40 protein-coding genes and 2 pseudogenes (2 of these 42 running past the window's edge) are annotated in these 57,671 nt (G+C 67.3%); 18 read left to right on the plus strand and 24 right to left on the minus strand.

The annotated features are described in order from the left end of the window. The 9 genes from PL79_RS01655 to PL79_RS01695 all read right to left on the minus strand — a co-directional run. Positions 1–197: the 5' end (the start) of a MarR family winged helix-turn-helix transcriptional regulator gene (locus PL79_RS01655; protein ID WP_044847376.1), read on the minus strand. 307 nt of this gene lie to the left of the window's left edge; 197 of the gene's 504 nt are visible here — the first part of the coding sequence; it begins with the start codon at positions 195–197; the stop codon falls past the left edge of the window. A 181-nt stretch (positions 198–378) separates the two neighbouring features. Beyond that, a complete protein-coding gene (locus PL79_RS01660; RefSeq protein WP_044847377.1) occupies positions 379–1,278 on the minus strand; it encodes an SMP-30/gluconolactonase/LRE family protein in 900 nt (299 codons plus the stop codon). A 51-nt stretch (positions 1,279–1,329) separates the two neighbouring features. Next, the gene (araH, locus tag PL79_RS01665) at positions 1,330–2,349 is read right to left on the minus strand and encodes an L-arabinose ABC transporter permease AraH (RefSeq protein ID WP_044847378.1); all 1,020 of its coding nucleotides are present in this window, start codon (positions 2,347–2,349) and stop codon (positions 1,330–1,332) included. 30 nt (positions 2,350–2,379) lie between these two features. Then, entirely contained in the window at positions 2,380–3,942 is a 1,563-nt protein-coding gene (gene araG, locus PL79_RS01670) for an L-arabinose ABC transporter ATP-binding protein AraG (protein WP_044847396.1), read from the minus strand. Positions 3,943–3,962: 20 nt separating this feature from the next. Next, positions 3,963–4,976 carry an arabinose ABC transporter substrate-binding protein gene (locus tag PL79_RS01675; protein ID WP_044847379.1) on the minus strand — a complete coding sequence of 338 codons (1,014 nt, stop codon included), beginning with the start codon at positions 4,974–4,976 and terminating at the stop codon, positions 3,963–3,965. 87 nt (positions 4,977–5,063) lie between these two features. Continuing rightward, positions 5,064–5,993 (minus strand): Gfo/Idh/MocA family protein, encoded by a 930-nt coding sequence (locus PL79_RS01680; RefSeq protein WP_044847380.1) that lies wholly within the window; start codon positions 5,991–5,993, stop codon positions 5,064–5,066. Positions 5,994–6,017: 24 nt separating this feature from the next. Beyond that, entirely contained in the window at positions 6,018–6,947 is a 930-nt protein-coding gene (locus PL79_RS01685; RefSeq protein ID WP_044847381.1) for a dihydrodipicolinate synthase family protein, read from the minus strand. 50 nt (positions 6,948–6,997) lie between these two features. After that, positions 6,998–8,356: an MFS transporter gene (locus PL79_RS01690; RefSeq protein WP_044847382.1), complete on the minus strand. Its 1,359-nt coding sequence runs from the start codon at positions 8,354–8,356 to the stop codon at positions 6,998–7,000. A gap of 332 nt (positions 8,357–8,688) precedes the next feature. Continuing rightward, the gene (locus tag PL79_RS01695) at positions 8,689–10,440 is read right to left on the minus strand and encodes an IlvD/Edd family dehydratase (protein ID WP_044847383.1); all 1,752 of its coding nucleotides are present in this window, start codon (positions 10,438–10,440) and stop codon (positions 8,689–8,691) included. 114 nt (positions 10,441–10,554) lie between these two features. Here PL79_RS01695 and PL79_RS01700 point away from each other — a divergent pair, with 114 nt between their 5' ends. Continuing rightward, a complete protein-coding gene (locus tag PL79_RS01700) occupies positions 10,555–11,505 on the plus strand; it encodes a LysR substrate-binding domain-containing protein (protein WP_044847384.1) in 951 nt (316 codons plus the stop codon). 165 nt (positions 11,506–11,670) lie between these two features. On the opposite strand, the gene PL79_RS01705 is transcribed toward PL79_RS01700, so the two are convergent. The 5 genes from PL79_RS01705 to PL79_RS01725 form a co-directional block, all read right to left on the minus strand. Then, positions 11,671–13,410 carry a ShlB/FhaC/HecB family hemolysin secretion/activation protein gene (locus tag PL79_RS01705; protein ID WP_044847385.1) on the minus strand — a complete coding sequence of 580 codons (1,740 nt, stop codon included), beginning with the start codon at positions 13,408–13,410 and terminating at the stop codon, positions 11,671–11,673. Between the two features lie 58 nt (positions 13,411–13,468). After that, a complete protein-coding gene (locus PL79_RS01710) occupies positions 13,469–13,735 on the minus strand; it encodes a hypothetical protein (protein WP_044847386.1) in 267 nt (88 codons plus the stop codon). A 207-nt stretch (positions 13,736–13,942) separates the two neighbouring features. Further along, positions 13,943–14,209 (minus strand): hypothetical protein, encoded by a 267-nt coding sequence (locus tag PL79_RS01715; RefSeq protein ID WP_082088688.1) that lies wholly within the window; start codon positions 14,207–14,209, stop codon positions 13,943–13,945. Further along, the gene (bcpA, locus tag PL79_RS01720; RefSeq protein ID WP_082088689.1) at positions 14,206–23,310 is read right to left on the minus strand and encodes a contact-dependent inhibition toxin BcpA; all 9,105 of its coding nucleotides are present in this window, start codon (positions 23,308–23,310) and stop codon (positions 14,206–14,208) included. Before bcpA ends, PL79_RS01715 begins: the two co-directional genes overlap by 4 nt. Positions 23,311–23,722: 412 nt before the next feature. Continuing rightward, positions 23,723–24,199, minus strand: a complete 477-nt coding sequence (locus PL79_RS01725; protein ID WP_044847387.1) for an OsmC family protein — start codon at positions 24,197–24,199, stop codon at positions 23,723–23,725. A 94-nt stretch (positions 24,200–24,293) separates the two neighbouring features. On the opposite strand from PL79_RS01725, the gene PL79_RS01730 reads away from it, so the two are divergent. Then, on the plus strand, positions 24,294–24,950 hold the full coding sequence (locus tag PL79_RS01730) for a GntR family transcriptional regulator (RefSeq protein ID WP_044847388.1): 657 nt from the start codon (positions 24,294–24,296) through the stop codon (positions 24,948–24,950). Between the two features lie 143 nt (positions 24,951–25,093). Here PL79_RS01730 and PL79_RS01735 read toward each other — a convergent pair whose 3' ends face one another. After that, a complete protein-coding gene (locus PL79_RS01735; RefSeq protein WP_044847389.1) occupies positions 25,094–26,152 on the minus strand; it encodes a LacI family DNA-binding transcriptional regulator in 1,059 nt (352 codons plus the stop codon). Positions 26,153–26,342: 190 nt separating this feature from the next. On the opposite strand from PL79_RS01735, the gene PL79_RS01740 reads away from it, so the two are divergent. The 5 genes from PL79_RS01740 (at position 26,343) to PL79_RS01760 (ending at position 32,732) form a co-directional block, all read left to right on the plus strand. Beyond that, positions 26,343–27,491 carry an ABC transporter ATP-binding protein gene (locus PL79_RS01740; RefSeq protein WP_044847390.1) on the plus strand — a complete coding sequence of 383 codons (1,149 nt, stop codon included), beginning with the start codon at positions 26,343–26,345 and terminating at the stop codon, positions 27,489–27,491. A gap of 9 nt (positions 27,492–27,500) precedes the next feature. Continuing rightward, complete coding sequence (locus tag PL79_RS01745) at positions 27,501–29,495, plus strand: beta-galactosidase (protein WP_044847391.1); 1,995 nt, start codon at positions 27,501–27,503, stop codon at positions 29,493–29,495. 76 nt (positions 29,496–29,571) lie between these two features. After that, the gene (locus PL79_RS01750) at positions 29,572–30,831 is read left to right on the plus strand and encodes an ABC transporter substrate-binding protein (protein ID WP_044847392.1); all 1,260 of its coding nucleotides are present in this window, start codon (positions 29,572–29,574) and stop codon (positions 30,829–30,831) included. Between the two features lie 54 nt (positions 30,832–30,885). Next, the gene (locus PL79_RS01755) at positions 30,886–31,854 is read left to right on the plus strand and encodes a carbohydrate ABC transporter permease (protein WP_235879176.1); all 969 of its coding nucleotides are present in this window, start codon (positions 30,886–30,888) and stop codon (positions 31,852–31,854) included. Positions 31,855–31,880: 26 nt separating this feature from the next. Next, positions 31,881–32,732, plus strand: a complete 852-nt coding sequence (locus PL79_RS01760) for a carbohydrate ABC transporter permease (RefSeq protein WP_039318652.1) — start codon at positions 31,881–31,883, stop codon at positions 32,730–32,732. A gap of 263 nt (positions 32,733–32,995) precedes the next feature. Here PL79_RS01760 and glcC read toward each other — a convergent pair whose 3' ends face one another. Further along, entirely contained in the window at positions 32,996–33,766 is a 771-nt protein-coding gene (gene glcC, locus PL79_RS01765; protein ID WP_044848878.1) for a transcriptional regulator GlcC, read from the minus strand. A 231-nt stretch (positions 33,767–33,997) separates the two neighbouring features. Here glcC and glcD point away from each other — a divergent pair, with 231 nt between their 5' ends. The 8 genes and pseudogenes from glcD (at position 33,998) to PL79_RS01805 (ending at position 44,762) form a co-directional block, all read left to right on the plus strand. Next, positions 33,998–35,497 carry a glycolate oxidase subunit GlcD gene (gene glcD / locus PL79_RS01770; protein ID WP_044848877.1) on the plus strand — a complete coding sequence of 500 codons (1,500 nt, stop codon included), beginning with the start codon at positions 33,998–34,000 and terminating at the stop codon, positions 35,495–35,497. After that, the gene (glcE, locus tag PL79_RS01775; protein ID WP_044848876.1) at positions 35,497–36,579 is read left to right on the plus strand and encodes a glycolate oxidase subunit GlcE; all 1,083 of its coding nucleotides are present in this window, start codon (positions 35,497–35,499) and stop codon (positions 36,577–36,579) included. Before glcD ends, glcE begins: the two co-directional genes overlap by 1 nt. A gap of 26 nt (positions 36,580–36,605) precedes the next feature. Next, entirely contained in the window at positions 36,606–37,826 is a 1,221-nt protein-coding gene (gene glcF, locus PL79_RS01780) for a glycolate oxidase subunit GlcF (RefSeq protein WP_044848875.1), read from the plus strand. Between the two features lie 31 nt (positions 37,827–37,857). Beyond that, positions 37,858–38,262, plus strand: a complete 405-nt coding sequence (locus tag PL79_RS01785; RefSeq protein ID WP_044848880.1) for a GlcG/HbpS family heme-binding protein — start codon at positions 37,858–37,860, stop codon at positions 38,260–38,262. Between the two features lie 44 nt (positions 38,263–38,306). Next, positions 38,307–40,481: a malate synthase G gene (locus PL79_RS01790; protein WP_044848874.1), complete on the plus strand. Its 2,175-nt coding sequence runs from the start codon at positions 38,307–38,309 to the stop codon at positions 40,479–40,481. A 547-nt stretch (positions 40,482–41,028) separates the two neighbouring features. Then, positions 41,029–42,558, plus strand: a pseudogene (locus PL79_RS01795) (sensor domain-containing diguanylate cyclase); the annotation flags it as partial. Between the two features lie 148 nt (positions 42,559–42,706). Next, positions 42,707–44,086, plus strand: a complete 1,380-nt coding sequence (locus PL79_RS01800) for a cache domain-containing protein (RefSeq protein ID WP_044848872.1) — start codon at positions 42,707–42,709, stop codon at positions 44,084–44,086. Between the two features lie 31 nt (positions 44,087–44,117). Next, the gene (locus PL79_RS01805) at positions 44,118–44,762 is read left to right on the plus strand and encodes a response regulator (protein WP_044848871.1); all 645 of its coding nucleotides are present in this window, start codon (positions 44,118–44,120) and stop codon (positions 44,760–44,762) included. Between the two features lie 209 nt (positions 44,763–44,971). Here the strand turns inward: PL79_RS01805 and PL79_RS01810 are convergent, their stop codons facing one another. Beyond that, the gene (locus PL79_RS01810; protein ID WP_044848870.1) at positions 44,972–45,568 is read right to left on the minus strand and encodes an MlaC/ttg2D family ABC transporter substrate-binding protein; all 597 of its coding nucleotides are present in this window, start codon (positions 45,566–45,568) and stop codon (positions 44,972–44,974) included. Positions 45,569–45,898: 330 nt separating this feature from the next. Between PL79_RS01810 and PL79_RS01815 the strand changes: the two genes are divergently transcribed. After that, positions 45,899–48,532, plus strand: a complete 2,634-nt coding sequence (locus tag PL79_RS01815) for an MMPL family transporter (protein ID WP_044848869.1) — start codon at positions 45,899–45,901, stop codon at positions 48,530–48,532. Then, positions 48,525–49,527, plus strand: a pseudogene (locus PL79_RS01820) (MlaA family lipoprotein). Before PL79_RS01815 ends, PL79_RS01820 begins: the two are co-directional and overlap by 8 nt. Before the next feature lie 112 nt (positions 49,528–49,639). On the opposite strand, the gene PL79_RS01825 reads toward PL79_RS01820, so the two are convergent. From PL79_RS01825 to PL79_RS01845, 5 genes are all read right to left on the minus strand, one after another. After that, complete coding sequence (locus PL79_RS01825; RefSeq protein ID WP_082088758.1) at positions 49,640–50,347, minus strand: phosphorylase; 708 nt, start codon at positions 50,345–50,347, stop codon at positions 49,640–49,642. Positions 50,348–50,350: 3 nt separating this feature from the next. Further along, a complete protein-coding gene (gene shc, locus PL79_RS01830) occupies positions 50,351–52,324 on the minus strand; it encodes a squalene--hopene cyclase (RefSeq protein WP_044848866.1) in 1,974 nt (657 codons plus the stop codon). A 15-nt stretch (positions 52,325–52,339) separates the two neighbouring features. Continuing rightward, positions 52,340–53,593, minus strand: coding sequence for a hydroxysqualene dehydroxylase HpnE (gene hpnE, locus PL79_RS01835; RefSeq protein WP_044848865.1), 1,254 nt, complete (start codon positions 53,591–53,593; stop codon positions 52,340–52,342). 4 nt (positions 53,594–53,597) lie between these two features. Beyond that, positions 53,598–54,446, minus strand: a complete 849-nt coding sequence (gene hpnD, locus PL79_RS01840; RefSeq protein ID WP_044848864.1) for a presqualene diphosphate synthase HpnD — start codon at positions 54,444–54,446, stop codon at positions 53,598–53,600. A gap of 249 nt (positions 54,447–54,695) precedes the next feature. After that, positions 54,696–55,028 (minus strand): hypothetical protein, encoded by a 333-nt coding sequence (locus tag PL79_RS01845; protein ID WP_044848863.1) that lies wholly within the window; start codon positions 55,026–55,028, stop codon positions 54,696–54,698. 219 nt (positions 55,029–55,247) lie between these two features. Here PL79_RS01845 and PL79_RS01850 point away from each other — a divergent pair, with 219 nt between their 5' ends. Continuing rightward, the gene (locus PL79_RS01850; protein WP_135800932.1) at positions 55,248–56,132 is read left to right on the plus strand and encodes an alpha/beta fold hydrolase; all 885 of its coding nucleotides are present in this window, start codon (positions 55,248–55,250) and stop codon (positions 56,130–56,132) included. Between the two features lie 70 nt (positions 56,133–56,202). Here the strand turns inward: PL79_RS01850 and PL79_RS01855 are convergent, their stop codons facing one another. Beyond that, positions 56,203–57,159: a GGDEF domain-containing protein gene (locus PL79_RS01855; protein WP_044848768.1), complete on the minus strand. Its 957-nt coding sequence runs from the start codon at positions 57,157–57,159 to the stop codon at positions 56,203–56,205. Then, a protein-coding gene (locus PL79_RS01860) for a chemotaxis protein CheC (protein WP_044848767.1) crosses the window boundary here: on the minus strand, positions 57,156–57,671 show its 3' portion. Its footprint extends 111 nt past the window's final position; only the last 516 of its 627 coding nucleotides appear in the window; the start codon falls outside the window, past its right edge; it ends in the stop codon at positions 57,156–57,158. Before PL79_RS01860 ends, PL79_RS01855 begins: the two co-directional genes overlap by 4 nt.

A 57,671-nucleotide genomic window follows, 5' to 3' on the forward strand; every position in this document is an offset into this window, starting at 1 on the left:
AGCGCCGTGTATTGCGCGAGCGTGATGCCGAGCGGCGCGAGCGCGTCGGTCATGTGACGGCGCAGCAGCCGGTCGAGGCCGCCGATCACGTAGGTCAGGCGCTGTTGCACGCGCGCCTTCGGCTTGTCGCCCGTCGCGCGGGCAGCGTTCTTCGCGGCGTTTTTCGGGTTCGCGGGCTTGGTCGGGGTGGAGCTCATGGTGCGGGCGGGATGGGATTGCGGGCCATCTTACCAGCAGGTCGGCGGCGGAACGGGCGTTCCGCGAAGCCGGAACGGCACGGCGCGCGCACGCAAGCGCGGCAAACCGCGGGCCTGAACGCGACGCCGCCGCGTCAGCGGCATCCCATGAACGGGATCCTTACAGTGCGCGAATGCGCGATCAGTTGCGCGGCGCGCCTGCGAATCGCGCGGTCGGCAGCCCCGCATGGCGCGTCCGGGCGACGAACACGCCGCCGGCATCGGCATCGCTCGCCAGCGCGTCGTCGCCCAACCCGACACGCGCGCTCGTCACGTACAAGCGGCCTTCACCGTCGATTGCGACGCAGCTGGGCTGCGCGGTCGGCACGGCCACTCGATCCGTCTCGATGCCGTCCGGCCCGTAACGTACCACGCGCCGGCCGCCCCATTGCGCGTTCCACAGCCCGCCGTCGCGATCCATCGTCGAGCCGTCCGGGTCGCCATCAGCATCGGTCAGTCGCGCGAACGGCCGCACGTTGGCCACGTCGCCGCCCGCCCGGTAATCGCAGACGAGAATCTCGCGCACCATCGAATCGCAGAAATGCATCTTCGCGCCGTCCGGCGAGAACGCGATGCTGTTCGCGATCGCGGCCGCCGGCAATCCAAGCCGTTCGAGCGTGAGGTCCGGATTGAGCCGGTAGAAGCCGCCGACCGCGCGCGGCGGATCGCCGCCTTCGTCCTTCATCCCGAACACGAACGCGCCGAACGGATCGCAGCGGCCGTCGTTCAGCCGCGTCGGCAGGTCGGGTTCGACGTCGACGATCCGCGTGAATTCGCCGCTGCGCAGATCGAAGAACGCGAGATGCGTCGCAAGCCCGACCAGCAGCACGTCGGGATCATGCGTGAGCGCGAAGCACGCGAGCCGTTCGGGCATCGGCCACTGCGCGAGGTCCGAGCCGTCCGCGCGGCAGCGCCACAGCCGCGCGCCTTCGATGTCCGTCCAGTACAGCGCGTGCGTCGCGTCGCACCACGTCGCGCCTTCGCCGAGCGTGTTGCGGCTGTCGACCAGCAGCGCCGCCGCGCCCGGATGCGTCTGTTGCATGCCGTCTCCCGATATCTTTCGCATTCGTAGGCGGCCGCGCGTGCGTCAGGGTCAGATCTTCATCGCGCGCCGCTGGTTGCGACGATACTGGTCGAACAGCACCGCGAGCAACAGAATTCCGCCGCGTATCAGATATTGGTAAAAGGTCGGCACGTTCAAGAGGCTCATCGCATCCTGCACGGAGCCCATGATCAGCACGCCGACCAGCACGCCGGAGATCGTCGCGACGCCGCCCGTCAGCGACACGCCGCCGAGCACGCACGCGGAGATCACGCCGAGTTCGAGACCGACCGACGTCTTCGGGTCGCCGAGGCTCATCCGCGACGCGAGCATCACGCCGGCGAAGCCGGTCACGAGACCCTGCAGCACGAACACCGCGATCTTGATGCGCATCACCGGCAGCCCCGCGAGCAGCGCGGCCTCGCCGTTGCCGCCGACCGCCAGCACGTTCTTGCCGAACACGGTCTTGCGCAACAGGAAGCCGAACACGACGAAGCCGACGATGTTGCTCCAGATCGGATACGAGATGCCGAGGAACGACCCGCCGCCGAGATCGAAGAAGCGCTCTTCGGAGATCATCACCGCGTCGCCGTTCGACGTGATGAACGCGAGCCCACGCACGACTTCCATCATCGCGAGCGTGACGATCAGCGAGTTGATCCGCCAGCGCGCGATCAGCACGCCGTTCACGAGCCCGACCGCGCCGCCCGCCAGCACGCCGGCTGCGATGCCGAGCACGACGCTGTGCGTCGCGGTGATCAGCGTCGACGCGACGACGCCCGAGAACGCGACGATCGACGCGACCGACAGGTCGACTTCGCCGAGCGCGAGCACGAACATCATCGTCACCGCGATCGAGCCGATCAGCGTGACCGACAGCAGCAGGCCCTGGATGTTGCGCGGCGTGAGGAAGTCCGGCACGGTCAGCGACAGCGTCGCGAACAGCACGAGAAACACCATCACGATGCCGGAGCGGTTGATCAGTTGCCACACGCCGCCGCGCGCTCGCGCGGGCGCGGCTGCGGCATCGGGGGACGGGGAAGTGCGTTGGGGTTGCATTGCCTGGCTCATAACGTTTGCTTTCCGGTTGACTGCAGGCCGCTAGCGCGGCAGCGCGAGCTTGATCAGCGCGTCGGGTGTCGCCTGCGCCTTCGCGACCTCGCCCGCGATCCGTCCTTCCTTCATCACGATGACGCGGTCCGCCACGCCGATCACCTCGGCCAGATCGCTCGACACGATGATCACCGTGCGGCCCGCTTCCGCGAGTTCGTAGAACAGGTTGTAGATTTCCGCGCGCGCGCCGACGTCGATGCCGCGCGTCGGCTCGTCCATCAGGAACACGTCGATGCGCTCGGCCAGCCAGCGCGCGAGCACGACCTTCTGCTGGTTGCCGCCCGACAGCGCGCCGATCGGCGTCTCGCCGTCGCGGGTCTTGATCGCGAGCCGCTCGATGTATTGCTGCGCCAGCTCGCGTTCGCGCCGCGCGTCGAGCAGCACGCGCGCCGGGCTGAAATGACGGCGCGCGCTGATGTTCAGGTTGTCGGCCACCGACGCGATCGCGACGATGCCTTCCTGCTTGCGGTCCTCGGGGCACAGCGCGATGCCGGCGCGCACCGCGTGCCGCGGGCTCGCGAACGCCACGCGCTTGCCGCCCAGCTCGACATGCCCGCCCGTCGGCCGCGCCGCGCCGTACAGCAGCTTCATCAGCTCCGAGCGGCCCGCGCCGACGAGCCCGAAGAAGCCGACGATCTCGCCGCGCCGCGCGGCGAACGACACCGGCTCGGACAGGCCGGGCCCGACGAGCCCCTTCGCCTCGATCAGCACGTCGCCGGCCGTGCGCGGCCGGTAGCCGTACACGTCCTCGATCGAGCGGCCGACCATGCAGCCGATCAGGCGGTCGCGGTCGAGCTCGGCGACCGATTCGAACGTCTCGATCCGGCGGCCGTCACGGAACACCGTCACGCGATCGCACAGCGCGTCGACTTCCTCCATCCGGTGCGTGACGTAGATGATCGCGCGGCCCTCGGCACGCAGCGAACGGATGATGCGGAACAGCTGCGTGGTCTCGCGCGCGGACAGCGAACTCGTCGGCTCGTCGAACGCGATCACGCGCGCGTCGCGCATCAGCGCCTTGCCGATCTCGATCATCTGGCGCTGGCCGATCGACAAATACTTCACCGGGATGTCCGGGTCGATGTGCTCGCCGAGCCGCTCCAGCGCATCGAGTGCGCGCACGGCAAGCGCGCGCTCGTCGACCACGCCGAGCCGGCTCGGCAGCTGGCCGAGCATCAGGTTCTCGGCGACCGTCAGCTCGGGTACCAGATGCAGCTCCTGGTAGATGATCGCGATGCCGGCCTCGAGCGCGGCGCGCGTCGACGCGAAGCGCTGCACCGTGCCGTTCAGCGTCAGCGTGCCGGCCTGCGGCTGATTCACGCCGGACAGCACCTTCAGCAGCGTCGACTTGCCCGCGCCGTTCTCGCCCATCAGCCCGTGCACCTCGCCCGCGCGCACCGACAGCGACACGCCGTCGAGCGCACGCACGCCCGGGAACGTCACCGTGATGCCGTCGAGCGCGAGCAGCGCGCCGCCGGGCGGCGGCGGCGCGGTGCCGGGCGTGGCCACGTCGTCGTGGCGCGAACTGGCCGTCATCATCTGCATCGTCATCGCGTCGTCGCCCCGCACGTTCAGATGCCGAGCTCGGCGCGCACGGCCTGCCAGTTCGCGCGCGTCATCAGCTTGCCGCTCGTCTGCGTGTCGGCCGGCGGCGTCTTGGCGTTGCGGATCCAGTCGACGAGGTTCTGCGTGCTGTCCTTGCCGTGATTCGTCGAGCTGACCGCGATCGTCCCGTAGAAGCCGGTCGGCTCCTTCTTCTGGAACTCGGCAAACGCCTCGCCTGCGCCGTTGATGCCGACGCCGATCACGTCCGCGGCCGGGATGTGCAGCTGTTCGGTCGCGCGTACCGCGCCGAGCACGGTTTCCTCGTTCAGCGCGTAGACCACCCACTTCTTGATGTTCGGATGGCGCGCGAGCACAGGCGCTGCCGCGCTGAAGCCGCCTTCGTCGTCGGTCGTCTTCTGCGGCGCGTCGAAGATGTTTTCCTTGCGGAAGCCGTTCGCGAGCAGCGCCTGCGTCGCGCCGTCGGTGCGCAGCTTCGCGGTCGGCAGCTCGTAGTTGGTGACGCGCAGCGCGCCGACTTCCTCCGGCTTCCAGCCGCGCCGCTTCATCTCGTCGGCGATCGCCTGGCCGACCTGGTTGCCGATCTTGGTCGCCGACATCCCGAGGTGCGGCACGTTCGGCAGCGGCTTGCCGGTCGAGTCGACGAGCTGGTCGTCGACCGTCACGAACTTCATGTTGTAGCGCTTCGCGCGCGACGCGATCGCCGGCCCGAGGCGCACGTCGGGTGCGCAGATCACGAAGCCCTGCGCGCCTTGCGAGCCGAGGTTGTCGATTGCGGCAAGCACCTTCTCGCCGTCCGGCGTGCCGATCTTCACGACCGAGAAGTTCTCCTTCTGGCCGAGCGCGGACGCCGCGTTCTGCTCGTTGATGAACCATGCCTGCTCGGGCATCTTCACCAGGAAGCCGATCTTCAGCGGCGCGTCGGCGTGCGCGGCGCCCTGCATCCCGAGCGGCGCGAGGCAAAGCGCGGCCAGCAGCGCGCGCAACGTGTGGCGGCGGATCGTGTGAGTCGTGCGGTTCATGCGGTGTCTCCTTGTCTGTTGGCTTGGGTCTTCAACTCTCGTCGTGCGCGTTTCGTCGTGCGCGGTCGCGCTCGCGGCGGCACGGTGTCAGCGGCCGAACGCGTCGGTCCCGACGCGCCGCCCGAACAGGAATGCGTCGGCGACGAGCCGCAACGGCCGCACGTCGACGTCGCTTGCGCCGCGCGCGATCAGCGCGCGGAACTGCGCATACAGCGCCGGGTACTCGCGCTGCGGCCCGAGCTCGACCGGCTCGCCCGCAATCGACAATTGCGCGCCGCCGCGGCTGATCGCGAGCACGCCGTCCGACGTGTCGACCGCGATCTCCCATTGCTCGACGGGGCCGTGCCGCCAGTCGAATTCCGCGCGCACGGGCACGCCGTGCGTATCGGCGCACTCGAGGTCGGCCGCGATCGGCATCTGCGCGTCGCTCGGCACGTAGAGCGTCGCCTCGCGCAGCACGAGCTCGCGCGGCAGGATCCGCGTAACGATCGACAGCGCGTTGATGCCGGGATCGAACACGCCGAGGCCGCCGGGCTCCCAGATCCACTGCTGGCCCGGATGCCAGCGCCGCACGTCCTCCTTCCAGCGCACCTGGACCGCACGGATCGTGCGCGTCGCGAGCCACGCGCGCGCCGGTTCCACCGCGCTCGCGCAGCGCGAATGCCAGGTCGCGAACAGCGTGAGGCCGCGTTCGCGCGCGAGCGCGTCCAGCGCGGCCACTTCGCCGAGCGTCGCGCCCGGCGGCTTCTCGAGCATCACGTGCTTGCCGGCCTCGAGCGCGGCACGTGCCTGCGCGTAGCGCACCTGCGGCGGCGCGCACAGCGACACGGCGTCGAGCTCGGGCTCGGCGGCCAGCAGCGCGCCCAGGTCCTGGTAGTTGCGCACGCCATCGACTTCCGCATGACGGCTCGCGCACGCGGTCAGCACGAAACCCGGTTCGGCGGCGATCGCCGGCAAATGCTGGTCGCGCGCGATCTTGCCGATCCCGATCACGCCCAGTGAAATCACGTCGCTCATCTGCGTTTCTCCTTCGCCACTTGCTCAGTGCGCCCAGCGCAGCACGAGCGGATCGAGCCGGCGCGCGATCGCGAGCAGCTCCGCGCGCGTGTCCGGGTGCAGTTCCGGCATCGGGTGCCGCGGCCGCTCGCACGCGATCACGCCGCCGGCGCGCATCAGCGCCTTCGCGGTGAGGATCCCGGACTGGCGGTTCTCGTGATTGATCAGCGGCAGCCACGTCTGATAGCGCGCGAACGCCTCGTCGTGCCGCCCTTCGCGGAATGCTTCGAGGATCGGCCGGATGCCGTCCGGAAAGCCGCCGCCCGTCATCGCACCGGTCGCGCCGGCATGCAGGTCGGCGAGCAACGTGATCGCCTCCTCGCCGTCCCACGGCCCTTCGATCGCGTCGCCGCCGAGCCGGATCAGCTCGCGCAGCTTGTTCGCCGCACCCGGCGTCTCGATCTTGAAGTACGCGACCTGCTCGATCTCGCGCGCCATGCGCGCGAGGAACGGCGCGGACAACGCGGTGCCGCTCGCGGGCGCATCCTGGATCATGATCGGGATGTCGATCGCGTCCGACACGCGTGCGAAGAACTCGAAGATCTGCGCTTCGGGCACGCGGAACGTCGCGCCGTGATACGGCGGCATCGCCATCACCATCGCCGCGCCGAGCTGCTGCGCACGCAGGCTGCGCGCCGCGCACACCTGCGTGCCGTAGTGCGACGTCGTGACGATCACCGGCACGCGGCCGGCGACGTGTTCGAGGATCGTGCGCGTGAGCACGTCGCGTTCGTCGTCGGTGATCGCGAACTGCTCGGAGAAGTTCGCGAGGATGCACAGCCCGTCCGAGCCCGCGTCGATCATGAAGTCGACCGCGCGCTTCTGGCTTGCGAGGTCGAGCTCGCCGGTCTCGGAAAACGTCGTCGGGACGACGGGGAAGATGCCGCGATAGCGCGGCGTGCTGCTCGATGTCATGGTTCGGTCCTGCGTCGGTCGAAGCGGCGTTCAGCCGGAAAACACGGGGTTCAGGATTCGCCGGCGAATGTGCCCGCGGCCGGCTCGGGCGCGCGCAGCGCGGCGCGCACCACGAACGTCATCAGCACCGCGAACAGCAACGTCGCCGCGAGGAAGTACAGGCCGGCCGCGAGGCTGCCGGTCGACGCCTTGATCAGGCCGATGCCGTACGGCCCCAGGTAGCCGCCGAGATTCGCGAGCGAATTGATCGCGGCGATGCCGACCGCCGCGCTCGTGCCGGTGAGGAATTCGCCGGGCAGCGCCCATACGACGGCCTGGATCGAATACAGCGAGAACGCGGTCAGGCAGATGAACAGGAACTGCAGCGCCGGTTCGCGCACCCACGCGCTCGCGGCCATCGTCACGGCGGCGGCCGCCGACACGACGACGATGTGCCAGTAACGCTCGCGCTTGCGATCCGAATGACGCGGCACGACGAGCAGGCCGACCACCGCGAACAGGTACGGCACCGCGGACAGCATCCCCGTCGCCGCATCGCCGGTGCCGAACGCGTGGATGATCGTCGGCAGCCACAGCGACAGCCCGTAGATGCACAGCGGAAACGGCAGGAACAGCGCGGCGAGCAGCAGTACGCGGCGGTCGCGCAATGCGGCGAGCGGATTGCCGTGCGAATCGGGGCGATACGTGTCGCGATCGGCGGCGAGCTGCCGCGCGATCCAGCGGCGCTCGTCGTCGTTCAGCCAGCGCGCATGCGCGGGCGATTCGGGCAGCAGCCGCAGCGTGGGCCACGCGAGCAGCACGGCCGGCAAGCCGCTGACGACGAACAGCGTCTGCCAGTCCGACAGGCCGAACAGCCCGTGCGTCGACAGCAGCCAACCGGCGAGCGGGCCCGTCACGATGCCGGCGAGCGGCTGCGCAAGGACGAGCAGGCCGATCACGCGGGCACGGTCGCGCATCGGGAACCATTGTGTGAGGAAGTACAGGATGCCGGGATAGAGGCCGGCTTCCGCCGCGCCGAGCAGGAAGCGCAGCACGTAGAAGCTGGTCGGTCCCTGTACCAGCGCCATCGCCATCGTGATCACGCCCCACGTCGCGAGGATGCGTGCGAACCAGACGCGCGCGCCGAAGCGTCCGAGCGCGAGGTTGCTCGGCACCTCGCACAGGAAGTAGCCGATGAAGAACAGTCCGGCGCCGAGTCCGTATGCGGCATCGCCGAGGCCGATCGCCGCGTTCATGTGCAGCTTCGCGAAGCCGACGACGGTACGGTCGACGTAGGCGACCACGTAGATCAGCGCGAGGAACGGCACGAGCTTGCGCGTGAGCACGCGGGTCAGTTGCCGTTCGTCGACGGCTGTCGGCGAATCGGACTGGTCCGCCACGGCGTGCGCGGGGGGGTACTGCGTCGTCATCTTGTCTCCTGTCGGCCACCGTTAGCGCTTTAGCGCTTACGGGGGCCCCATGCTTTGCGGTCGGCCACCGTTGGCGCTTTAGCGCTTACGGGGGCCCCATGCTTCGCGGTCGGCGTACGTTGGCGCTTTAGCGCTTGCGTACGCCCCGAGCTTTACGGTCGGCCTACGTTGGCGCTTTAGCGCTTGCGTACGCCCCATGCTTTGCGGTCGGCCCGCATTAGCGCTTTAGTGCTTGGGTGCCCCCCATGCTTCCCGCTCGACCACGGCCGGCGCGTCAACTTGTTTCCCTCAGGCCCCGCCACAATCCGCGTCCCTGCACGGCTATGCGCCGCTCAATGCGAATGGCTCGGCACGTCCGCGCCGCGCGTGCCGACCAGGAAGTCGAGGTCGCACCCTTCGTCGGCCTGCAGCACGTGATCGATATACAGCCGCGCATAGCCGCCCTTGCCGAGCTGCCCGGCCACGCCCGGCGCCGCGGTCGGATCGACGTCCGACAGGCGCCGCTGCAGTTCGTCATCCGAAATGTCCAGATGCAGCGTGCCGGCCTCGCAGTCGAGCTCGATCCAGTCGCCGTTGCGCACGGCGGCCAGCGGCCCGCCCGCGGCCGCTTCCGGCGCGACGTGCAGCACGACCGTGCCGTATGCGGTGCCGCTCATCCGCGCATCCGAGATCCGCACCATGTCGTTCACGCCCTGGCGCAGCAGCTTCGGCGGCAACCCCATGTTGCCGACCTCGGCCATCCCCGGATAACCGCGCGGCCCGCAGTTCTTCAGCACCAGCACCGAGCTCGCGTCGACGTCGAGCGCTTCGTCGTTGATCGTCGCCTTGTAGTGATCGAGGTTCTCGAACACCACCGCGCGGCCGCGATGCTTCAGCAGCTCGGGGCTCGCCGCCGACGGCTTCAGCACCGCGCCGCGCGGCGCGAGATTGCCGCGCAGGATGCAGATCCCGCCGTCGGCGATCAGCGGCCGGTCGAGCGGGCGGATCACCTCGTCGTCGTAGTTCGGCGCTTCGCGCACGTTGTCCCACAGCGACTTGCCGTTGACCGTCAGCGCGTCCGGATGCGGCAGCAGCCCGCCTTCGCCGAGCCGGCGCAGCACGGCCGGCAACCCGCCCGCGTAATAGAACTCCTCCATCAGGAAGCGCCCCGACGGCATCAGGTCGACGATCGTCGGCGTGTCGCGGCCGATGCGCATCCAGTCCTCGAGTTCGAGCGGCACGCCGATGCGGCCCGCGATCGCCTTCAGGTGGATCACCGCGTTGGTCGAGCCGCCGATCGCCGCGTTCGCGCGGATCGCGTTCTCGAATGCGGCGCGCGTCAGGACCTTCGACAGCACGAGCCCTTCGAGCGCCATCTCGACGATGCGGATGCCCGACATGTGCGCGAGCACGTAGCGGCGCGAATCGACCGCCGGAATCGCCGCGTTGTGCGGCAGCGCGACGCCGAGCGCCTCGGCCATGCATGCCATCGTCGACGCGGTGCCCATCGTGTTGCAGGTGCCGGCAGAGCGCGACATGCCGGCCTCGGCCGACAGGAAGTGGTGCAGGTCGATCTCGCCCGCCTTCAGCGCTTCATGCAGCTGCCACACGGCCGTGCCCGAGCCGATGTTCTTGCCTTCGAGCTTGCCGTTCAGCATCGGGCCGCCCGACACGACGATCGCCGGCACGTCGCAGCTCGCCGCGCCCATCAGCAGCGCGGGGGTCGTCTTGTCGCAGCCGGCGAGCAGCACGACCGCGTCGATCGGGTTGCCGCGAATCGCTTCCTCGACGTCCATCGACGCCAGGTTGCGCGTGAGCATCGCCGACGGCCGCAGGTTCGATTCGCCGTTCGAGAACACCGGGAACTCGACCGGGAACCCGCCCGCTTCGGAGATCCCTCGCTTCACGTGCTCCGCGAGCTTGCGGAAGTGCGCGTTGCATGGCGTCAGTTCGGACCACGTGTTGCAGATGCCGATGATCGGCCGGCCGTCGAACTCGTGATCGGGGATGCCCTGGTTCTTCATCCAGCTCCGGTACATGAAGCCGTTCTTGTCGTTGGTGCCGAACCATTGGGTGGAGCGCAGCCTGGGTTTCGTTGCCGACATCGTCAGTCCTGTGGTGACGGGATACCGGCGCAGTCTAGGCAGAATTTTGATAACTGGCTAATGACGTTTTAGGCGATTACGATATCGATTCCGATATCGATATAAACCCGTACGATGCCCGAAGCCAGCCCGTGGGGAAACCGCAGCCGCCTGAAGACGCGCCAGCTCCTGCTGGTCGTCGCGCTCGCCGACGAAGGCAGCATCCACCGCGCGGCGGCCGCGCTGAGCATGACGCAGCCGGCCGCGTCGAAGCTGCTGCGCGAGCTCGAGGAATCGATCGGCGCGGTGTTGTTCGAGCGGCTGCCGCGCGGGATGCGGCCGACGCTGTACGGCGACGCGCTGATCCGCCACGCGCGCGCGGCGCTCGGCAGCCTCGACCAGGCGCGCGAGGAGCTGGCCGCGCTGAAGGCCGGCCATCTCGGGCACGTGGCGGTGGGCGCGATCACGTCGCCGGGGCTGCGGCTCGTGCCGCCGGCCGTCGCGGCCGTCAAGGGGACGCATGCGAACGTGCGCGTGTCGGTGACGATCGACACGAGCAACGTGCTGCTCGAACACCTTGCGCAGGACAAGCTCGACATCGTGCTCGGCCGGCTGTCCGCCGAACACGACAAGCTGCACCTGCGCTACGAGCCGCTGACCGGCGAGCCGGTCGCCGCGGTCGTGCGGCCGGGCCATCCGCTGCTCGCGCAGGCGCCGCTGTCGCTCGCCGACGTGCAGCGCGCCGCGTGGGTCATGCCGCCGGCCGGCAGCGTGCTGCGTCACCGCTTCGAGCTGGTGTTCCAGCGCGCGAGCCTCGCGCCGCCCGCGAACGTGGTCGAGACGGCCGCGCTGCTGTTCATCACGCAGCTGATCGAGCAGAGCGACATGATCGCGGTGCTCGCGGAGGACGTCGCGCTGTACTACGCGCGCCACGGGATCGTCACGGTGCTGCCGCTGGAGATGGATTGCCGGATGGACGATTTCGGGATCATCACACGCACGGACCGGCTGCCGTCGCCGGCTGTCGAGGTGATGGCCGATGCGATTCGGGCGGCGGCTCGGGAGGTGTACGGGGTCGTGTTGTGAGGCGGGGGCAGGGTTCGCCGCCGCGGCTTGGATCACCGGGGCGCCGGTCGTGGCTCTCCGGCAATAGCGCCACGAGCTAGGCGATCAGCAAAGCCGTCAGTTCTCGATCCTCGCCGGCGTCGTCTCCGACGACGCCGGGCCGAGTACCGGATTGCGCGCGCTTCATCAGAACTGTGCGGTGACCTGAAAACCAACCGTCACGCGTGCCGTAGGAAACCCGGACGGTTTGTAGATCGGCGTGCCGGCAAACAGGTCGTAACCGTAGGCGCCCAGTCGAGTCGCGACGCTGCCCTTCACGCCGATGACTGCACCCGCCAGTTGCGTGCCGACGAGCGTGACCGGCTGGGGGCCCCATACGCGGCCGTAGTCGATGCCCGCATACACCGCCCGCCCGGTCTGGCCGATCGGCGCCTGCAGTTCGTTGCGCCAGTAGAAGCCACGGGAGGCGGCCAGCATCGTCTCCCCGTCGAATCCGCGTACGGTGTAACGGCTGCCGATCGTCAGGTCGTCGATGTAGTACAGCGTGTTGCCCGTGTACTGCCCGTGGAACGTCGTCACGTAGCGGAACGGCTGCTGCGCGATGGTGAACGGCACCGACAGATTCGCGTCGAGCACGGCCATTTTGTAGCGGTAGGTCGGGCCGCCGTCCGCTGCAAGGCTGTCGTCCTGCGCGCCAAACGCACCGATGCCCTGCCGGTACGCGAGCGTCCCGTCGAACTGCGCATTGCCGAAATAATGGCGATCGGTCAGCCCGAATTCGACGAACGTGTTGTTGCGGCGCTGCTGCGGAATTTCGGTGTCCTCGATGAAGCTCTGGCTGAAGCGGCGCGACAAGCGGAACTGCGCGCCGAACACATCGTTCTGGCCACGCGACAGCACGCGGTTCAGCTTGAAATCAACCGTCTTCGAATTGCCGCTCGCGATGAACGTCTGGTTCACGCCGGCGATTTGCTGGTAGTACGTGTTGGTGTACGCCGATAGTGTGGCGGTCCAATAGCCCCACGGGATCGAGTAGAAGCCGTTCCAGCCATGCGAGCCGAGTCGCTTGTCGCCGAATTCCAGATCCTGGCTCACGCCAATGTTGAAGATATCGTTCAGGCCAAGGGGATTGTCGATACCGAGCGACAAATTGCCCTGAAGGCGGCCCGTAGCGCGCGTGCCCGAGTTGTCGATCGAAGCGACGACCGTCCAGGGCTTAGTGCGCTTTACGTCGAGCACCACGTCGCTTTCGCCGGGAACGTCGGCTGGGACGATCTGCATCGATACGTCCTGGCTCGTCATGCGCTTCATCTGTTCGAGGCCTTGTTCGAGGTCGCGCAGGTTCAGTAGTTCGCCGTCGCGAGTCGGGAAGGCGGTTTTCCACGTGCCGCGGAGTTTTTCGTCGGCGAAACGCACGTTGCGGATTACGCCGGGGATCAGCGAAAACTTGAGGGTGCCGGTCGACAGATCCTGTTCGGGCACAAGCACGCGCGTGGTGACATACCCGCGCGCAAGGATCGCTTGCGACAGGCCCTTGACGAGCATGTCGAGACCCTGTTTGCCGACGCACTGGCCCGAGTAGTGCCCAAGCCATTCACGCGCGAATGCGAAGCGGTCCATCGGCAATGCCGATGCGCCTTGTGATTTCAGGGAGGGAGGCAACGCATCCGGTACGTCGAGTATGAAACGCTCGATTTGAAAGCAAGGCGTTTCCGAAGGCAGTGTTGGATACTCGGCACTCGCCACCACTTCCGATCGCACCCCGGGCGCGGAGACTGCTCGTTCGCGTTCGCGCGCCTCTTCGTGCTGTCGAGTTTGTTGGTCGTTGCCCGGAATGATCGGGCGAGGAGCTTCCTGTGCCGACGCACTGGTCGCGATAAGCAGCAGTGCCTCAGCAGCAGAGTTCCCCCGGAGAATAGTTCTCATGTGTTTTTCTAGATATCTGATCGTTGGCGACAATTCAGTCGAGTATGTTATCGGCGCATCACTTCTTGTCCGGTTCGTCGGCCTTCACTTCGTAGCTCTTTCGCGCCTTTTTGTAGCTGTTATCAAAGGGCTTGATCTTCAGCATATGCGCTCGACTGGAAATGCCTCCAATGGCCATCATCGCAAAGCCAAAGACGAATGCCGCAGCCCTGATCCATCGGGGCATTTTGTCAACCCCGAGCCCCCCCGCGGCCAGGGCTAAGCCAATCAAAAAAAGGACAACTCTAAGCCACCCCGTGAAATTGCCGTCTTCGAGGAGTTTCATTTTAACGTGACCGGCATACTGATTACCCAAAGACGCACATTAATAAAATGTACGAGCGGCAACCATACCAATTAAATCATAATAATCCTGTTCGCGTTTTACCTTGATCTACGCTGCAACCGCCACCAACGCCACCGATATTGGTATTCTTCCTAGCACTAACACCACCAACTCCAATAATCGTTGCCGCTCCATTGCCTGGCGAGTTCATAATCCCCTATCGTGATCTTCGCTACGGCTTGCTTTGTAGCTATCGCGGGCTTTCTTGTAGCTGTTGTCGAATGGCTTCAAGTGCAGGATGTTCGCACGCTCCGCGTATGTTCCAGTCGCTAGAACAATCATTCCGACGACAACCCCGAAGAACATGAGCAACCCGGATAGCAAATAATAAGCTGTAGCAGCTATAGCTATACCAGCCGCCCACAATCCGACACGAAACCAAGGAGCGAAATTCCCATCATTTATGATCTTCATTTTCTATTTTCCACTGAATCGTTAAGTTTCTTTCCTGCATCATTGAATGTGCCGGTACCCTTGATCCAATTCCCGAACTCTGTAAAGAAAGTTCCAGCTAATGGATATTTATTCGCTACCCCCCCGAGCGTCAGATCCACGACGCCCCCTGCGACATAATTGCCTGGGTTGGGACGGGCCATTTGTGTAACGAAATCCGCCACCCATCCAGTAACCGTCGATCCAAACGCGATAGCCTCAAGGGCAGGGGTAACGGGAGTAGGAAGCGCCGCTCCTGTTGCTGCGGCCGCACCGATTCGCCCCGCATTCGTCGAAACCATCGACGCCGTATCCGCCGTCGTGTTCCTCACATAGTTCACATCCGATTGATCGAATTTCGTAAATGGTCCGGTCACGTTGCCCCGCCATCCGTTACTCGACGGCCGATCATAGTTGAACTGGCTCGGCACCTGACTCGATGTCGCCGAGTTGGCGTTCGCAACAATGTACTGCTGCAATTCGGGGTTCGTCTGCGCCGTCACCTGCGTTAGGATCGGTTTGCCATCCGCCGTCGAACCCGCATACATCCACTTCGCCCCTGAATCCGTGGGCCCTTGGCCCACCAACGTATCGGGCGCGCCGGACTCATGCCCATTCGCGAACGTGTCCACGCCCATGATCCGCATCTGATCCTCGATCTGCGCCTGCGTGTACTTACCCTTACTTTTCTCGGCTAGCTGCTTCGCCAGCGTCTTTTCCTCAGGATGCAACTGCCGATTGAACCGATCCACGTTGTACCCCGAGAACGCTCCCGATTCCCCGCCGACGGCCGCACCAGCCCCTGTCGCAAGCACATTCGCCACGATATTGCCCAGTGCCTGATTCATATTGACGTTACCGGTCGGATCGCTGCCTGCGATCGCACTACTCAGCTCATTCAGCTTGCCCGACGCGATCGAAGCAATCGCCGCACCGGCGGCACCACCTACCACATTTCCGCCCGCCAACCCCGTTACCAACGCCGCACCGGCACCTTGCATCAATGCACGGTTCGCTCCGCCCTCCTTCCAAGCGTCGACACCGGCCTGATCACCGTTCGCGGCGGCGTCTTTCATCATCTTGTCCGCGTAGTCCCCGATCCGGCGCGACACCGCTTCGCCAGCCGCACTGGCCGCAGCCATCATGTCCGCTTGATTGCTCAAGAGATTCTGCATGTCGGGGAGTTTGGCGACCGTACCGTTCGTATTCGTCGTATCGCGGTTCAAGCTCGCCACGTCCTGCTTCTGGTTTGCCGCATCCGTAATCGTGACGGTCCCCGCGCTTACGCCGCTCTTTGTCGTTGCACTATCACTGCCGCTGTCGCTCTGTCCGAGCATGGGCGCGGCGCCGCCAGCATTCTTCCCCGACGCGCTGCCATGCGTGCTGTAATTCATCCCGCCATCGCCGGTCGTCGCGCCTGCACTGAAGCCGCTTGAACTCGCATCGTAGTGCGACTGATTCTGAATGTCCGAGAAGGACAGCGAACCCGTCGTCAGCGTGCTCTTCGACGCATCCGCTTCACTCGCGATTAGCCCGCCCTTCAGGTCGGTATTGCCGGTGACGTTGATATTGAAGCCGCCATCGCCCGCGTGAATTCCGGCTTGCTCGTTGACGCCCGCATAACTGCCCGTGGCATTGCCCTTGCTCTGGCTGAAGCTCGCACTGGCGCCGCCTTGACTGATGCTGAAGCCGCCACCCGAACTCGACTGATGCGCCGCGCTCGTCAGCGTATCCTGCACGCTGACGATGTTCAGATTCCCGCCCACGTCGGCGTTCACCTGACTGCCCTTCACGTTCGAGCCGATGATGTTCGTGTCGCCGCCCGAGATGATCGTCACGCCGTTTGCTGCATTCACGTGACTACTGTTCTGCGTGGCCAGATCGCTGTTGCCGTCGCCGTTGGCCTTCGACATCGCCGCCGAAATACCAAAGCCGCCTGTGCCGACCGACACGCCCAAGCTCGCGCTCTTCGATTCGTTCGTGCTGCGCGTCGAATCGGTGTCCGTTGTATTGACGATATTGACCTGATTCTTCGCTGCCAGAATCACCTCGTTTGCGTTCACGTTCGAGCCGGCGATCGTCACATTGCCACTGCCTGACTGACCATTGCCGGTCGCCGCGAACGCAGCTGTTCCGCCCGCGGTGACGCTGGAGCCGCGATTCGTCACACTGTCCTCAGTGAATGCGCTCTCGCTGTGGCTACTGCCGACGCTGACTTCGACTTTGAACTGCGGCGTTTCGCCCGCCCCCAGCGCCCGGACCACATCGCCCGCGGCCACGTTTGCATCCCACGCCGCGCTTGCCGCTGCCATCCCGTGCAACGCTGCCGCACGACCATCCTGGCTATTGCCGGCCGCACGCGATTGCCCCACGGCATTCGACACCGCGTCGATCACCGGCGCCTTCAACGCCAGCGTCAAGCCACTCTTCGATGCTTCCTGTGTCTCGCCGCGGCGATGCGTATCCTGCGCCGAGTCGATCGTCACGTTCGCACCTGTGCCGCTGAGATTCTGCGCGGCAATCAGGTCGCTTGCCGTCACGTGCAGGTCGTTCCCGGCCGTGATGCTGACGTTGCCCTTCAGCGAGCCGATCGGACTGCCGTTGTTCGATACCTCGTTCGTCTGACTGGTCGTCTTCAGCGAGCTACTGCCGACCGACACAGACAGGCCACCACCCGACATCAGCCCCGATTCCTCCTTGTTGTAGTAGCTCGACGACTGCAAGGTATCCTGCGACGTCGCAATCGTGACGTTGCGCGCAGCAGTGAGCGCAACATCGTTCGTTCCAACGATGGTACTGCCCTGAACGTTGACGTCCTTCCCGCTGACGATATTCACGCCGTCCGCCGATACGAGACTGGCCTGATTCAACGTCATGGTCTGGTCGATCCCGCTCGCAATCTTCACGCCGCTCACAACATTGCTATGACTATGCGTTTCATGCGAATTGAGTTCGTGCGTCTCGGTTGCTGCGGCGACGTTCACGTTGCCGGCCGCCAGCAGGTTCGCATTACCCCTGTCAAGGCTGATCGCGCTGCCGGAGAGCGTAATGTCCTTGCCCGACACGATATTGACCGTATCACCGCCCTTGAGCGTCGTGCCTGTGAGCGCCTGATCGGACGTGTGCAGCGTCTCCGCGTAGCTGCCGTGACTGTCGCTGCCCGAACTGTTGCTGTTCACGGTCGACGTCGCACTCGCCGCGCCGAGCGTCACATTGCCCTTGGCGGCAATCGTGCCGCCTTGGCCCAAATCGACCTGTGCCCCCTTGGCTGTCAGGTCTCCGCCAACGCCGATCATCGATTGCCCGCCGACCGCCACCGAGCTGCCGGTGACTTTGTTGATGTCGGTATTCGACACGCCGTTCGCGCGCTGCACGATCTTGTGCTCGCCCGCCTGGACCGCACCGAGATCCCAGTTGCCGCCGACATTCATCCCGAGGTTGCCGCCGACCGACAGGTTGCCCGCGCTCTGCTTGAAGTTCCCGCCGGTGACGATCGATGCATCATCCGCGACATCCAGCTTCGCGGTCGGCCCGAGCGTTGTCACCACGCTCGTCGCACCGTCGCGGCTCACGCGCGTGTTCGTCTTCGTTGCCGTATCGAGAATCAGGTCTTTCCCGGCGTCCAGCTGCAGACTGCCGGCCTTCACGTTCGCCGACGTCAGGTCGATGTTGTTCTCGGTCTTCAGCGACATCAGCCCGCCGCTTTGCAGCGCGCCGAACGCGTTGTCGATCTGCTTGCCCTGGATCGCCAGCGTGTTGTCCGCCTTGATCGTTCCGCTATTGGTAAATGACTGCGCGTTCTGGAAATCGATGTTCGTCGCGCTGATCAATGGGCCGTTGATATTCTGCTGGCTGGCCTTGGCGAGATACACGACCGGCACGAGCACCGTCTGACCGTCGACCACGCGCGTTTCCATCATGATCACGTTGCTGGTCAGCTTCGACACCTGATCGGCCGACAGGCTCGCGCCAATTGGCAAATCGAGCGACTTCGAAAAATCCGCGCCCGCTGCCATCAACGATTGGTACATCGTCTCCAAGTCCGCGTACGGTCCAATCACCGCCTTGCCCGTCAGCGCAGTGACTTCGTTACGCACGAGCTGCTGTTCGTAGAAGCCGTCGCCGAGTCGCTTCGGGATGTGCGTGAGGTCCACACCGAGCTGACCGAAGAAATAGTCACTCGAAATGAAGTTCTTCTGGTTCGTGAAAGCCGGGTTCGTCTCGATCACATAGCTTGCGTTCGGCGCAGCGGTCGGTTTGAACAGCCCTCCCTGCGGAATCGTGAGGTTGTCGAGCACGTTCAGCGCGGTCGCGCTCGCGATGATTGGGTTGACCGGCGCGGGCGGACCTCCGTGCACCGACGACGCCCCCGATTTCGCGCCGCTAGCGTTACCACTCAAATTCGTCGGCGTGAGACCCGGTACGGACTGACCAGGCAGCAAACCGAGCGACGGAATCGATGCGTTACCGGCCGTGTTGTTGACGCTGACACCCGTACCCGAAATCGTGCCGTTCGAACTCATCGTCGAGAAGTAGCCGGGCAGCGTGTAATCCTTGATCGACGCAGGCGCCGCCTGTGTGTAGCCACCCGGATGCCCGGTCACGAACGGCGCATTGCCGAACGGCAGCTGCCAATCGTGCTCCGTATTGTCATAGTTGTTGTAGTGATATTGCCCGGAGTAGGAAACCGTCACGCCCGGCAGTGTCTGACCGGATGCTGCCCAGCCGTCGGCGTCGTAATGGGCCGGCATCTTGATGTCGCCGACCGCCGCGAGGTTGCTCCAGTAGTTTTGCAGCGTGCCGACCGACGATGCATCGATCTTGCCGCCCGAAACGATCTGCGCGGCCGGACTGAGGTCCGTCACGGTCGTCGCCGTCGCGCTATCCGCGTAGTAGGTCGTGAACTGATACGTGCTGTTCCACTGACCGCCATGAGGCGGCTCGGTATAGACGCCGCCGATGCTCTCCGGATCCTTCACGCCAACCTGGCCCGTGCGGCCGCTGATCGGAACGCCGAACTGTGCGAGCGATGCCGGATCGATCTGGCTGGTGGAGGTCTTCATCACGCGGCGCGTGCTCGTCACCTTGTCGGCGTGCAGTTCCATGTCTGCGCCGGACTGGATCAGCGCCGATACGTTGTTGACCAGCGCCGCATTCGTGTAGTTGCCGCTCGCGTCCTTGCCGCCTGCCAGCACGACCTTGCCCATGCCGAAGATGGCCGTCGTCGCCATCGAATCGGTCGCGGTCGTGTCATCGCGGTTCTCGATGTCGCGCGCGAGGATTTCCAGCGTACCGTTGCCGTCTGAACCGCCAATCAGCGCGGTCGCGCCGAGGTTCGAGATCGTATTCGTCGCGTTGAGCGAAACGCTGGCGCCCACGAGCGCACCAGTATTGGTCAGGTTCGTCGATTGCGTGTGCAGCAGGCCGCCGGCCGTCAGGGCACCTACGTTGACGATGTTGCCCGCGTTGACGCTCAGGTTGTTGACCGACTGCAGGTTCGCGTTGTTCATGAAGGTGCCCGGCAACGTGAAGCCGAGGTCGTGGCCTACATTGAACTGGGTGTCGGCCGTCGCCGTATAGTCGCCTTGAAGGCTCACGTTGGCGTCATGCGTCGCGCTATATGTACCGCCGCCCAGCAGCGTGGCCGCCGCGACCGACAGATCGTGCGTCGAGCTGATCTGGCCATTGGTGTTCGTGATCGCGCCGGTTGTCGTGACGTTCACGTCGCCGTTCGAATTCGTGACGTTGCCAATCGTGCCGCCGCTGTTGTCCAAGGTGTCGCCTTGAACATGCAGCGATGCGCCGCTGAGCTGACCACCTTGCGTGTTGCTGATCGACGCTGCGCTGACCGTCACATCGCCGTTACCGGTAATCGCGCCCATGCCCGCTACACCGCCGGCGTGGCTGTTGGCGATCTGGCTACCGCCTTGCACCGTCATCTTGCCCGCGCCGAGGTCGACAATGGCGCCGTCCGCGTTGTCGATCGAGGCCGATTGAATGGCGAGCGTGCTGGTGTCGCCTGCAACCGATTGCCCCGCCTGGATGTGGCCGCTTCGGTTTGACAAGGCGCCGCCGCTCTTCAACGACAGCGACGCATCCGATCGCAGCAGGCCCTGCGCGTTGTTCACGTCACCCGTAATCGTGGCGTTGATGCCGCGTTGCGCGGCGAGGATACCGCTCACGTTGTTCCAGGCGGCCGCGTTGACGATGGCTTGTCCCTTCGTCACGATGGTGCCCGACGCGTTGTTCAGCGCGCTCGATCCATTACCGGGCGCGATCGTCAGCGTACCCGTGCCAGCGTGCGTAATGGTGCCGCCCGTGTTGTTCAACTCGGCAGGGGTGAGCGTCAGGTCCGTGCTGTTGGTCTGAATCACGCCGGCAGCCGAGTTGTCGAGCGTGCCGCTGACGTTCATCCCCATCGCCGACGATCCATACTGCGTGATCGTACCGCCGTGGTTCACGAGGTTCGCTGCCGTCAGCGCAAGCTGATTGGCTTCGAGCTTGCCGCCGCTGTTGTCGAGCGTCGAATCGGCGGTGACTGACAGGTTTGGTGCAACGATCGATCCGCCCTGGTTCGTCATCGAGCCGGTGCGGATCGTCGCGTTCGTGCTGGCGCCGAGCTGACCGCGATCGTTCGACAGTGTGCCGCTGGTGACGCTCAGGTCCGTGTTCGATAACAGCTTGCCATTCGCGTTGTTCAACGTGCCGCCGACGGTTGCCGTCAGTCCGTTCTGCGCGTTGATCGAGCCCGCCGTGTTGTTCAACGTGCCGGTTTGCACGACGACGCGCCCGTTGCTCGCGATCGAACCGCCTACGTTCGACACGGAACCCGAACCGCCTCCGAGCATCAGAGTACCGTTGCCTGCATGCGTGATCGTGCCGCCGTCATTAATGAGCGCGGTGGGGGTGAACGTCAGGTCGGTGCTGTTCGTTTGCAGCGTGCCGCCATTCGAGTTGTCGAGCGTACCCGACACGTTCACGCTCATCGCGCCGGCGCCGGTCTGCGTGATCGTGCCGCCATGATTCACGAGGTCGGTCGCGTTCAACGACACCTGGTCGGCCTGCACGGTGCCGGCGCTGTTGTCGAGGGTCGTCGCGCTCACCGTGGCCGTATTGCCGACGATCGCCCCGCCGTCGTTCGCAAGGTGCGCACCGGCATCCACCGCGACGTTTCGTGCAGCCTGCAGCGTACCGCCGCTGTTGTCGACCGACTGGCCCGCGACACGCAAATTCGTGTTGGAAGTCATCGCACCGCGGTTGACAACGTTTGCGCCGCGAACCGAAACATCGCCGTTGCCGCCGATGACACCGCCTTGTGCGCCGTTGGAGGTCATTCCTGCGGCGTTGGTCAATTGGCCGCTCGTCGTCACCGACAAGCCATCGCCGTTGAGCGATGTGATCCGCCCTGCCGTGTTATCCAGTGACGCACCGGACACTGTCATGCCGGCCGCGCTTTGAATCGTGCCCTGGTTGTTCGCGATAGCGCCGCCATGTAGGTCGGCCGTGCTTTCGGAGATCAGTTCACCGGACTGGTTGGCGATCTGGCCTGCCACGTTGACCGACAGCGGACCCTGCGACGAGACCTTGCCGCTTTGATTCGACAGGCTACCGCCGGTCAATGTCGTGCTGCCGCCGCTCGACAGGCTGCCGTGATCGTTGATCACCGTGCCGGACGCATTCGCCTGAATCGCGCCTTGCGCGCTCGTCGTTGCGTTCGACAAGTTCACGTCGCCGGCCGTCGCGTTCAGCGAGAGATTGCCGTTCGCCGCCGTCCGGGAGCCGGCAAGCGTCACGCTGGCGCCGGTCAGCGATGCGTTGCCGCCCGCGACGTTCTGGCCGATTGCGCTCAGTTGGCCCGATGCTGTCAGGCTCAGGTCACCACTGTGCCCAACGGTGCCGTCGTTGCTTACGCCCGCGCCGAGCGTGCCGGTCGAGTTGACGCTGCCGGCATTCACTGTCGTATTCTGCCGCGCCGCGAGCGTCCCGCTGTTCGTGAGATCGGCGGTTGTGCTGGCCGACAGCGATTGCTGCGCGTACGTCGTGCCGTCGTTCTGTATGCCGCCGGTCGCCGACAGCGCGAGATTGCCGCTCGCGGTCGTCTTGCCTGTGAGTACGAGCCAGCCGTTCGACTGCAGCGTCAAATCGCCCGCCTGCGCCGCGATCGTACCGGCGCTGGCCACCCCTACGCCGTTCTCGTTCGAGGCGAGGAAGATTCGATTGCTGTACATGCCTCCCAACTGGCTTACATCGATGGCAACCGACGACGCGGGACCATCGCCAGCGATCGGCGTCGCGGCAAGCGTGTCGTGATTGATCTGGCTCGCGCCGGCGATCACGTTCAGATTCTTCGCGTAGACCGCTGCGTTCACCTGCACCGCGCGCGCAATCAGATCGACCTGATCGATATTGGCCGCATTCAGGCCTGCACCAGCAACGGTCACGAGGCCGCGATTAACGTTGTAGCCGGCGAGCGACCCATCGGCACCGTAAAACGGCACGCCGGTTGTCAGGGTCGCGCGACTGGTATTGAGAAATCCCCCGCCGTCGACGAAGATGCCGGACGGGTTAGCCAGGACCAGTTCTGCACGGGCGCCTGCGATCTCGACTGTCCCACGGATCTGGGACGGATTCGGGCTGTTGACCTGATTGACGATGATCCGCGCGGCCTGCCCGGCGCCGTAGTTCGGGTTGCCGTTGATCCAGCCCGCCTGCTGCGTCTGAACCATCGTGGCCGAGTTGTTCAGGATCGCACCGGCCTTCTGCACATCGAACTGGTTGTAGGTGTTGACCGAGACGCCTGCGCTCGACGGCCGCGCCACGTTGACTTGCGGCAAGCCGTTCGGCGTCTGGATCACCTGCGTGGTGGTGCCGGGCGTCGGGACGATCTGCGCACCGGACAAGGCGGGCAGCATGCCGAGCACGGCGACGCCCGCCGCAACGGCGCGCGTGCCGGACGCCGATGAACGCCATCGTGCACGGGCTTCGCCCGTTGCCGATTTCCGCTCGGCCGTCACCGTCTCTGCAACGGCCACCACAATACCCCGAAGCCTGGAATACACCAGGCGGTGCGTATTCTTGTTCATTCTTCTCGACGCGGCCCGCGTCCGTTCATTGGTTCTTGAACCCGAGCCTACCGAAGCACCAAAAGAACGACTATCAACAATTGCCAAACCGTTGAATTGAAACCACAAATTTCGAATTTCAGACGCGTCCAATTGACACGCACCGCGAGCGCCTCAGATTTATTCAATAAGGAATACGAATAGTCAATTCGATCGACTTATCAATTTCCGGATACAAACGAGTATCGGTTTCTCTGAGCGATGAACCGCGAGGATCTCTCGTCATACCTCGCCAGCGAAAACACGTCGCCTAGGCGAGAGCGCGGGTGCAAGCCGCGGCTTCGGCTTCCCGACCTCTGCCAGCACGAAATGGCACGTCACGCTTGCATTGCTTGGGGAATAGAACGCTTCAACGCCCTCTCCCCGGCATGCATCACGCTTCCGCGACCTCGATCACCGGCTCGCACCGGATCGGGAAGTTCACGGAGTTCGCCACATAGCACTTCGCATGCGCATCATGATGCAGCCGCTCGGCCAGCTCGCGATCGTCGCCCGCCTGGATCGTCACGCGCGGATGCAGCACGATTTCGGTGAAGCGCCCCGGCCCGGGGCTATCGAGCATCGTCCCTTCCGCGTCGTCCACATACGCCAGCACGCGGATGCCCGCATCGGAACACAGATGCAGATACCAGAGCTTGTGACACGCCGAGGCCGACGCGAGCAGCAAATCCTCCGGATTCCAGCGCGCCGCGTCGCCGCGGAACGCCGCGTCCGACGAGCCCGGAATGTCCGGCTTCGAACCCGCGCGGATCACATGATCGCGGCCATATTCGCGATACCCCGACGTGCCGGTTCCCAGGTTGCCGGTCCACTCCACTGCCACGCGGTACTTGTGTTCGCCATGCGCCATCTCGCTCTCCTTCGATATCGGAACGTGAGGTCATCATTGTGGCACCGGAATGCGGTTTGGTATACCATTATTCCAAAGTGAGGAGCGCAGGAACATGGAAGCCAGACTCGATTCGACGGCGGACGCGGTGGCCGCATCGTTGCGGGAGATGATCATCAACGGCGAGTTGCAGGCAGGCGAGCGGCTCGTCGAGCGCGACCTCGCCGAACGCTTCGGCATCAGCCGGATTCCGATGCGCGAGGCGATCCAGCGCCTCGAACGCGAAGGATTGCTGGATATCTTCAGGAATCGCGGCGCTGTCGTGCGGATGCTGAGCGCATCCGACGTGCAGGAGATCTACGACATGCGCACGCTGCTCGAAGGCGACGCGATCTACCGCAGCGTGAAGCGGCTCGACGACGAAACGCTCGCGCGCGCGGAACTCGTGCACCGGCTGCTCGGCGAATCGAACGTGCCGCGCCGGCAAGGCGAGCTGAACCGCGAATTCCATGCGCTGCTGTATTCATGCTGCGGCAACGAGCGGCAGTTGAAGGCGATCGCGGAGCTGCGCAGCCAGGTCGAGCGCTACGAGCGACTTCAGGCAACGTTGCTCGCGGATACGCCGTCATTCCAGGTCGAGCATGAAGAAATCCTGCAAGCGTGCCGCGAACGCAACGCACGTGGCGCGCGCGCGATGACGGTCGCGCACCTCGATTCGGCCCGGCGCATCGTGATGCGGCTCGTCGAGGATGATCTGCGCCTTGGGGCGTGATCGAGCCACTCGTGTGATTCCATCTACCGACCCGCGGCCGGCCTCTACTCAGGCTTAGCCCGTCGGCTTCGGCTTCGGCTTCGGCTTCGGCTTCGGCTTCGGCTTCGGCTTCGGCTTCGGCTTCGGCTTCGGCAAGCATGACACTACGCGACGCGCCCCGCGTGGCCGCCTTCTCCCGCTAAGCCATCGCGCACCGCCCCTGTCGTCCCGCGCACCACCAGCCGCGGCACCGACGCCGTCCGCACGCGCGATGCATCGTCGACCTGACCGCCCGCCTCGCGCAACGCGTTGAGCAGTTCGACCGCGAGCCCCGCGGCCTCGGCGGTCGGAATCGCGACGGTCGTCAACGTAGGACGCGTATCGCTCGCCAGATGAATATCGGTGATGCCGACGATCGACAGATCGTCAGGCACACGCCGGCCGCGATCGGCGGCCGCGTGCAGCGCCCCGATCGCGGGCAGGTCGTTGGTCGCGACCAGCGCGGTCAGCCCGGGATGCGCGTCGAGCAGCCGGCCCGCCGCACGCACACCGCCTTCGATCGAATCGGGTTCGGCCGCGACGATCGACGCGTCGAGCCCCGCTTCGCGCATCACGTCGACGAAGCCGTCGTAGCGCGCCGCCTGCACGCCGCTCGCCGAGCCGCCGACGATCACGCCGATCGTCTTGTGCCCGAGTTCGACCAGATGCCGCGTCGCAATCCGCCCCGCCTCGCGAAAATCCACCGCGACGCACGGCAGGCCTTCGGGCGGCGCATCGGGCCGCTCCCACAGACACAGCACGACCGGCACGCCGCGCCGCGCGACGTCGACCAGATCCGGCAGGTGCAGGTTCGCGTTGGTCACGAGAATCCCCTCGGAAATCGTGCCGGCGATCTGGTCCAGATACGCGCGCCCCTGCAACGGATCTTCGTTCGTATTGCAGACGATCAGGAATTGCCCGTTACGCCGCACCGCGCGCTCGACCGCGAGCGCGAACTCCGGATAGAACGGGTTCGCGATGCTCGACACCATCAGCGCGACCGTCGGCGCGCGCCCTTCCGCCAGCGCCCGCGCGGCCAGATGCGGCCGGTAGCCGAGCGCCTGCACCGCTTCGAGCACCCGCGCGCGGGTGGCTTCGCCGACCCGGCCGCGGTCGCGCAGCACGTTCGAGACCGTCGCGGCCGTCACGCCGGCGCGACGGGCCACTTCATCCAGTGTCGCCATGATTTGCCCACTATATGAGACGTCGATCCAGTATTTGCTTCGCTCACCGAAGCGGCGCACTATCGCCGCACACCCTGCCGCCCGACCGACGGGCGCGACTCGGCCGCGATCGCGATCGGCTCTTTTTTTGATCGCGATGCTTAAGCGCTTAAGCATCGACGAAGGCGCATTAGAACATGGAGCGGAGACAATGGCGAGCATCTCGATGCGACGCGTGCAGAAAGCCTATGGCGAGCACGCGCCGGTCATTCGCGACGTCGATCTGGAGATCGGCGCGCACGAGTTCTGCGTGTTCCTCGGCCCGTCCGGCTGCGGCAAGTCGACCCTGCTGCGGATGATCGCGGGCCTCGAGGACCTGAGCGACGGCGAGCTGTCGATCGACGGCCGCCGCGTCGACGACGTGCCGGCCGCCGAACGCGGCGTCGCGATGGTGTTCCAGAGCTACGCGCTGTTTCCGCACATGACGGTCTACGAGAACATGGCGTTCGGGCTGAAGCTCGCGCGCGTGCCGAAGGCTAAGATCGACCGGAAGGTGCGCGACGCCGCGCGGATCCTGCAGCTCGACACGCTGCTCGAGCGCAAGCCGAAGGCGCTGTCCGGCGGCCAGCGGCAGCGCGTCGCGATCGGCCGCGCGATCGTGCGCGAGCCCGGCGTGTTCCTGTTCGACGAGCCGCTGTCGAACCTCGACGCGGCGCTGCGCGGCCAGACCCGCATCGAGATCGCGAAACTGCACCGGCAGTTCGAGCGCGCGAGCGTCGTCTACGTGACGCACGACCAGACCGAAGCGATGACGCTCGCCGACAAGATCGTGCTGCTGCACGCCGGCGCGGACACCGCGCGGCACGGCAGCATCGCGCAGGTCGGCGCGCCGCTCGACCTCTATCACCATCCGGCGAGCCGCTTCGTCGCCGGCTTCATCGGCTCGCCGCGGATGAACTTCCTGCCGGCCGTCGTCACCGCCTGCGACGCGCGGCGCACGATCGTCACCGTCGTGTTGTCCGGCGAAACCTTCACGCTGCCGCGCGACGGTTCCGCGCTCGCGGTCGGCGCGGCCGTCACGCTCGGTATCCGCCCCGAACACCTGACGCTCGGCGCCGCGCACGACGCGACGACGCTCGCGTGCGACGTCGCGCTCGTCGAACGCCTCGGCGAGCAGACCTACGTGCACCTCGACCAGCCCGGCGGCACGCCGCTGATCGCGAAGGTGCCCGGCGACGCCCCGCTGCGCCGCGGCGAACGCGTGCACGCGCATGCGCCGGCCGCCGCCTGCCATCTCTTCACCGAAGACGGCCGCGCGGTGCCCGCGTGCGCCGACCTTCCCGTCCACCACTACGCATAAGGATCGGGCATGCGCCTCGGAGTCTGCTACTACCCGGAACACTGGCCGGAATCGATGTGGGCCGACGACGCCCGCCGGATGAAGGCCCTCGGCATCGCGCAGGTGCGGATCGCCGAATTCGCATGGAGCCGCATCGAGCCGTCGCCGGGCGAATACGACTGGGGCTGGCTCGACCGCGCGGTCGACGTGCTCGGCACGGCCGGCCTCGAGATCGTGATGTGCACGCCGACCGCGACACCGCCGAAATGGCTCGTCGACCGTCACCCCGACATCCTCGCGATCGGCGCGGACGGACGGCCGCGCAAGTTCGGCTCGCGCCGCCACTACGACTTCTCGTCGCCGACCTATCTCGAAGCGTCGCGCCGCATCTGCACCGCGGTCGCCGAACGCTACGGCCGCCACCCGGCCGTGCGCTACTGGCAGACCGACAATGAGCTCGGCTGCCACCAGACGGTCGTCAGCTACTCGCCCGCCGCGCTCGTGCGTTTTCGCGGATGGCTGCAGGCGCGCTACGGCACGATCGACGCGCTGAACCGCGCGTGGGGCACCGTGTTCTGGAGCATGGAATACCGTCATTTCGACGAAGTCGATGCGCCGGTCGGCACCGTGACCGAAGCGCATCCGTCGCACCGCCTCGACTACCGGCGCTTCGCGTCGGATGAAGTCGCGCGCTATCACCGGATGCAGGTCGACGTGATCCGCGCGCATTCGCCGGGCCGCCCGGTCGCGCACAACTTCATGCAGCTCTTCACCGAGTTCGATCATTACGACGTGGCGCGCGACCTCGACGTCGCGACCTGGGACAGCTATCCGCTCGGCGCGCTCGAGGAGCAATGGTTCGCGCCCGACGTGAAGGCGCGCTGGCTGCGCACCGGCCATCCGGATTTCGCGTCGTTCAATCACGACCTCTATCGCGGCATGTCGAAGCTGCCGTTCTGGGTGATGGAGCAGCAGCCGGGCCCCGTGAACTGGGCGCAGTGGAACCCCGCGCCGCTGCCGGGCATGGTGCGGCTGTGGAGCTGGGAAGCGTTCGCGCACGGCGCCGGCTGCGTGTCGTACTTCCGCTGGCGGCAGGCGCCGTTCGCGCAGGAGCAGATGCATGCGGGCCTGCACACGCCCGACGACCGGCTCGACGAAGGCGGCCGCGAAGCGCAGCGCGTCGCGCAGGAGATCGCCGCCGTGCTCGACGCAGGTGCCGATGCCGACGCGAACGGCGCGGTGCGTGCGCCCGTCGCGCTGGTGTTCGACTACGAAGCGAAGTGGCTGTTCGAAGTGCAGCCGCAAGGCGCCGATTTCCACTACCCGCGCTTCGCGTTCGAGTACTACTCGGCGCTGCGTTCGCTCGGCCTCGACGTCGACATCGTATCCGCGCACGCGCCGCTCGACGGCTACCGGCTCGTCGTCGTGCCGCCGCTGCCGGTCGTGCCGGACGACTTCGCGGCACGGCTCGCCGCATCCGGCGCGCATGCGGTGTTCGGCCCGCGCACCGGCTCGAAGACCGCCGACCTGCGGATTCCGCCGACGCTGCCGCCCGGCCCGCTCGCGTCGATCCTGCCGGTACGCGTGTGGCGCGTCGAATCGCTGCGGCCGAACGTGACCGAGCGGATCGACGGCACGCTGCGCGACGGCGCGCCGCTCACCGGCGACGCCCGTCACTGGCGCGACCTCGTCGAACTGCGCGACGACGACGCGCGCAGCGTCGTGCGCGCGCGCTTCGCCGACGGTCATCCGGCGTGTGTGTCGCACGGCACGCTGCACTACTGGGCCGCGCTGTTCGACGACGCGACCACCGCGCGCCTGTTCGCCGACGTCGCGGCCGAAGCCGGCCTGACACCGTCGCCGCTCGGCGAGGGCGTGCGCGTGAGCCGGCGCGGCGGCCTGACCTACGTATTCAACTACGGCAACACGCCGCACACGATCGATGCGGTGCCGCCGTCCGCGTTCGTGGTCGGCGCCGCGCAGGTCGAGCCGCAAGGCGTCGCCGTGTATCGAAGCCGTTCGTAGCAGCCGTTCGTAGCAACCGCCCCCGGCGCCGCGATGCGCCGGTCACGCACAACGACAGACAGGAATGGAGACACCCATGACACATCGCCCCCTTCGCGTCGCCGCCCGGCTTGCGACCGCCGCCGCCATCGCGTTCGCTTCGTTCGGCGCCGCGGCGCCGGCCGACGCGGGCACGCTGACGATCAACATCGCGTTCAAGGGCGCCAGCCAGCGCGCGGTCTGGCAGTCGACGATCGAAGCATTCCACAAGGCCCATCCCGACATCGACGTGAAGCCCACCTTCGTCGACGAGGAAGCGTACAAGGTGCAGCTCCCCGCATGGCTCACGACCGTCGCGCCCGACGTCGTGAACTGGCACGCGGGCGAGCGCATGGCGTACTACGCGAAGCGCGGGCTGTTCGAGGACCTGAGCGGCGACTGGAAGAAGAACGGCTGGGACGCGATGTACGCGTCGACGCGCAGCGCATCGTCCTATAACGGCAAGCAGTATGCGGCGCCGACCGTCTATTACTCGTGGGGGCTGTTCTACCGCAAGGACCTGTTCGGCAAGGTCGGCATCGCCGACGAGCCGAAGACCTGGGACCAGTTTCTCGATGCATGCAAGAAGCTGAAGGCGGCCGGCATCACGCCGATCGCGATCGGCGGCCGCGACGCGTGGACGCTCGCCGGCTGGTTCGACTATCTCGACCTGCGCCTGAACGGCAACGCATTCCACCAGCAGCTGATGGCCGGCGACGTGCCGTATACCGATCCACGCGTGAAGAAGGTCTACACGACGTGGAAATCGCTGATCGACTCGGGCTACTTCATCGACAACGCGCTGTCCTACGATCTCGACGGCGCGCAGCCGTTCCTGTTCCAGGGCAAGGCCGCGATGATGCTGATGGGCACCTTCATCGCCGCCGGCTTTCCGCCGAACGTGAAGCAGGAAATGGGCTATTACCGCTTCCCCGTCATCGACCCGAAGGTGCCGACCGCCGAGGACGGCCCGGTCGAATCGCTGCACATCCCGACCAAGGCGAAGAACAAGGCCGACGCGCATACCTTCCTCGCGTTCGTCGAAACGCCCGAGATGGGCGCGAAGCTCGCCGAAGGGCTCGGTTCGCTGTCGGCCAACGGCAAGTCGCCGGAGCCGGCCGATCCGATCTCGCGCATCGGCTTCCGGATCCTCGCCGACACCCGGGGCGGCGTCGCGCAGTTCTACGACCGCGACATGACGAAGGAAATGGCCGACGAAGGGATGAAGGGGATGCAGCAGTTCGTCGCGAATCCCGCGCAGCTCGACACCGTGCTCGCGCAACTCGAACAGACCCGCAAGCGGATCTACAAGAAGTAACCGCGTGACCCCTGCGGCGGCCGAGTGCCGCCGCATCCGCCCAGGAGGCTTGCCGTGTCCAGTCCGATCACGTCCAGACCCGTCGCAACGGCGGCTGCCCCGGCCGCACCGCCCGCCGACGCGCCGCCGGCCCGCAGCTCGCCTGTCGCGCTGCGCGCGCGCCGGCCGTCGCCGGCCGTGCGGCGACAACGGCGCGCCGCGTGGCTCTTTCTCGCGCCCGCGTGCGCAATGGTTGCCGTCTATGTGATCTGGCCGATCCTGTCGACGCTGTGGCTGAGCCTCTGCAACTGGGACGGGATGACCGAGCGCACGTTCGTCGGTCTCGCGAACTACGCCGAGCTGTTGCAAGCGCCGACGTTCTACACCGCGCTGCGCAACAACGTGATCTGGCTCGCGCTGTTCATGCTCGCGCCGCCGCTCGGCCTCGCGCTCGCGCTGTACCTGAACCAGGCGGTCGCCGGCATCCGGCTCGTGAAGTCGCTGTTCTTCGCGCCGTTCGTGCTGTCGGGCGTGGTCGTCGGCCTGATCTTCTCGTGGTTCTACGATCCGACCTTCGGGCTGCTCGCACTGATCGCCGGGCACGGGATCCCGGTGCTCGGCGATGCGCGCTATGCGACCTTCGGCATCGTGTTCGCCGCGCTGTGGCCGCAGACCGCGTACTGCATGATCCTGTACCTGACCGGCCTCACGTCGGTGAACCCGGAGCAGATCGAAGCGGCACGGATGGAAGGCGCGCGCGGCTTCGCGCTGCTGTGGCACGTCGTGCTGCCGCAATTGCGGCCGACCACGTTCATGGCGATCGTCGTCACGGTGATCGGCGCGCTGCGCAGCTTCGACCTGATTTCGGTGATGACGGGCGGCGGCCCGTTCGAGAGCTCGACCGTGCTCGCGTATTACATGTACGACCAGGCGATCAAGTATTACCGGCTCGGCTATTCCGCGTCGATCGCGGTCGTGCTGTTCGCGATCATGCTCGTCTACATCGTGTTCCAGTTGCGCCGCATGCTGCGCAACGAGCAGTGACCTGACCTTCCGGGGAACCATCCATCATGTTTCCGACACCCGTTGCCCACTGGAAGCCGGTATCGCGCCGGCTGTACAAGCTGTCGCTGCCCGTCGCGCTCGTGATCTGGCTGCTGCCGATGATCGCGGTGTTCGTCACGTCGGTGCGCTCGACCGAGGAGCTGGTCGAAGGTCACTACTGGGGCTGGCCGCGGCACTTCTCGATGATCGAGAACTATCGCGACGCGCTAACCACGTCGCCGATGCTGCATTACTTCTGGAACAGCGTGCAGATCACGGTGCCGTCGGTGCTCGGGTCGATCGCGCTCGCGGCGATGGCCGGATTCGCGCTGGCGACTTACCGGTTTCGCGGGAATGCCGCGCTGTTCGGGACCTTCGTCGCGGGGAATTTCGTGCCGGTGCAGGTGCTGATGATTCCGGTTCGCGACCTGTCGCTCAGGCTCGGGGTGTTCAATACGGTCGAGGCGCTGATTCTCTTTCACGTCGCGTTTCAGACGGGGTTCTGTACGCTGTTTCTGCGCAATTTCATCAAGCAGTTGCCGTTCGAGCTGATCGAGGCGGCGCGGATCGAAGGCGCGGGAGAGTGGACGGTGTTCTGGCGGATCGTGTTGCCGTTGATCCGGCCGGCGCTGGCCGCGCTCGCGATTCTCGTGTTTACGTTCGTGTGGAACGATTACTTCTGGGCGCTGTGTCTCACGCAAGGTGACGAGGCCGCGCCGATTACCGCGGGTGTGGCGGCGCTGAAGGGGCAATGGACGACTTCCTGGAACCTTGTTTCGGCCGGGTCGATTCTCGCAGCGTTGCCGTCGGTCGCGATGTTCTTCGCGATGCAGAAGCATTTCGTCGCGGGACTCACGTTTGGGGCGACGAAAGGTTGAGCCGACGCTGAGCGCTGATCGCGGCTGTCTGCTCGCGGATTCGCATCTCCCCCTCTTCATCGAGAGGATTGCCCGCTTCGGCGGGCTTTTTTGCGCGTTTCGGGTACGAACTACACCCCAATTTCGCCCGATTCAACCGCCTGAGCGCATGTCGCGCAGCGGCTAAACAGGTCGTGTCGGGCCACGCATCGAATAGGCCGCACCGTCAACTTAACATGCTTGACACACGTCCTGACGTCATCGGCCACGCTGGTTCGAGTGACTCAAGTCCACCCTTCGAGCCGCAACGTCGAGCGCACGAGCCGCTGCTCCTCCTCTTCGATCTCGCGCAGATACTCGACGCACTGCCGGATATGCTCGCTCGCCGCCTTGCGGGCCTGGTCGGGCAACCGCCCCGTCACCGCGTTGTAGAGCCGCGCGTGCTGGCGGTCGATCTGCTTCTTCAGCGGCTCGCGGTGATAGAGGTTGTTCACCGACGCGAACACGGAGCTGAGCAGCAGGTCGGTCAGCGACTGCAGCGTGTTGACGAGCACCGGATTGTGCGACGCCTCGCAGATCGCGAGATGGAACGCATGGTCGAGCTTCGCGCGCGCGGCCGGATCGAGATCCTGCGCATCGGCCGCCGTCATCTCCTCGTAGCGGCGCTTGATCAGGATGAAGTCGGCGGGTGTGCCGCGCAGCGCGGCGAGCCGCGCGGCTTCGGTCTCGAGCATGCCGCGCACCTCGAACAGGTCGTACAGCGTGCGCGGCTGCGAGCCGAGCAGATGCATCATCGGCGAGACTTCGCGCTGCGGGGTCAGGCTCGCGACGAACGAGCCCTTGCCGTGCGTCGTGTCGATGATCCCGCGCGCGCGCAGCAGCTTCATCCCTTCGCGCACGGCCGTGCGCGACACGCCGAGCTTCTCGGTCAGCCGACGTTCGGACGGCAGCGCCTGCCCGGCCTTCAACACGCCGTCGACGATCAGCTGCTCGATCCGCTCGGCGACGACATCGGCGACATTGCGCGCCGGCGCTTGTCGATTCTGCATTTCCATACTGGTATGACCACTTCGGACGGACCTCGCCGATTTTCGCACAAACCCTTGTGCTGATTGCGTTTTACGTCACATCCAGCTGCCCCTCAAAGGCACTCGAACAAAAACTGGTATGACCACGTCGGCGGCATCTGGACACGCCCCCGCCGCCCGCCAAGAATGCCGTCCATCGGCGTGCCGCGCGTCCCGCGGACGCCTGCACGATGAAGATGGTGGAGACGGAGACACACGATGAGTTTCATCTACGACGAACGGATCGACGGCCCGCTGGCGACCGTCGACCGCGACACGCTCGTCGCCGCGCTCGACGCGGCGGCGCCCGGCCTCGACGTGCTGCACGAGCGCGAGGCGCTGAAGCCGTTCGAATGCGACGGCCTCGCCGCGTACCGCACGGTGCCGCTTGCGGTCGTGCTGCCCGACACGGTCGAGCAGGTGCGTGCGGTGCTGCGCGTCGCGGCCGCGCACGGCGTGCCGGTCGTCGCGCGCGGCGCCGGCACCGGGCTGTCGGGCGGCGCGATGCCGCTCGAAAAAGGCATCCTGCTCGTGATGTCGAAGTTCAACCGGATCCTGGAAATCGACGCCGACGCCGGCATCGCGCGCGTGCAGCCGGGCGTGCGCAACCTCGCGATCTCGCAGGCCGCGGCACCCTACGGCCTCTACTACGCGCCCGACCCGTCGTCGCAGATCGCCTGCTCGATCGGCGGCAACGTCGCCGAAAACGCGGGCGGCGTGCACTGCCTGAAATACGGGCTGACGGTGCACAACATCCTGAAGGTCGAGATCCTGACGATCGACGGCGACACGCTGACGCTCGGCGCCGATGCGCTCGACGCGCCCGGCTTCGACCTGCTCGCGCTGTTTACCGGCTCCGAGGGGATGCTCGGCATCGTCACCGAGGTGACGGTGAAGCTGCTGCCGAAACCGTCGAGCGTGAAGGTGCTGATGGCGAGCTTCGACGACGTGGCCGAAGCCGGCGCGGCGGTCGCGCGGATCATCGGCGCGGGCGTGATCCCCGGCGGGCTCGAGATGATGGACAACCTCGCGATCCGCGCGGCCGAGGACTTCATCCACGCCGGCTACCCGGTCGACGCGCAGGCGATCCTGCTGTGCGAACTCGACGGCGCCGCAACCGATGTCGACGAAGACGCCGAACGCGTGGCCGCGCTGCTGCGCGACGCGGGCGCGTCGGAGATCCGCGTCGCGCGCGACGAAGCGGAGCGGCAACGCTTCTGGGCCGGCCGCAAGAACGCGTTCCCGGCGGTCGGCCGCATGTCGCCCGACTACTACTGCATGGACGGCACGATCCCGCGCCGCGAGCTGCCGCGCGTGCTCGAAGGGATCGCCGCGCTGTCCGCGCAATACGCGCTGCCGGTCGCGAACGTGTTCCATGCGGGCGACGGCAACATGCATCCGCTGATCCTGTTCGACGCGAACCGTTCCGGCGAGCTCGACCGCGCGGAAGCGCTCGGCGGCAAGATCCTCGAACTGTGCGTCGCGGCAGGCGGCAGCATCACCGGCGAACACGGTGTCGGGCGCGAGAAGATCAACCAGATGTGCGTGCAGTTCAACGCCGACGAAATCACGTTCTTCCACGCGGTGAAGGCCGCGTTCGATCCGCAGCGCCTGCTCAACCCCGGCAAGAACATCCCGACGCTGCACCGCTGCGCCGAGTTCGGCGCGATGCACGTCCATCACGGCAAGCTGCCGTTTCCCGAACTGGAGCGCTTCTGATGCGACGCGAACGCGAACCCGAATCGATCGACGACAGCGCGGCGCTCGTCGCGCAGGTCGACGCCGCAATCCACGCGCGCCAGCCGCTGCACATCCGCGGCGCGGGCACGAAGGCGTTCGTCGGCCGCGCGGTCGAAGGCCGCACGCTCGACGTGCGCACGCACCGCGGCATCGTCGCGTACGACCCGACCGAACTCGTCATCACCGCACGCGCGGGCACGCCGCTCGCCGAACTGGAAGCGATGCTCGACGCGGCCGGCCAGATGCTGCCGTGCGAGCCGCCCACGTTCGGCGGCACGGCAACGCTCGGCGGCATGTTCGCGGCGGCGCTGTCGGGGCCGCGCCGCCCGTGGGCCGGCGCGGTGCGCGACTTCGTGCTCGGCTGTCGCGTGATCACCGGCCATGCGAAACACCTGCGCTTCGGCGGCGAGGTGATGAAGAACGTCGCGGGCTACGACGTGTCGCGGCTGCTCGCGGGCAGTTTCGGCTGTCTCGGCGTCGTGACGGAGGTATCGCTGAAGGTGCTGCCGAAGCCGCGTGCGACCGGCGATCTCGCGCTGACGCTCGCTGCCGCCGAAGCCGTGCAACGCGTCGCGGCATGGCGTCGCGCGGGGCTGCCGCTCGCGGGTGCCTGCCACGCGGACGGCGTGCTGCGCGTGCGGCTCGAAGGCGGCGAGGGCTCGGTGAAGGCCGCGCGCGACACGATCGGCGGCGAGCGGATGGACGATCGCGACGACGGGTTCTGGGCGCGGCTGCGCGACCTGTCGCTGCCGTTCTTCGACGATCCGCGCGCGCTGTGGCGCGTATCGGTGCCGGCGGCCGCGCCGCTCGATGCGCTGCCCGGCGCGCTGCTCGTCGACTGGGGCGGCGCGCAGCGCTGGCTGAAAAGCGACGCCGCGCCGGCCGACGTGCAGCACTTCGCCGCGCAGTGGGGCGGCCACGCGACCTGCTTCACGCCCGGCACGACGCCCGAACCGTTCCATCCGCTGCCGCCCGCGCTGCTGCGCGTGCATCGACAGCTGAAGGCGCAGCTCGATCCGCATGCGATCTTCAATCCCGGCCGCCTGTACGCGAACGTCTGACGCCAACCCGACTTCGAACCGCCGATATGCAAACCAATCTCAGCGAAGCCAGCAAGGCCCTCGACCGGGCCGACGAAGCGGAAGCGATCCTGCGCGCGTGCGTGCACTGCGGCTTCTGCAATGCGACCTGCCCGACCTATCAAGTGCTCGGCAACGAGCTCGACGGGCCGCGCGGACGCATCTACCTGATCAAGCAAATGCTCGAAGGCGAGCCGTGCGGCGAGCGCACGCAGCAGCATCTCGACCGCTGCCTGACCTGCCGCAACTGCGAGACGACCTGCCCGTCCGGCGTGCGCTATCACACGCTGCTCGACATCGGCCGCGCGGAAGCCGAGAAGCGCGCGCGGCGGCCTGCGCGCGAGCGCCTGCTGCGCGCGGGCCTGCGTCACGTGGTGCCGCGGCCGGCAACCTTCGCCGCGCTGCTGAAGGCCGGCCGCGCGTTGCGCCCGCTGCTGCCCGGCACGCTGCAGGACAAGATTCCGGCCGCCGTGCCCGCCGCCACGCCGCGCCCGCCGGTACGCCATGCGCGGCGCGTGCTGATGCTGGAAGGCTGCGTGCAGCCTTCGCTGTCGCCGAACACGAACGCGGCCGCCGCGCGCGTGCTCGACCGCCTCGGCATCAGCGTGACGCCCGCGCGCGAAGCCGGCTGCTGCGGCGCGACCGAATATCACCTGAACGCGCAGGATGCCGGGCTCGCGCGCGCGCGCCGCAACATCGACGCGTGGTGGCCTGCGATCGAAGCCGGCGCGGAGGCGATCGTGCTGACGGCGAGCGGCTGCGGCGCGTTCGTGAAGGAATACGGCGACCTGCTGCGCTCCGACCCCGTCTCTGCGGACAAGGCGCGGCGCGTCAGCGCACTGGCGCGCGACCTCGCGGAAGTGATCGCGGCCGAGCCGCTCGACGCGCTGGCCGAATCGACGCGACGCCGCGTCGCGGTCCACTGCCCGTGCACGCTGCAGCACGCGCAGCGGCTCGGCGGCGCGGTGGAAAGCATCCTGACGCGGCTCGGCTTCGATCTGACGAATGTCGCCGACGGCCATCTCTGCTGCGGCTCGGCCGGCACCTACGCGCTGACGCAGCCCGAACTCGCGGCCAGGCTGCGCGACAACAAGCTCGACGCGCTCGAAGCCGCGCGGCCGGACCTGATTGTCACGGCCAACGTCGGCTGCCAGACTCACCTGAACGGCGCAGGCCGCACGCGCGTGCGCCACTGGATCGAGCTCGTCGACGACCGACGGGTCGACTGATTCCACCGACCGCTGATTCCGGAGGAACATGATGCAAACCAAACCCGAACTCCAGCTCGCCGACGCCGAACGCATGCTCGCGGCCGCCCGCGTGGAAGCCGCACGGCACGGCTGGGCCGTATCGATCGCCATCGTCGACGACGGCGGCCACCTGCTCGCGTTCGCGCGCCTGGACGGCGCATCGCCGGCCAGCGCCGTCATCGCGCAGGACAAGGCGCGCGCGGCGGCGCTCGGCCGGCGCGAGACGAAAGCGTATGAGGATATGATCAACGGTGGCCGCACCGCGTTTCTCAGCGTGCCGCTGACGGGCTTGCTCGAAGGCGGCGTGCCGGTAGCGTTCGACGGCCGGATTGCGGGCGCGATCGGCGTGTCTGGCGTAAAGTCCGAGCAGGACGCGCTGATCGCCCGCGCCGGCGTACAAAGCGTCGCGACATGAGTCAGCCAAGCCGCGCGCGAATTTTTTCCCCGGGAGGAATCACGATGATCGACCATGCAGGACTGCAAGTCGCGCCAGCGCTGAGCCAGTTCATTGAAAACGAAGCACTGCCGGGCACCGGTATCGACAAGGCCGCGTTCTGGAGCGGTTTCTCGGCCCTGGTACACGACCTCGCGCCGCGCAACCGCGAGCTGCTCGCGGAACGCGACCGCCTGCAGCAGGAACTCGACACGTGGCATCGCGCGCACCCCGGCCCGGTGCGCGACCACGCCGCGTTTCGCGCATTTCTCGAAGAGATCGGCTACCTCGTGCCGGTCCCGTCGAACGTCGCGGCAGCCACCGCGAACGTCGACAGCGAGATCGCGACGCAGGCCGGCCCGCAGCTCGTCGTGCCGCTGTCGAACGCGCGCTATGCGCTGAACGCCGCGAACGCACGCTGGGGCAGCCTGTACGACGCGCTGTACGGCACCGATGCGCTGCCGGAAGACGGCGGCGCCGAGCGCACCACGGCATACAACCCGACGCGCGGCCAGCGCGTGATCGACTACGCGCGCGGCGTGCTCGACAACGCGGCGCCGCTCGCGAGCGGCTCGCACCGCGACGCGCTGCGCTATCGCGTGGAAGACGGCCAGCTCGCCGTCGAAACCGGCAAGGGCGTCGTGCACCTCGCGCAGCCGGCGCAGTTCGTCGGCTACCAGGGCGCGGCCGGCGCGCCGTCCGCGATCCTGCTGAAGCACAACGGCCTGCACCTCGAGATCCAGATCGACGCGTCGACCCCCATCGGCCGCGCCGATCTCGCGAACGTGAAGGACGTCGTGCTCGAAGCCGCGGTCAGCACGATCATCGACTGCGAGGATTCGGTCGCGGCGGTCGACGCCGACGACAAGGTCCAGCTCTACCGCAACTGGCTCGGCCTGATGCAGGGCACGCTGGTCGAGGAGGTCGCGAAGGGCGGCAAGACCTTCACGCGCCGCCTGAACGCCGATCGCGAGTACACCACGCCGGCCGGCGGCACGCTGGTGCTGCACGGCCGCTCGCTGCTGTTCGTGCGCAACGTCGGCCACCTGATGACCAACGGCGCGGTGCTGGACCGCGACGGCAACGAGATTCCGGAAGGCATCCTCGACGGTGTCGTCACGACGCTGTGCGCGCTGCACGACCTGAAGGCCAAGCGCAACTCGCGCACCGGCTCGATCTACATCGTGAAGCCGAAGATGCACGGCCCGGTCGAAGTCGCGTTCGCCGACACGCTGTTCGCGCGCATCGAGGATCTGTACGGCCTGCCGCGCAACACGCTGAAGATGGGCATCATGGACGAGGAGCGCCGCACCAGCGTGAACCTCGCCGCCTGTATCGCGGCGGCGGCCGCGCGCGTCGCGTTCATCAACACCGGCTTCCTCGACCGCACCGGCGACGAGATGCACACCGCGATGGAAGCGGGCCCGATGATCCGCAAGGGCGACATGAAGTCGTCGGCGTGGATCCAGGCGTACGAGCGCAACAACGTGCTCGCGGGCCTGTCGGCCGGCCTGCGCGGCCGCGCGCAGATCGGCAAGGGCATGTGGGCGATGCCGGACCTGATGCACGCGATGCTCGAGCAGAAGATCGCGCATCCGCGCGCCGGCGCGAACACCGCGTGGGTGCCGTCGCCGACCGCCGCGACGCTGCACGCGCTGCACTACCACCTCGTCGACGTGCAGGCCATCCAGCAGGAACTCGAGAAGACGACGTACGCAAGCGAACGCGACACGCTGCTCGAAGGGCTGCTGACCGTGCCGGTCGTCGAGCGCGCCGCGTGGAGCGAGAGCGAAATCCTGAGCGAGGTCGAGAACAACGCGCAGGGCATTCTCGGCTACGTCGTGCGCTGGGTCGAACAGGGTGTCGGCTGCTCGAAGGTGCCGGACATCCACGACGTCGGCCTGATGGAAGACCGCGCGACGCTGCGCATCTCGAGCCAGCACATCGCGAACTGGCTGCGCCACGGCGTGATCACCGAGGCCTTCGTGCTCGACGTGTTCAAGCGGATGGCGCGCGTCGTCGACCAGCAGAACGCCGGCGACCCGAACTATCGCCCGATGGCGCCCGGCTACGACCAGTCGACCGCGTTCAAGGCCGCATGCGCACTGGCGCTGCAGGGCACGTCGCAGCCGAGCGGTTATACCGAGCCGCTGCTGCATCGGTTCCGGCTCGCGTACAAGGCGCAACAGCACGGCGCGTAAGCCTTCGCATGCGGGCTTTCCCGCATGCGGTTTTCACGAAGCGGGCAGCCATTACGGCTGCCCGTTTTCATATGCGAATTCATGCAAACGCAGAAACGGATAATCGACCCAAATCGCACGACTTCAGGTTCCGCGTGCGCCTGCCGTTAAAGCAGGTAAATCGGCAACCACGGAACGCGCGCCGCCCCCTCCTGGCGCAAAGCCTTGCGCTGCAACGTTCCCCACGCGACTGGCAAGTCTCTGCCAGGGCGATAATTTGATCCGGATCAACGGTCCGCAACATTTTCCGCGTGCACGAATGCGCGCGTTATACTCGGACCAATCCGCGCCGCCCGATTCGTCGGATCGTCGAATCGCGGCAACTCTTGCCGGTGAGCAGGTGATGCAGCGGCTTATCCGGCCGCCATCGCAGATCGTCGGCACCATGTTCCAGATCGGTCGGGCGGAATGCGCACCGGGGGGTGCATTCCGGATCATCGCCGGCAAATCATACGAACAATCGCATCGGCCCGCCGCCCCGGCGACGATGCCCATCGATCCACGGACCATGGCAGAAACCGACTACGCAATGCCCAGCGAATCCGGCCTGACAAGCCGCGTCGCCGCCCAATTGCGCCGGTTCCTGCTGCCGCACCTGATCTTCTATTCAGGGCTGCTGATCGCACTGATCCTGTTGTTGCTGTGCGGCATCCTGCTGTACGAAGGCCGGATCGACGCACGCGATCGCGCGCGCACCACCCAGCAGAACATCGCGCTGATGGCGTCGTGGGACATCGAGCGCAACATCGAGTTCTATGCGCTGTCGCTGCAGGCGGTCGTCGAAGGCGAGAACGATCCCGCGGTCCTCGCGCTGCCGATGCCGCTGCGCCGCCAGGTGCTGTTCGATCGCGCGACGACGGCCAAGTATCTCGGCGGCATCTACGTGCTCGACTCGAACGGCGACATCGCGGTCGACGGCAAGAGCGACGTGCCGCGCAAGGCCAACTTCGGCAACGAATCGTTCTTCACGGTGCACCGCGACAACCCGGACGTCGGCCTGTACGTCAGCGACCCGTACCGCTCGCGCTTGCGCGGCGGCTCGCCGAGCATCGCGCTCAGCCGGCGGATCACGCGGCCCGACGGGTCGTTCGGCGGCGTCGCCGTGATGTCGATCCGGCTCGAATATTTCCAGGACCTGTTCTCGCGCCTCTCGCTCGGCGATCGCGGGTCGATGGCGCTGATCAATACGAAGGGCCTGATGCTCGCGCGCCAGCCTTACGATCCGGCGATCGTCGGCCGCAACATCAGCAAGGCCAGCACGTTCCGCCGGTTCATGACCGCCAACGAAGGGAGCTTCGCCGATACCGCGTCGATCGACGGCGTGCGGCGCCTGTACGTGTTCCGGCACCTCGACCACCTGCCGCTGATCATCATGGTCGCGCGCTCGGAGGCGGACACCTACGCCGCCTGGTACGACCGCGCGATCCCGATCGGCTCGGCGATGGCCTTGCTCGCGCTCGGCTTCGTCGGCCTGTCGATGCTGCTCGACATCCAGCTGCGCAAGCGTCACCGCGCGGAAACCGAGCTGGAAGCGCTCGCGCGCACCGACGGCCTCACGGGCCTCGACAACCGCCGGATGCTCGACGTCACGCTCGCGCGCGAATGGCGCCGCGCGGCGCGCTCGCAGCACGCGCTGTCGCTGCTGTTCGTCGACGTCGATCACTTCAAGCGCTACAACGACACGCAAGGCCACCAGGCCGGCGACGATGCGCTCGCAGCGGTCGGCCGCTGCATCGCCGGATGCCTGCGCCGCCCGGCCGACTATGCAGCGCGCTACGGCGGCGAGGAGTTCGTCGTGGTGCTGCCGGACGTCGACACGCCCGGCGCCGTGACGATCGCCGAATCGATCCGCACCGCCATCCTCGATCTCGGCATCCTGCACGACACGGATGCGTCGGACCGCCTGACCGCGAGCATCGGCGTGACGACCTGCTATCCGGAACTCGACGACAGCATCCAGGCCGCACTGAAGCTCGCCGACGACGCGCTGTATCGCGCGAAGGAAGGCGGGCGCAACCAGGTCGTCGTGCAGACGGCCCGTCCGCGAGCGCACGCTGCGGCGCGCCTGAGCCACGGCTGGCGCCCGGCCGCCGCAGCGCCGGCCGCGGGCGAAATCGCCGACAATGTCGGCTCGCCGGCGCCGCGCGACACGCGCGCCCGCCGGCCCGCGCCCGCTTCACACCACCATGAGACTCAAGGCAAAGATTTTCCTTCTGGCCATCGTGCCGTTCCTGCTCGCGATCGCCGGCATCGGCTTCGGCGTGCGCCAGCAGGCGACGTCGCTCGCGCGCACGCAGCACGCGACGATCCAGGCCGCCTACCTGTCGAGCAAGGAAGTCGAGCTGAAGCATTACGTCGAACTCGCGACGAGCGCGATCATGCCGCTGTACGACGCGAGCGGCCGCAATGCGCGCGACGACGGACTGCTGCGCACGCAGGCGCTCGCGATGCTGCAGAAGATGGATTTCGGCCCCGACGGCTATTTCTTCGTGTACGACCTGCACGGCAATGCGCTGATGCATCCGCGCGAGCCCGAGCGCGTCGGCCACAACTACTGGTCGATGCGCGACCCGCAGGGCGCGCTGACGATCCAGCAGCTGATCGGCGCCGCGTCGCACGGCGGCGGCTACGTGCGCTACACGTGGCAGCGGCCGTCGACGGGCAAGCCCGCGCCGAAGCTCGGCTACGTCGTCGCGCTCGAACGCTGGGGCTGGATGGTCGGCACCGGCATCTATCTCGACGACGTCGACACCGCGCTGCAGCGCATCGACGCGCGCGCGTCCGCGAACATCGAGCGCACGATGAGCTGGCTCACCGCGATCGCGCTGACCGGCGCGGCGGCGATCGCCGTCTGTGCGCTGGTGCTGAACGTCAGCGAGTCGCGCAGCGCCGACGCAAAGCTCAAGCAGCTCGCGCAGCGCGTCGTCGAATCGCAGGAGCAGGAGCGCGAGCGGCTGTCGCGCGAGCTGCATGACGGGATCAGCCAGATGATGGTGTCCGCGAAGCTGATGCTCGAATCCGCGCTCGCGCGCTTCGAGCGCGGCACCGCGCGCATGCCCGAGGCCGAGCAGGCGCTCGCGTCGGGCGTCGGGCGGCTCGGCGACACGCTGCGCGAAGTGCGCCGCATCTCGCACGCGCTGCGCCCGGCGATGCTCGACGATCTCGGCCTCGCCGCCGCGCTCGAACAGCTCGTGCGCGAGCTCGGTGCGGAAAGCGGCATCGACATCGGCTATACGCAGGTCGCGCACAGCGGCGCGCGGCCGCTGCCCGCGCCGGTCAACACGGCGCTGTTCCGGATCGCGCAGGAGGCGCTCAGCAACATCGTGCATCATGCGCAGGCGTCGCGCGCGGCCGTCACGCTCGACGTCGGCGCGCATGCCGTCACGCTGACCATCGCCGACAACGGCTGCGGCTTCGACGCCGAGCGTACGCAGACCGACGCGCGCCGCGGCATCGGGCTGCGCAACATGCGCGAGCGGCTCGACGCGCTGGGCGGCATGCTGACGATCACGTCGCAGGTCGGCCACACCGTCGTGGCCGCGCGCGTGCCGCTGCGCGCCGCCTGAACACGATCCCCATAACCGGAGACCCTTGCCCATGAGCGCCCCCGACACCGCCCGGCCCGCTGCCCGCCTTCTGCTGGTCGACGATCATCCGCTGGTGCGCGACGGCCTGCGGATGCGGCTCGAGGCGGCCGACCTGTCGGTGGTCGGCGAAGCCGGCAACGCGGACGAGGCGCTTGCGCTCGCCGCGTCGCTCGAGCCCGATCTCGCGCTGATGGACGTCGGCATGAACGGGATGAACGGCATCACGCTCGCCGGCGTGTTCCACGAGCGCTTTCCGGGGATTCGCGTGCTCATGCTGTCGATGCACGACAACATCGAATACGTGACGCAGGCCGTGCGCGCCGGCGCGAGCGGCTACCTGCTGAAGGATTCGCCCGCGAGCGAGATCGTGCGCGCGATCGGCTCGGTGCTGGCCGGGCAGACGTTCTTCAGCGAAGGGCTCGCCGCGCGGATGATCCAGGCAAGCGCGACCGCGTCGCCGCTCGACCGGTTGACGCCGCGCGAGCGCGACATCCTCGATGCGCTGGCCGAGGGGCTGTCGAGCAAGCAGATCGCGCAGCAGACGGGGCTGTCGGTCCGCACGGTGGAAACGCATCGGCTCAACCTGAAGCGCAAGCTCGAGATCGAAGGGCAGGCGGAGCTGATCAAGTTCGCGGTCGAGCATCGGCGGCGGTAGGGCGGCGACGTGCGGCGCCGCAAAAGGCACTGTGCGCGTCGGTCACATTGATTAGCCCTACGATGCTGTTTTTTCTCGCTTCGCATGTGATTCGACGAGTCGGCATCGCGCAGTGGAATCACCGCTCGACCGCTCGACTGACCACGAACGAAAAAGGCGCCCGGAGGCGCCTTTCACTCATCCAAAATCCAGACTGCGCGCAGCGACGCTCAATTCGTCCGCGAATTGTGCTTCTGCAGATACGCGATCAGGCCGTCGATCCCGCCCGACGCGAGCTGGCTCTTGAACTGCCCTTGGTAGACCTGGATCAGCCACGCACCCGACATGTCGATGTCGTAGATCTTCCAGTCGCTGCCGACCTTGCCGAGCCGGTAGCCGACCGACTGGCTGTCGCCCGGCGTCGTGACCGTCGACTGCACCAGCGCATCGGCACCCGACGCGCCGCCGGCCTTGAACGAGAACTTCGCGTCCTGGTTGCCGAGTTGCGCGAGCGACGCGGCATAGGTACGCGTCATCAGCAGCTTGAACTGCTTGTACAGCTCCTGCTGCTGTTGCGGCGTCGCCTGCTTCCAGGCATCGCCGACCGCGATGCGGGTCGTGCGCTCGAAGTTCGTCGCGGGCAGGAAGCGCTGCTCGACGACTTGCGTGACTTTTGCCATGTCGCCGCCGCGCGCACCCGGATCGGCCTTCATCGCGTTGACGGTGCCTTCGACCGCATTACGGACGATGTCGACCGGCGCGCTCTGCGCGAAAGCGGAAACCGACACGGCGGCCGCCGCGACGAAAGCAAACAGATGACGTTTCATACGGATATTCGCACTCGGTAAAAAAAAACGGACGGCGGATTGCATCGATCGCATCGGCCGGTGGGTCGAAGTATAGCGGCCCGGCGGCCCGCCTGCCGCGCGGTGACCGACTGTTACCTTTCAGCCCCTTTTGTCACAGGGTGCCGGCCGCAGCGCGATCGGCGCCGATTATGTCAATTTCCGCCGACCATTCGTCCGACGATTCGCGGCGATTCCCTCCCGGCGCAGCAAATATCCTTCCCGCCCCTTTACGCTCCAACGTGGCGACCGACGTCACGTGGCGCCGGTATACTCTTTGCCTTGTCCTTGCCAGCCCCTCCCCACCGCCACATGGTGACTTCTCTCATCGTCCGACTCGTCGCATTGTCGGTACGCCGCCCCGTCTGGGTCGTCGTGCTGTCGCTCGTCATCGCCGTCTTCAGCGGCGTCTACGTCGCGCAGCACTTCAAGATCAACACGGACATCAGCAAGCTCGTCGACGCGGAACCGCAGTGGGCCGCGCTCGGCCAGGCCGTCGACAAGGCCTTCCCGCAACGCAACGGCACGATCCTCGCGGTAGTCGAGGCACCGGCCCCCGAATTCGCGACGGCCGCCGCGCACACGCTCACCGAAGCCCTGCGCAAGCAGGCCGACGCCGGCCGCATCGGCCAGGTCGCCGAACCCGGCGGCGGCCCGTTCTTCGAGCACAACGGGCTGCTGTTCCTGTCGCCGCAGGAAGTGTCGGATACGACGTCGCAGCTTGCGAGCGCGCGGCCGCTCGTCAACGAACTCGCGAAGAACCCGAGCCTGACCGGGCTCGCGACCACGCTGTCCACCACGCTCGGCCAGCCGCTCCTGACCGGCCAGGTGAAGCTGCCCGCGATGGCGAAGCTGCTCGCGCGCAGCGCCGCGGCGGTCGACGACGTGCTGGCCGGCAGGCCCGCCGCGTTCTCGTGGCGCGGGCTGGTCGACAGCGATGCCGCACGCCAGCCGGCACGCGCGTTCGTCACGGTGCAGCCGGTCGTCGACTATGGCGCGCTGAAGGCCGGTGCCGAAACGACCCGGGTGATCCGCGACACGGCGAAAGCGCTCGGCATCGAGCAACGCTACGGCGCGGTCGTGCGCCTGACCGGCGAACAGCCGCTCGCCGACGACGAATTCGCGTCGGTGCAAGACGGCGCCGCGCTCAACGGCGTGCTCACGCTGCTCGCCGTGCTCGTGATCCTTTGGCTCGCGCTGCGCTCGAAGCGGATGATCGGCTCGGTGCTCGTCACGCTGTTCGTCGGCCTCGTCGTGACGGCCGCGCTCGGCCTCGCGATGGTCGGTTCGCTGAACATGATCTCGGTCGCGTTCATGGTGCTGTTCGTCGGCCTCGGCGTCGACTTCTCGATCCAGTACGGCGTGAAGTACCGCGAGGAACGCTTCCGCGATCCGCGCATCGATCACGCGCTGGTCGGCGCCGCGCACTCGATGGGCATGCCGCTCGCGCTCGCCACCGCGGCGGTTGCGGCGAGCTTCTTCTCGTTCATTCCCACGGCCTATCGCGGCGTGTCCGAGCTCGGCCTGATCGCGGGCGTCGGGATGTTCGTCGCGCTGCTGACCACGCTCACGCTGCTGCCCGCGCTGCTGCGCCTGTTCGCGCCGCCGGGCGAATCGAAGACGCCGGGCTTTCCGTGGCTCGCCCCCGTCGACGACTTCCTCGATCGCCATCGCAAGCCGATCCTGATCGGCACGCTCGCGGTCGTGATCGGCGCGCTGCCGCTGCTCGCGTTCCTGCACTTCGATTTCAACCCGCTGCACCTGAAGGATCCGAACAGCGAATCGATGGCGACGCTGCTCGCGCTGAAGGATTCGCCCGAAGCAGCCGTCAACGACGTCACGCTGCTCGCGCCGTCGCTCGCCGAGGCCGACGCGGCCGCGAAGCGCCTCGACGCGCTGCCGGAAGTCGGCCGCACGACGACGCTCACGACCTTCGTGCCGGCCGACCAGCCGGCCAAGCGCGCGGCGATCGCCGCGGCCGCGAGCGAGCTGCTGCCCGCGCTGACGCAGCCGGCCGCGCCGGCCGCGACCGATGCGCAGCGCGTCGCCGCGCTCAAGCGCGTGTCGGACCTGCTCGGCTACGCGGCGGAAGATCACCCGGGCCCGGGTGCCGCCGCCGCGCAGCATCTGTCGGCATCGCTCGCGAAGCTGGCCGCCGCCGACAGCGCGGCGCGCGACCGCGCCGAACGCGCGTTCTCCGACACGCTGCGCATCGCGCTCAACCAGCTCGCGACGCTGTTGCAGCCGCAGGACATCACGCGCGAATCGCTGCCGCCGCAGATCGTGCGCGACTGGGTCGCGCCGGACGGCCACGCGCTCGTGCAGATTTCGCCGAAGGTGCCGAAGGGCGTCGATCCGAACGACGACACGATGCTGCGCCGCTTCGCGAAGACGGTGAAGGCGGCGGAACCCGGCGCGACCGGCGGGCCGATCTCGATCCTGCATTCGGCCGACACGATCATCAACGCGTTCCTGCACGCGGCGCTGTGGTCGATCCTCTCGATCACGATCCTGCTGTGGATCACGCTGCGCCGCTTCGGCGACGTGCTGCGCACGCTGGTGCCGCTGCTCGTGTCGGGGCTCGTCACGCTCGAGATGTGCGTCGTGCTCGGCATGTCGCTGAACTTCGCGAACATCATCGCGCTGCCGCTGATGCTCGGCGTCGGCGTCGCGTTCAAGGTGTACTTCGTGATGGCGTGGCGCGCGGGCCAGACGGGCCTGCTGCATTCGAGCCTCACGCACGCGGTGCTGTTCAGCGCCGCGACGACCGCAACCGCCTTCGGCAGCCTCTGGCTGTCGCATCATCCGGGCACGTCGAGCATGGGCAAGCTGCTCGCGCTGGCGTTGACCTGCACCCTGATCGGCGCCGTGGTGTTTCAGCCCGTCCTGATGGGCAAACCGCGCGTCAAACGCGCCAAGAACCAATTGCAAGGAAACAATGAATAAGGTGCGAATCATTGCGGCGACCGTCGCTGCCAGCGCAGTGCTGAGCGGCTGTGCGACGGGCCCGAACCGCAACCCCAACGACCCGCTCGAGCCGATGAACCGGGCGATGTACAAGTTCAACGACACGGTCGACACGAACATCGCCGTGCCGATCGCGAAGGGTTACCAGAAGATCACGCCGACGCCCGTGCGTACCGCGATCAGCAATTTCTTCTCGAACCTCGGCGATCTCGGCAACATGGCGAACAACCTGTTGCAGCTGCGCATCACCGATGCAACGCAGGACCTGATGCGCGTGGCGATGAACTCGGTGTTCGGCGTCGCCGGCCTGATCGACATCGCGACGCCGGCCGGGCTGCCGAAGCACCACCAGGATTTCGGGCTGACGATGGCGCGCTGGGGCATGCCGTCCGGCCCGTACCTCGTGCTGCCCGTGTTCGGGCCGAGCACGATCCGCGACGGCGTCGGCCGCGCGGTGGACGTCCGCTTCAACCTGCTCAACTACATCGAGCCGGCCGTGCGCAATCCGATGTACATCGCGCAATTCATCAGCGCGCGCTCGGATCTGCTCGGCGCGACCGATCTGCTGAAGCAGGCGGCACTCGATCCGTACTCGTTCGTCCGCGATGCGTATCTGCAGCAGCGCAAGTCGCTGACGTATCACGGCCAGTCGGCGTCGGCCGCGCCGCCGAACTACACGGAGCCGGGTGAAGCGGGGGCGGTGCCGGCGGCCACGCCGGCCGTGCCGGGCTTGCCGAACTACGAGGATCCGGGCGAGTCGGCGGCGCGCCGAACAACGCGCCGGGGCGGCGGGCTTGCCGCAGTACGACGATCCGGGTGCGGACGGCGCGATGCCCGCGAGCGCGCCTGCCGCGGCCTCGGCCGCTGCGCCCGTGACGGCGCCGAGCGGGGCGACGACGGCGCCGGCCTCCAACGGCGCGCCGATCGCGCCAGCGATGCCGACCCTGCCCGCGAGCGCACCGGCCGCGCAGTAACGCGGCACGGAACCCGCCGACAAGCCGAAGCGCGCTGCATCACGCAGCGCGCTTTTTTTGTGCGTCAGGAAAACGGGAACGGAAGGGGGAGAGGAGAAGCGGCGAACGCCGCTCAGACGATCCGCATCGCGCCCGCACGCTCGAATGCGTGCCGCGCCTGGATCAGCGTCGTGCGTGCCGCGCGCGCGTCGCCCGCGACCTGCAGCAGCGGGCCGAGCTGCGACGGCTGCTTCAGCAGTTCGCGCAGGATCGGCAGGATGGCCGTGCTGCCGTCGTCGCGCAGGCCGGCCGTCGCCGCGCGCGGCAGCGTGCGCCACGCCGGGTCGACGATCGCGCGGCACACCGCGAACGGTACGCCGCGCGACGCCGCGAAGGCCGCGGCGATATGCGATTCCATGTCGACGGCGAGCGCGCCCTTCGCGCGATGCAGCGACGTCTTTTCCTGTTCGCTGACGACCGGCGCGCCGACCGCCGCCATCGTGCCGCGCGTGACGCGTGCCCATACCGGCGTGTCGTGCAGCGCGGCGACGAGCCGCGCGCTCCAGCCCGGATCGGTCTGCACGCGGCCGAACGGCCCGTCGATCGCGTCCGCGATCACGAGCGCGCCGGGTGCGAGATCGGGCGCGAGCCCGCCTGCCGTGCCGAAGCTCACGATGCCCGCGCAACCGCGCGCGGTCGCCTCGGCCAGCGCGCGCTCGAGGCGGTCGGCCCGCGCGGCGAACACGGCCTCGACGCCCTGACCGCGCGCGATGCGCGCCTCGAACGCCATTCCTGTGACGGCGATGACGGGCAACGTGCCGTTGTGCTGCGTCGGCGCCACGCGTTACATCCCGACCGTCACGCGCGTCGCGTTGGCGCGCTTCAGGTTGCGATAGCGCGCGAGCGCCCACAGCGGGAAGAACTTGCGATAGCCGTGATAGCGCAGATAGAACACGCGCGGGAAGCCGGTTGCCGTGAAGCGCGTTTCGTCCCACAGGCCTTCTTCGTTCTGCTGAGCGATCAGGTAGTCGACGCCGCGTGCAACGGCCGGGTTGTTCACCTCGCCGGCCGCCATCAGGCCGAGCAACGCCCAGGCCGTCTGCGACGCGGTGCTCGGCGCCTGCTCGAAACCGCGGTAATTCAGCTTGTAGCTGTCGCCGTCCTCGCCCCAGCCGCCGTCCTTGTTCTGGATCGACAGCAGCCACTGCGCGCCGCGCTTCATGCGCGGATCGTCCGGCGTCAGGCCGGCCGCGTTCAGCGAGCACAGGGCCGTCCACGTGCCGTACACGTAGTTCATCCCCCAGCGGCCGTACCAGCTGCCGTCCGGCTCCTGCTCCTTCAGCATGTAGTCGAGCGCGCGACGGGCCGGCTCGCTGTTCAGCGGCGTCTCGCCGAGCTGCGACAGCATCGACAGGCAGCGGCCCGACACGTCGGCGGTCGGCGGATCGAGCAGCGCGCCGTGATCGGAGAACGGAATGTTGTTCAGGTAGTACTGCGTGTTTTCCGGTTCGAACGCGCCCCAGCCGCCGTCGCTGCTCTGCATGCCGACGACCCATTCGCGCGCGCGCGCCATCGAGTCGCGATACGTGTCCGTCTGCCTGAGCTTCTGCGCGCGGTCCATCGCCATCACGACCACGGCCGTGTCGTCGACGTCAGGGTAGTGCGCGTTCGCGTACTGGAACGCCCAGCCGCCGGGCCGCACGTGCGGGCGGCGCGAGATCCAGTCGCCGCGCACGTCGAGGATCTGCAGCGGGCGCAGCCAGTCGAGGCCGCGCAGCACGGCTTCCTCGGCACGCGCGTCACCGGTCTCGAGCAGCGCATGCGCGGCGAGCGACGTGTCCCACACCGGCGACAGGCACGGCTGGCAATACGCTTCGTCCTCGTGCACGACGAGCAGCTTCTCGAGCGCCTTGCGCGCGATCGCGCGGTTCGGATGATCTTCCGCATAGCCGAGCACGTCGTACATCATCACCGCGTTGGCCATCGCCGGATAGATCGCGCCGAGGCCGTCCTCGCCGTTCAGGCGCTCGTCGACGAACGACACGGCCTGGCGGATCGCGCGTTCGCGCGTGTAGTTCGGGAACAGGCCGTCGACCGCGCGCAGCGCGTGGTCGACCACGCGGAAGAACGCGAACCAGCCGGGGCTCTGGTGGCCCTGGCGCGGCAGCAGGCCGGCGTTGACGGGCGGGTCGATGAACAGCTCGTCGATGCGCACGCCGCGCGGGTTCTTCGCGATCGGGCGCTTCGCGTTCAGCACCAGCAGCGGCACGATCACGGTCCGCGCCCAGTACGACACCTTCGACAGGTGGAACGGGAACCACTGCGGCAGCAGCATGATCTCGACCGGCATCATCGGCACCGCGCGCCACGGAATCGCACCGTACAGCGCGAGCTGGATGCGCGTGAACACGTTCGACATCTCGGCGCCGCCCATCGCGTGGATCGCACGGCGCGCACGCTGCATGTGCTCGGCGTTCTCGTCGTCGCCGATCACCTTCAGCGCGAAATACGCCTTCACGCTCGCGCTGATGTTCGGCGCGCCGTCGGTGAACAGCGGCCAGCCGCCGTCGGCCTGCTGGATGCGGCGCAGATACTTGCCGATCTTCCGTTCGAGCTCGAGGTTCGGCGTCTCGCCGAGATAGTGGACGAGCAGCACGTATTCGGCGGGAATCGTCGAATCGGCCTCGAGTTCGTAGACCCAGTGTCCGTCCGCGTTCTGCGCGGCCAGCAGCGCGTCGGTCGCGCCGGCGACGGCCGCGTCGAGCCCGGCCGGCACGGTGCCGGCGGACAGGGTGGCCATTTCGGTGAGATCGTTCATCGGTCCCTCTGTTGCTTACTGTGTCTGGAGCACGTCCGCGGCCAGCTGGCCGGAACGGATCGCGCCCTCGATCGTGGCGGGCAAGCCGGTGGCAATCCAGTCGCCCGCCAGCACGAGATTGGTCCAGCGCGTACGCACGGCCGGACGTTTCATTTCCTGCGACGGCACCGCCGCAAACCCCGCGCGCGGCTCGACCACGAGCTGCCACGCCGGCATGGTTTCCGGGTTCGCGCCGGTCACGCGCGCGACGTCTTCCCAGATGCGCCGCGCGAGCGCATCGCGCGGCATGTCGAGCCAGCGGCCCGCGTCGCGGATGGTCGCCGCGAGCGGACCGCCGCCGGTGCGCACCGCGTCGACGACGCCGTTGACGACGGTCGTCTGCAGCGGGCCGTCGGCCGGTGTATCGACCGCGAAATACGCGGTCACGACCGCACTGAACGTGTCGGGCGCGGTGAGATCCGGGACGAGCGGCTGCGCGACCTCGGGCGGCACGGCCAGCACGACCGCGTCGCCCGGTGCGAGATCGACGCGCTCGCCGCCGATCGCGACCGCATCGACCGCGTTGCCGTGCGCGCCGAATTCGAACGCATCGAGCCGCGAATTCAGCCGGATCTGCGCGCCGCCGTGCTGCAGCATCCGCAGCGCCGGTTCGACGAATGCGCTGCCGAGCCCGTGGCGCGCGACGAGCGGGCGCCATCCGGGGCCGCCCGCGGCAAACGTGCCGCACAGCGCCGCGCGCGCGAGTTCGGCGCTCGCGTGGCGCGGCTCGACGTTCAGCACCCCGAGGAAATACGGCCGCAGCCAACGGTCCCACAGCACGCCGTCGCAGCGCATCGTCTGTGCGAGTGAGCGGCCGGTGCGCGCGAACGCGAGCGAGGCCAGCGCAAGATAATCGAGCGGCGTGGTGCCCGGCGCGCGCGATGCGGCGTCGAACAGCCACGACGGCCAGCGCCCGTTGCCGAAACGCAGCGTCCAGCGCTGCTGCGACGCGACGTCGACCACCGGACATTCAGGCAGCGCGGGCCCCGTGAGCCGATCGGCGGCGCCGATCGCGCGCAGGTAGCGCTGGGTCGCGGATTGCCCCGCGAAAACCTGATGCAGCCCGCTGTCGAGCGTCGTGTTCAGCACGCCGTCGAACCACGAGCGGCAGCGGCCGCCCGCATGCGCATGCGCGTCGTGCAGCACGATGCGCCGCCCGCGGCGTTGCAGCTCGACGGCGGCCGACAGGCCCGCGAGTCCTGCACCGATCACGTGGACGGTTCTGGGCATCGGCTCAGAACAGCGCGTAGCGCGCGGCGATCATCAGCATGCGCGCCTTCGGCTTGCGCAGCGGCGCGCGCGGGGCGGCGAAGCCGCGCGCGATCGCGGCCTCCAGGATGCAGCGATACGCGCCCGACATGATGCGCGGCGCCTTCACCTGCGCACGCGTGCACGTATCCATCACGGCATCCGCTTCGCGGAAGTGCTCGAGCGCGCGCTCGACGAGCGTCGCGCACACGCGCGGCAGCGCCGGGTCGCGCACGATCGTCGCCGGATCGGTGATCGCGATGCCTTCGCGCGCGAGCAGCTCGCGCGGCAGGTAGCAGCGGTTGATCGCCGCGTCGTCGTCGATGTCGCGCAGGATGTTCGTCAGCTGCAGCGCGCGGCCGAGGTGGTGCGACAGCTTGATGCCTGCCGCCTCCGGGATCCCGAAAATCCTCACCGACAGCCGGCCGGCCGCGCTCGCCACGCGATCGCAGAACAGGTCGAGCGTCGGTTCGTCCGGCGCGCAGATGTCCTCGGCGGCGTCCATCGCCATCCCGTCGATCATCGCGTGGAAGTCCTCGCGCTTCAGGTCGAACGCGCGGATCTCGCGCTCGAGCGCGACCAGATGGCGCGGCGGCTGGCCGGCGAAGCACGCGTCGATGTCCGCGCGCCAGCGATCGAGGCCCGCGTTGCGCTCGGCGCGCGGCAGGTCGCTGTCGGCGATGTCGTCGACCGCACGGCAGAATGCGTAGACCTGGAACATCGCATCGCGCTGCACGGCCGGCAGGATGCGCATCGCCAGATAGAAAGAACTGCCCGATGTGACGGCAGCGGCGTCGGTTTCTTGTTCGTCCACGACGAGATTGGAAACGGCCAAGACGAGCTCCACGGAGACACCCACGCGGGGCGATTGAAGAAGCCATGCCCGGCTGGGTTGGTCAGGGCGTCAAATGCGTGCGAGATATGCGAACGATCGACGCAGACAGGCACAAATTACCGGCCGGAAGCCGGAATTGGGCGAAAGTATAGCAATCTTTGACGTTCGATGGCGGACACGCGCCGCGCCCGGCGGCCCGCGCGGGGCTTGGGAGACCGGCCGCGGCGGGGAGCGGCACCGCGCCGCCCGTCAGCCGTAGACGATGTCGCGCTGCAGGTCGAGCGCGATGAGCCCCATTTCGCGGGTCAGCTGCAGCATCGAGCGGCGTTCGAGCCGCGAGCCCATGAAGCTCGTTACGCGCCCGTCGGGCTCCGCCGTGAACTGGAACGACGGGCCGCCGGTGCCGAACCACGCGCCCGGCACGTCGGGCGATTCCTGCCAGTCGATCTGCTCGAACACGCGCGCGATCCCCGCGCGCACCATGTCGCTCGGGCCGATCGGCGGCGCGGTCTCGCCCAGGTCGTCGAGGGAATAGGGGCCGGGTTTGTCCGGCCGCCGGTAGAAGAGGTAATCGACGTTCATGGGGCGCAATCGGGAGCAAAGCGTCAAATTAGCGCGCTTCGGCGCAAATTCAAATCAGATCGAGACGAAATGTGGCCTGTACGAGACAAAAGCGCCGCATCCCGACAGCCGGTGCGAGCCCGCGCACGCCCGGGCCGTGCGTTCATGCCGGGGCGCGCAGCTTCGTCCACGCGGCTTCGTCTAAGATGAACATCTTTCTCGAAAAAACACACGGACACCATGGAGACGAACGTAACCGCCACCGCGCCATCCGACCATCCCGTTTTCGTGCTGGTGCACGGCGCGTGGCACGGTGAGTGGTGCTACGCGCACGTCGCGGCCGCGCTCGCCGCGCGCGGCTACCTGTCGATCGCGCGCGACCTGCCCGCGCACGGCATCAAAGCCCGCTTTCCCGCATCCTATCTCGAACGGCCGCTCGACAAGGACGCCTTCGGCGCCGAGCCGTCGCCGGTCGCGAACACCACGCTCGATGATTACGCGACGCAGGTGATGCAGGCCGTCGACGACGCGTACGCGCTCGGCCGCGGCAAGGTCGTGCTCGTCGGGCACAGCATGGGCGGCCTCGCGATCACCGCCGCGGCGGAGCGTGCGCCGGAGAAGATCGCGAAGATCGTCTATCTCGCGGCGTTCATGCCCGCGTCGGGCGTGCCGGGCCTCGACTACGTGCGTGCGCCCGAGAACAAGGGCGAAATGCTGGGCCCGCTGATGCTCGCGAGCCCGCGCGTCGCGGGCGCGCTGCGGATCGATCCGCACAGCGGCGATGCCGCGTATCGCGCGCTCGTGAAGCGCGCACTGTATGACGACGTGCCGCAGGCCGACTTCGAGGCGGTGGCGAACCTGATGACCTGCGACGTGCCGGCCGCGCCGTTCGCGACCGCGATCCCGACGACCGCCGCGCGCTGGGGCGCGATCGACCGTCACTACATCAAGTGCCTGGCGGATCGCGTGATCCTGCCCGCGCTGCAGCAGCGCTTCATCGACGAAGCCGACGCGTTCGTGCCCGGCAATCCGACGCACGTGCACCAGCTCGACAGCAGCCATTCGCCGTTCGTGTCGCAGCCGGCCGTGCTGGCCGGCGTGCTGGCGGATATCGCGAAAAGCTGACGGGGGCGCGGCACGCGCGGTGTGCGGTGTGCGGTACGCCGCAGGTAACCGCGCTGCGGCCGCGCCGCGCTTACGCGTACGCGATCGACCGGTCGCGCCCGAGCCGCTTCGCGCGATAGAGCGCGGTATCGGCCTCGTTGACGAGCACGTCGCACGCCAGCGCGCCGGCCGTCGCGCACGCGCCGCCGACGCTCGCCGTCACCGGCACGCTGACGCCTTCCGCGTCGACCGGCGTGCTGCCGATCGCGTGGCGCACCTTGTCCGCGACCCGCATCGCTTCGTCGAGATTCGTGCACGGCAGCAGCAGCGCGAATTCCTCGCCGCCGAAACGGCCGAACGTATCCTGCGCGCGCACGATCGACGCGACGCGGCGCGCCGTCTCGCGCAATACCGCATCGCCGGCCGCATGCCCGAACCGGTCGTTGATCGTCTTGAAGTGGTCGAGGTCGAACAGCAGCACCGACAGGTCGCCGCCGTAGCGCTGCCAGCGCGCGAACTCGTCACTGAGCCGCGCCTCGAAGAAGCGCCGGTTCGCGATGCCGGTGAGGCCGTCGAGATTCGCATGCTCGCGCAGTTTCGCGACCGCCTCCTCGCGCTCGCGCTGCATCACGCTCACGTGCGTGACGTCCGAGATCGTCACGCACACGGCCTCCACTTCGCGGCCGCGCGTGAGCGGCATGAACGTGCAATCCTGCTGCATGTAGTCGACGCCGCCCGTGATCGGCCGGTCGTGCTCGAAGCGAAACAGGTAGGGCCGCTGCTCCCAGGAGCTGAACGCGAAGCTGCCGAGCTGGAACACGCTCTCGAGCTTGCGCTCGAGCCACGCGCGCGGCAGCGCCGGAAAGCAGTCGAACAGGTTGCGGCCGATCACGTCGGCGGCCGGGATGCCGCTGTGGTCCTGCATGAAGCGATTCCACATCAGCACGGTCATCGCGCGGTCGAGCACGAACAGGCCGAAGCCCACCCGTTCGATCACGAGGTCGCTCAGCGACGCGGCAGTGGCGGTGGCGGCGGGGGTCGCGTTCATAGCGCGGACAGCAACGCGTCGAGCGCGTCGCCCATCAGCCGGATCGAGTCCTCCGCCATCAGCATCACGAAATGTGCGCGGAACGCGTGATCCTCGAGACCGAAGTTCACTTCGAGCAGCAGCGCGACGCTCCAGGCGAGCGCGGTCGGCTGGAACACGTCGTCGAACGACACGTTCGCGCCGAGCAGCCCCGGCGGGAAAAACACGGGCTTGCGGCCGAGTTCGTCGAGGATCGACGCGACGCATGCGCTCATCAGCACGTTCGAGACATCGAACACGAGTTCGTCCTGCGTGGCCATGCCGGCATACACGCCGTCGCCGAACGTGCGCTCCATCAGCGACATGAGCCGCGCGACGCCCGCGCTGCGGCACAGCACGATCGCCTCGCCCTTGATGTCGGAACGGAATCCCTGGCGCACGGCCGTCACGTTCTCGTGGATGCCCGTCATCTCGCGCAGCGCGTCGCCCGCATCGGCGGCCTTCACGACGCGCACGCGCGGTACCGACAGCTC

This window comes from Burkholderia sp. USMB20, from assembly GCF_000949135.2.
Taxonomy (GTDB): Bacteria; Pseudomonadota; Gammaproteobacteria; order Burkholderiales; family Burkholderiaceae; genus Burkholderia.

Coding starts and splice junctions, on each gene's coding strand:
- PL79_RS01660 (WP_044847377.1), bottom strand. CDS start 1,278: ATGCAACAGACGCATCCGGGCGCGGCGGCGCTGCTGGTCGACAGCCGC.
- araH (WP_044847378.1), bottom strand. CDS start 2,349: ATGAGCCAGGCAATGCAACCCCAACGCACTTCCCCGTCCCCCGATGCC.
- araG (WP_044847396.1), bottom strand. CDS start 3,942: ATGACGATGCAGATGATGACGGCCAGTTCGCGCCACGACGACGTGGCC.
- PL79_RS01675 (WP_044847379.1), bottom strand. CDS start 4,976: ATGAACCGCACGACTCACACGATCCGCCGCCACACGTTGCGCGCGCTG.
- PL79_RS01680 (WP_044847380.1), bottom strand. CDS start 5,993: ATGAGCGACGTGATTTCACTGGGCGTGATCGGGATCGGCAAGATCGCG.
- PL79_RS01685 (WP_044847381.1), bottom strand. CDS start 6,947: ATGACATCGAGCAGCACGCCGCGCTATCGCGGCATCTTCCCCGTCGTC.
- PL79_RS01690 (WP_044847382.1), bottom strand. CDS start 8,356: ATGACGACGCAGTACCCCCCCGCGCACGCCGTGGCGGACCAGTCCGAT.
- PL79_RS01695 (WP_044847383.1), bottom strand. CDS start 10,440: ATGTCGGCAACGAAACCCAGGCTGCGCTCCACCCAATGGTTCGGCACC.
- PL79_RS01700 (WP_044847384.1), top strand. CDS start 10,555: ATGCCCGAAGCCAGCCCGTGGGGAAACCGCAGCCGCCTGAAGACGCGC.
- PL79_RS01705 (WP_044847385.1), bottom strand. CDS start 13,410: ATGAGAACTATTCTCCGGGGGAACTCTGCTGCTGAGGCACTGCTGCTT.
- PL79_RS01710 (WP_044847386.1), bottom strand. CDS start 13,735: ATGAAACTCCTCGAAGACGGCAATTTCACGGGGTGGCTTAGAGTTGTC.
- PL79_RS01715 (WP_082088688.1), bottom strand. CDS start 14,209: ATGAAGATCATAAATGATGGGAATTTCGCTCCTTGGTTTCGTGTCGGA.
- bcpA (WP_082088689.1), bottom strand. CDS start 23,310: ATGAACAAGAATACGCACCGCCTGGTGTATTCCAGGCTTCGGGGTATT.
- PL79_RS01725 (WP_044847387.1), bottom strand. CDS start 24,199: ATGGCGCATGGCGAACACAAGTACCGCGTGGCAGTGGAGTGGACCGGC.
- PL79_RS01730 (WP_044847388.1), top strand. CDS start 24,294: ATGGAAGCCAGACTCGATTCGACGGCGGACGCGGTGGCCGCATCGTTG.
- PL79_RS01735 (WP_044847389.1), bottom strand. CDS start 26,152: ATGGCGACACTGGATGAAGTGGCCCGTCGCGCCGGCGTGACGGCCGCG.
- PL79_RS01740 (WP_044847390.1), top strand. CDS start 26,343: ATGGCGAGCATCTCGATGCGACGCGTGCAGAAAGCCTATGGCGAGCAC.
- PL79_RS01745 (WP_044847391.1), top strand. CDS start 27,501: ATGCGCCTCGGAGTCTGCTACTACCCGGAACACTGGCCGGAATCGATG.
- PL79_RS01750 (WP_044847392.1), top strand. CDS start 29,572: ATGACACATCGCCCCCTTCGCGTCGCCGCCCGGCTTGCGACCGCCGCC.
- PL79_RS01760 (WP_039318652.1), top strand. CDS start 31,881: ATGTTTCCGACACCCGTTGCCCACTGGAAGCCGGTATCGCGCCGGCTG.
- glcC (WP_044848878.1), bottom strand. CDS start 33,766: ATGGAAATGCAGAATCGACAAGCGCCGGCGCGCAATGTCGCCGATGTC.
- glcD (WP_044848877.1), top strand. CDS start 33,998: ATGAGTTTCATCTACGACGAACGGATCGACGGCCCGCTGGCGACCGTC.
- glcE (WP_044848876.1), top strand. CDS start 35,497: ATGCGACGCGAACGCGAACCCGAATCGATCGACGACAGCGCGGCGCTC.
- glcF (WP_044848875.1), top strand. CDS start 36,606: ATGCAAACCAATCTCAGCGAAGCCAGCAAGGCCCTCGACCGGGCCGAC.
- PL79_RS01785 (WP_044848880.1), top strand. CDS start 37,858: ATGCAAACCAAACCCGAACTCCAGCTCGCCGACGCCGAACGCATGCTC.
- PL79_RS01790 (WP_044848874.1), top strand. CDS start 38,307: ATGATCGACCATGCAGGACTGCAAGTCGCGCCAGCGCTGAGCCAGTTC.
- PL79_RS01800 (WP_044848872.1), top strand. CDS start 42,707: ATGAGACTCAAGGCAAAGATTTTCCTTCTGGCCATCGTGCCGTTCCTG.
- PL79_RS01805 (WP_044848871.1), top strand. CDS start 44,118: ATGAGCGCCCCCGACACCGCCCGGCCCGCTGCCCGCCTTCTGCTGGTC.
- PL79_RS01810 (WP_044848870.1), bottom strand. CDS start 45,568: ATGAAACGTCATCTGTTTGCTTTCGTCGCGGCGGCCGCCGTGTCGGTT.
- PL79_RS01815 (WP_044848869.1), top strand. CDS start 45,899: ATGGTGACTTCTCTCATCGTCCGACTCGTCGCATTGTCGGTACGCCGC.
- shc (WP_044848866.1), bottom strand. CDS start 52,324: ATGAACGATCTCACCGAAATGGCCACCCTGTCCGCCGGCACCGTGCCG.
- hpnE (WP_044848865.1), bottom strand. CDS start 53,593: ATGCCCAGAACCGTCCACGTGATCGGTGCAGGACTCGCGGGCCTGTCG.
- PL79_RS01845 (WP_044848863.1), bottom strand. CDS start 55,028: ATGAACGTCGATTACCTCTTCTACCGGCGGCCGGACAAACCCGGCCCC.
- PL79_RS01850 (WP_135800932.1), top strand. CDS start 55,248: ATGGAGACGAACGTAACCGCCACCGCGCCATCCGACCATCCCGTTTTC.
- PL79_RS01855 (WP_044848768.1), bottom strand. CDS start 57,159: ATGAACGCGACCCCCGCCGCCACCGCCACTGCCGCGTCGCTGAGCGAC.